Source organism: Pseudomonas sp. NPDC089918 (assembly GCF_050280605.1).
Classification (GTDB): domain Bacteria; phylum Pseudomonadota; class Gammaproteobacteria; order Pseudomonadales; family Pseudomonadaceae; genus Aquipseudomonas.
On the sequence record NZ_JBNNVP010000003.1, the window covers coordinates 55329 to 111761 of the forward strand.

Annotated in this window: 58 protein-coding genes (2 of these 58 running past the window's edge); 43 read left to right on the forward strand and 15 right to left on the reverse strand. The window is 58.2% G+C overall.

Annotated elements, in window-relative coordinates:
* On the reverse strand, positions 1-2730 hold the 5' portion of the coding sequence (locus ACQKPC_RS03025) for a monovalent cation/H+ antiporter subunit A (RefSeq protein WP_427623056.1). The gene continues 201 nt to the left of window position 1, outside the view; 2730 of the gene's 2931 nt are visible here — the first part of the coding sequence; the start codon lies at positions 2728-2730; its stop codon lies off the left edge, out of view.
* Between the two features lie 236 nt (positions 2731-2966).
* The gene (locus ACQKPC_RS03030; RefSeq protein WP_192343198.1) at positions 2967-3974 is read right to left on the reverse strand and encodes a DMT family transporter; all 1008 of its coding nucleotides are present in this window, start codon (positions 3972-3974) and stop codon (positions 2967-2969) included.
* Between the two features lie 15 nt (positions 3975-3989).
* Between ACQKPC_RS03030 and ACQKPC_RS03035 the strand changes: the two genes are divergently transcribed.
* From ACQKPC_RS03035 to ACQKPC_RS03105, 15 genes are all read left to right on the forward strand, one after another.
* On the forward strand, positions 3990-4553 hold the full coding sequence (locus ACQKPC_RS03035) for a helix-turn-helix domain-containing protein (protein ID WP_427623057.1): 564 nt from the start codon (positions 3990-3992) through the stop codon (positions 4551-4553).
* 129 nt (positions 4554-4682) lie between these two features.
* Positions 4683-5027: a hypothetical protein gene (locus ACQKPC_RS03040; protein ID WP_427623058.1), complete on the forward strand. Its 345-nt coding sequence runs from the start codon at positions 4683-4685 to the stop codon at positions 5025-5027.
* Positions 5028-5185: 158 nt separating this feature from the next.
* Entirely contained in the window at positions 5186-6613 is a 1428-nt protein-coding gene (locus ACQKPC_RS03045) for an FAD/NAD(P)-binding protein (RefSeq protein WP_427623059.1), read from the forward strand.
* A 488-nt stretch (positions 6614-7101) separates the two neighbouring features.
* Entirely contained in the window at positions 7102-8811 is a 1710-nt protein-coding gene (locus ACQKPC_RS03050) for a ShlB/FhaC/HecB family hemolysin secretion/activation protein (protein ID WP_427623213.1), read from the forward strand.
* Positions 8812-8841: 30 nt separating this feature from the next.
* A complete protein-coding gene (locus ACQKPC_RS03055; protein ID WP_427623060.1) occupies positions 8842-17736 on the forward strand; it encodes a DUF637 domain-containing protein in 8895 nt (2964 codons plus the stop codon).
* A gap of 15 nt (positions 17737-17751) precedes the next feature.
* Positions 17752-18171 (forward strand): SMI1/KNR4 family protein, encoded by a 420-nt coding sequence (locus ACQKPC_RS03060; protein ID WP_427623061.1) that lies wholly within the window; start codon positions 17752-17754, stop codon positions 18169-18171.
* Between the two features lie 449 nt (positions 18172-18620).
* The gene (locus tag ACQKPC_RS03065; RefSeq protein ID WP_427623062.1) at positions 18621-19685 is read left to right on the forward strand and encodes a hypothetical protein; all 1065 of its coding nucleotides are present in this window, start codon (positions 18621-18623) and stop codon (positions 19683-19685) included.
* Between the two features lie 50 nt (positions 19686-19735).
* A complete protein-coding gene (locus tag ACQKPC_RS03070) occupies positions 19736-19891 on the forward strand; it encodes a hypothetical protein (protein WP_427623063.1) in 156 nt (51 codons plus the stop codon).
* A complete protein-coding gene (locus ACQKPC_RS03075; RefSeq protein ID WP_427623064.1) occupies positions 19888-20133 on the forward strand; it encodes an Imm74 family immunity protein in 246 nt (81 codons plus the stop codon). The genes ACQKPC_RS03070 and ACQKPC_RS03075 overlap by 4 nt, the downstream gene beginning before the upstream one ends.
* A gap of 277 nt (positions 20134-20410) precedes the next feature.
* The gene (locus tag ACQKPC_RS03080) at positions 20411-20872 is read left to right on the forward strand and encodes an SMI1/KNR4 family protein (protein ID WP_427623065.1); all 462 of its coding nucleotides are present in this window, start codon (positions 20411-20413) and stop codon (positions 20870-20872) included.
* Positions 20873-21242: 370 nt separating this feature from the next.
* Positions 21243-21650, forward strand: coding sequence for a hypothetical protein (locus tag ACQKPC_RS03085; RefSeq protein ID WP_427623066.1), 408 nt, complete (start codon positions 21243-21245; stop codon positions 21648-21650).
* A gap of 257 nt (positions 21651-21907) precedes the next feature.
* Complete coding sequence (locus ACQKPC_RS03090; protein WP_427623067.1) at positions 21908-22357, forward strand: SMI1/KNR4 family protein; 450 nt, start codon at positions 21908-21910, stop codon at positions 22355-22357.
* Positions 22358-22458: 101 nt separating this feature from the next.
* Positions 22459-22587, forward strand: a complete 129-nt coding sequence (locus ACQKPC_RS03095) for an HNH endonuclease (protein WP_427623068.1) — start codon at positions 22459-22461, stop codon at positions 22585-22587.
* 2 nt (positions 22588-22589) lie between these two features.
* Positions 22590-22961, forward strand: coding sequence for a hypothetical protein (locus tag ACQKPC_RS03100; RefSeq protein WP_427623069.1), 372 nt, complete (start codon positions 22590-22592; stop codon positions 22959-22961).
* 781 nt (positions 22962-23742) lie between these two features.
* A complete protein-coding gene (locus ACQKPC_RS03105) occupies positions 23743-24102 on the forward strand; it encodes a DUF6124 family protein (protein ID WP_427623070.1) in 360 nt (119 codons plus the stop codon).
* A gap of 272 nt (positions 24103-24374) precedes the next feature.
* Here the strand turns inward: ACQKPC_RS03105 and ppnN are convergent, their stop codons facing one another.
* Positions 24375-25748 carry a nucleotide 5'-monophosphate nucleosidase PpnN gene (ppnN, locus tag ACQKPC_RS03110; protein ID WP_008075186.1) on the reverse strand — a complete coding sequence of 458 codons (1374 nt, stop codon included), beginning with the start codon at positions 25746-25748 and terminating at the stop codon, positions 24375-24377.
* Positions 25749-25976: 228 nt separating this feature from the next.
* Between ppnN and ACQKPC_RS03115 the strand changes: the two genes are divergently transcribed.
* Together ACQKPC_RS03115 and ACQKPC_RS03120 are read left to right on the forward strand one after the other, a co-directional pair.
* Positions 25977-26504, forward strand: a complete 528-nt coding sequence (locus ACQKPC_RS03115; RefSeq protein WP_427623071.1) for a DUF3087 family protein — start codon at positions 25977-25979, stop codon at positions 26502-26504.
* Between the two features lie 150 nt (positions 26505-26654).
* Positions 26655-28232, forward strand: a complete 1578-nt coding sequence (locus ACQKPC_RS03120; protein ID WP_427623072.1) for a sensor domain-containing diguanylate cyclase — start codon at positions 26655-26657, stop codon at positions 28230-28232.
* Positions 28233-28247: 15 nt separating this feature from the next.
* On the opposite strand, the gene ACQKPC_RS03125 is transcribed toward ACQKPC_RS03120, so the two are convergent.
* Both ACQKPC_RS03125 and dapA read right to left on the reverse strand, forming a co-directional pair.
* A complete protein-coding gene (locus ACQKPC_RS03125; protein WP_427623073.1) occupies positions 28248-28634 on the reverse strand; it encodes a DUF2784 domain-containing protein in 387 nt (128 codons plus the stop codon).
* 60 nt (positions 28635-28694) lie between these two features.
* Complete coding sequence (gene dapA, locus ACQKPC_RS03130) at positions 28695-29570, reverse strand: 4-hydroxy-tetrahydrodipicolinate synthase (RefSeq protein ID WP_427623074.1); 876 nt, start codon at positions 29568-29570, stop codon at positions 28695-28697.
* A 393-nt stretch (positions 29571-29963) separates the two neighbouring features.
* On the opposite strand from dapA, the gene ACQKPC_RS03135 reads away from it, so the two are divergent.
* From ACQKPC_RS03135 to ACQKPC_RS03145, 3 genes are read left to right on the forward strand one after another with little or no spacing between them, the layout of a single operon-like run.
* The gene (locus tag ACQKPC_RS03135; protein WP_427623075.1) at positions 29964-30662 is read left to right on the forward strand and encodes an AzlC family ABC transporter permease; all 699 of its coding nucleotides are present in this window, start codon (positions 29964-29966) and stop codon (positions 30660-30662) included.
* Entirely contained in the window at positions 30662-30973 is a 312-nt protein-coding gene (locus ACQKPC_RS03140) for an AzlD domain-containing protein (RefSeq protein WP_427623214.1), read from the forward strand. Before ACQKPC_RS03135 ends, ACQKPC_RS03140 begins: the two co-directional genes overlap by 1 nt.
* Positions 30974-31033: 60 nt before the next feature.
* Positions 31034-31192 (forward strand): hypothetical protein, encoded by a 159-nt coding sequence (locus ACQKPC_RS03145; protein ID WP_007895518.1) that lies wholly within the window; start codon positions 31034-31036, stop codon positions 31190-31192.
* A 184-nt stretch (positions 31193-31376) separates the two neighbouring features.
* Here ACQKPC_RS03145 and ACQKPC_RS03150 read toward each other — a convergent pair whose 3' ends face one another.
* The 3 genes from ACQKPC_RS03150 to ACQKPC_RS03160 all read right to left on the reverse strand — a co-directional run bounded on the left by ACQKPC_RS03150 (position 31377) and on the right by ACQKPC_RS03160 (position 34061).
* The gene (locus ACQKPC_RS03150; RefSeq protein ID WP_427623076.1) at positions 31377-32090 is read right to left on the reverse strand and encodes an ABC transporter ATP-binding protein; all 714 of its coding nucleotides are present in this window, start codon (positions 32088-32090) and stop codon (positions 31377-31379) included.
* Positions 32091-32093: 3 nt separating this feature from the next.
* The gene (locus tag ACQKPC_RS03155; protein WP_427623077.1) at positions 32094-32930 is read right to left on the reverse strand and encodes an ABC transporter permease; all 837 of its coding nucleotides are present in this window, start codon (positions 32928-32930) and stop codon (positions 32094-32096) included.
* 144 nt (positions 32931-33074) lie between these two features.
* Positions 33075-34061: an aliphatic sulfonate ABC transporter substrate-binding protein gene (locus tag ACQKPC_RS03160; protein ID WP_427623078.1), complete on the reverse strand. Its 987-nt coding sequence runs from the start codon at positions 34059-34061 to the stop codon at positions 33075-33077.
* 296 nt (positions 34062-34357) lie between these two features.
* Here ACQKPC_RS03160 and ACQKPC_RS03165 point away from each other — a divergent pair, with 296 nt between their 5' ends.
* The 3 genes from ACQKPC_RS03165 to ACQKPC_RS03175 all read left to right on the forward strand — a co-directional run bounded on the left by ACQKPC_RS03165 (position 34358) and on the right by ACQKPC_RS03175 (position 36760).
* Positions 34358-35305: an ABC transporter substrate-binding protein gene (locus ACQKPC_RS03165; protein ID WP_427623079.1), complete on the forward strand. Its 948-nt coding sequence runs from the start codon at positions 34358-34360 to the stop codon at positions 35303-35305.
* A 169-nt stretch (positions 35306-35474) separates the two neighbouring features.
* Positions 35475-36374: a polysaccharide deacetylase family protein gene (locus tag ACQKPC_RS03170; RefSeq protein ID WP_427623080.1), complete on the forward strand. Its 900-nt coding sequence runs from the start codon at positions 35475-35477 to the stop codon at positions 36372-36374.
* A 134-nt stretch (positions 36375-36508) separates the two neighbouring features.
* Entirely contained in the window at positions 36509-36760 is a 252-nt protein-coding gene (locus ACQKPC_RS03175; protein ID WP_063340259.1) for a DUF1652 domain-containing protein, read from the forward strand.
* A gap of 39 nt (positions 36761-36799) precedes the next feature.
* On the opposite strand, the gene ACQKPC_RS03180 is transcribed toward ACQKPC_RS03175, so the two are convergent.
* Positions 36800-37702: a LysR family transcriptional regulator gene (locus tag ACQKPC_RS03180; protein ID WP_427623081.1), complete on the reverse strand. Its 903-nt coding sequence runs from the start codon at positions 37700-37702 to the stop codon at positions 36800-36802.
* A 145-nt stretch (positions 37703-37847) separates the two neighbouring features.
* On the opposite strand from ACQKPC_RS03180, the gene ACQKPC_RS03185 reads away from it, so the two are divergent.
* From ACQKPC_RS03185 to ACQKPC_RS03220, 8 genes are all read left to right on the forward strand, one after another.
* Positions 37848-39008, forward strand: coding sequence for a muconate cycloisomerase family protein (locus tag ACQKPC_RS03185; RefSeq protein ID WP_427623082.1), 1161 nt, complete (start codon positions 37848-37850; stop codon positions 39006-39008).
* Between the two features lie 10 nt (positions 39009-39018).
* Positions 39019-39309, forward strand: a complete 291-nt coding sequence (catC, locus tag ACQKPC_RS03190) for a muconolactone Delta-isomerase (RefSeq protein WP_007895545.1) — start codon at positions 39019-39021, stop codon at positions 39307-39309.
* A gap of 51 nt (positions 39310-39360) precedes the next feature.
* Positions 39361-40290 carry a catechol 1,2-dioxygenase gene (gene catA, locus ACQKPC_RS03195; protein ID WP_007895548.1) on the forward strand — a complete coding sequence of 310 codons (930 nt, stop codon included), beginning with the start codon at positions 39361-39363 and terminating at the stop codon, positions 40288-40290.
* A gap of 118 nt (positions 40291-40408) precedes the next feature.
* The gene (locus tag ACQKPC_RS03200) at positions 40409-41368 is read left to right on the forward strand and encodes an AraC family transcriptional regulator (RefSeq protein WP_427623083.1); all 960 of its coding nucleotides are present in this window, start codon (positions 40409-40411) and stop codon (positions 41366-41368) included.
* Between the two features lie 251 nt (positions 41369-41619).
* A complete protein-coding gene (benA, locus tag ACQKPC_RS03205; RefSeq protein WP_008072149.1) occupies positions 41620-42984 on the forward strand; it encodes a benzoate 1,2-dioxygenase large subunit in 1365 nt (454 codons plus the stop codon).
* Positions 42981-43469, forward strand: a complete 489-nt coding sequence (benB, locus tag ACQKPC_RS03210; RefSeq protein ID WP_007895555.1) for a benzoate 1,2-dioxygenase small subunit — start codon at positions 42981-42983, stop codon at positions 43467-43469. The genes benA and benB overlap by 4 nt, the downstream gene beginning before the upstream one ends.
* Positions 43470-43479: 10 nt before the next feature.
* Positions 43480-44493 (forward strand): benzoate 1,2-dioxygenase electron transfer component BenC, encoded by a 1014-nt coding sequence (gene benC, locus ACQKPC_RS03215; protein ID WP_427623084.1) that lies wholly within the window; start codon positions 43480-43482, stop codon positions 44491-44493.
* Between the two features lie 205 nt (positions 44494-44698).
* Positions 44699-45472 carry a 1,6-dihydroxycyclohexa-2,4-diene-1-carboxylate dehydrogenase gene (locus tag ACQKPC_RS03220; RefSeq protein WP_427623085.1) on the forward strand — a complete coding sequence of 258 codons (774 nt, stop codon included), beginning with the start codon at positions 44699-44701 and terminating at the stop codon, positions 45470-45472.
* 43 nt (positions 45473-45515) lie between these two features.
* Here ACQKPC_RS03220 and ACQKPC_RS03225 read toward each other — a convergent pair whose 3' ends face one another.
* On the reverse strand, positions 45516-45878 hold the full coding sequence (locus tag ACQKPC_RS03225; protein WP_427623086.1) for an NUDIX hydrolase: 363 nt from the start codon (positions 45876-45878) through the stop codon (positions 45516-45518).
* Between the two features lie 221 nt (positions 45879-46099).
* Here ACQKPC_RS03225 and ACQKPC_RS03230 point away from each other — a divergent pair, with 221 nt between their 5' ends.
* Complete coding sequence (locus ACQKPC_RS03230; RefSeq protein WP_008072154.1) at positions 46100-46303, forward strand: SPOR domain-containing protein; 204 nt, start codon at positions 46100-46102, stop codon at positions 46301-46303.
* Positions 46304-46356: 53 nt separating this feature from the next.
* On the opposite strand, the gene osmE is transcribed toward ACQKPC_RS03230, so the two are convergent.
* Together osmE and ACQKPC_RS03240 are read right to left on the reverse strand one after the other, a co-directional pair.
* Positions 46357-46719, reverse strand: a complete 363-nt coding sequence (gene osmE / locus ACQKPC_RS03235) for an osmotically-inducible lipoprotein OsmE (protein WP_427623087.1) — start codon at positions 46717-46719, stop codon at positions 46357-46359.
* Positions 46720-46730: 11 nt separating this feature from the next.
* Positions 46731-46970: a hypothetical protein gene (locus tag ACQKPC_RS03240; protein WP_007895573.1), complete on the reverse strand. Its 240-nt coding sequence runs from the start codon at positions 46968-46970 to the stop codon at positions 46731-46733.
* 91 nt (positions 46971-47061) lie between these two features.
* Between ACQKPC_RS03240 and ACQKPC_RS03245 the strand changes: the two genes are divergently transcribed.
* The 4 genes from ACQKPC_RS03245 (at position 47062) to ACQKPC_RS03260 (ending at position 49349) form a co-directional block, all read left to right on the forward strand.
* A complete protein-coding gene (locus tag ACQKPC_RS03245) occupies positions 47062-48288 on the forward strand; it encodes an RtcB family protein (RefSeq protein WP_427623088.1) in 1227 nt (408 codons plus the stop codon).
* A 98-nt stretch (positions 48289-48386) separates the two neighbouring features.
* Positions 48387-48623 carry a hypothetical protein gene (locus ACQKPC_RS03250; RefSeq protein ID WP_427623089.1) on the forward strand — a complete coding sequence of 79 codons (237 nt, stop codon included), beginning with the start codon at positions 48387-48389 and terminating at the stop codon, positions 48621-48623.
* A 74-nt stretch (positions 48624-48697) separates the two neighbouring features.
* On the forward strand, positions 48698-49033 hold the full coding sequence (locus ACQKPC_RS03255) for a hypothetical protein (protein WP_008074995.1): 336 nt from the start codon (positions 48698-48700) through the stop codon (positions 49031-49033).
* Between the two features lie 85 nt (positions 49034-49118).
* The gene (locus tag ACQKPC_RS03260; protein ID WP_008074996.1) at positions 49119-49349 is read left to right on the forward strand and encodes a hypothetical protein; all 231 of its coding nucleotides are present in this window, start codon (positions 49119-49121) and stop codon (positions 49347-49349) included.
* A gap of 264 nt (positions 49350-49613) precedes the next feature.
* On the opposite strand, the gene ACQKPC_RS03265 is transcribed toward ACQKPC_RS03260, so the two are convergent.
* Entirely contained in the window at positions 49614-49808 is a 195-nt protein-coding gene (locus ACQKPC_RS03265) for a hypothetical protein (RefSeq protein ID WP_080370446.1), read from the reverse strand.
* Positions 49809-49996: 188 nt separating this feature from the next.
* On the opposite strand from ACQKPC_RS03265, the gene ACQKPC_RS03270 reads away from it, so the two are divergent.
* From ACQKPC_RS03270 to ACQKPC_RS03280, 3 genes are all read left to right on the forward strand, one after another.
* A complete protein-coding gene (locus tag ACQKPC_RS03270) occupies positions 49997-50191 on the forward strand; it encodes a hypothetical protein (RefSeq protein ID WP_007895586.1) in 195 nt (64 codons plus the stop codon).
* Positions 50192-50485: 294 nt separating this feature from the next.
* Complete coding sequence (locus tag ACQKPC_RS03275; protein WP_427623090.1) at positions 50486-50617, forward strand: hypothetical protein; 132 nt, start codon at positions 50486-50488, stop codon at positions 50615-50617.
* Positions 50618-50841: 224 nt separating this feature from the next.
* Positions 50842-51096 carry a hypothetical protein gene (locus tag ACQKPC_RS03280; protein WP_427623091.1) on the forward strand — a complete coding sequence of 85 codons (255 nt, stop codon included), beginning with the start codon at positions 50842-50844 and terminating at the stop codon, positions 51094-51096.
* 195 nt (positions 51097-51291) lie between these two features.
* Here the strand turns inward: ACQKPC_RS03280 and ACQKPC_RS03285 are convergent, their stop codons facing one another.
* Complete coding sequence (locus tag ACQKPC_RS03285) at positions 51292-51708, reverse strand: CBS domain-containing protein (protein ID WP_427623092.1); 417 nt, start codon at positions 51706-51708, stop codon at positions 51292-51294.
* 141 nt (positions 51709-51849) lie between these two features.
* Positions 51850-52527 (reverse strand): SOS response-associated peptidase family protein, encoded by a 678-nt coding sequence (locus tag ACQKPC_RS03290; protein WP_427623093.1) that lies wholly within the window; start codon positions 52525-52527, stop codon positions 51850-51852.
* A 217-nt stretch (positions 52528-52744) separates the two neighbouring features.
* Between ACQKPC_RS03290 and ACQKPC_RS03295 the strand changes: the two genes are divergently transcribed.
* The 4 genes from ACQKPC_RS03295 to nosR form a co-directional block, all read left to right on the forward strand.
* Positions 52745-53188 carry a CopD family copper resistance protein gene (locus tag ACQKPC_RS03295; RefSeq protein WP_427623094.1) on the forward strand — a complete coding sequence of 148 codons (444 nt, stop codon included), beginning with the start codon at positions 52745-52747 and terminating at the stop codon, positions 53186-53188.
* Positions 53189-53305: 117 nt separating this feature from the next.
* Entirely contained in the window at positions 53306-54652 is a 1347-nt protein-coding gene (locus tag ACQKPC_RS03300) for a coproporphyrinogen III oxidase (protein WP_427623095.1), read from the forward strand.
* Positions 54653-54674: 22 nt separating this feature from the next.
* Positions 54675-56063, forward strand: coding sequence for an oxygen-independent coproporphyrinogen III oxidase (gene hemN, locus ACQKPC_RS03305; RefSeq protein WP_427623096.1), 1389 nt, complete (start codon positions 54675-54677; stop codon positions 56061-56063).
* Between the two features lie 109 nt (positions 56064-56172).
* On the forward strand, positions 56173-56433 hold the 5' end (the start) of the coding sequence (gene nosR / locus ACQKPC_RS03310; protein WP_427623097.1) for a transcriptional regulator NosR. Its footprint extends 1920 nt past the window's final position; 261 of the gene's 2181 nt are visible here — the first part of the coding sequence; its start codon is at positions 56173-56175; its stop codon lies off the right edge, out of view.

The window sequence follows — 56433 nt, forward strand, 5'->3', positions numbered from 1 at the left end:
GTGAGTGGTAAGGAATGGATACCCGGCCACCATCGCCCCGAGGCCGGTGACCGTGGCGAACAGCAGCCCGGTGCCCATCCAGCGCAGCGGCCGCAGGCTCATTTGCGCCTCGACCCACTGGGTGCCGGCGACCATGTATTGCAGGATGAACGCCACCGACATCACCAGCCCGGCGACGAAACCGCCACCCGGTTGATTGTGCCCGCGCATGAACAGGTAGACCGACACCACAAACGCAATCGGCAGCAGCAGACGCACCAGCACCGCTGGCACCATCATGAAACCGAGCGCGGTGTCGCTGGCGTGACGCGGGTTGACCAGGTCGGTGACCACGTCGGGCGCCAGCAAGCGCTGTTGGGCCGGCAGCTGCAGGCTTTCTTTCGGCGGGCGGAAGCGTCGCAGCAGGGCGAACACGGCCAGGGCAACGGCCACCAGCACGGTGATTTCGCCGAGGGTGTCGAAGCCACGGAAGTCCACCAGCATCACGTTGACCACGTTGCTGCCGCCGCCTTCAGGCAGGGCGCGACTGAGGTAGAACGAGGAAATGTCGTTGGGCGTCTGGCGGGTCAGCATCGCGTAGGACAGCAACGCCATGCCGCCACCGACCGCGATCGACAGCAGCAAGTCGCGGATACGGCGGATGCGTGCCTTGCGCAGGCTGCTCGGCAACGGCGACACCTCTTCGATCCGTCGCGGCAACCAGCGCAGGCCCAGCAGGATCAGCACTGTGGTCACCACTTCGACCACCAGTTGCGTCAGCGCCAGGTCCGGCGCCGAGAACCAGACGAAGGTCACGCAGGTCATCAGGCCGCAGACGCTGACCATGGTCAGGGCCGCGAGCCGGTGATACTTGGCTTGCCACGCTGCGCCAAGGGCACAGGCAATCGCCAGCAGCCAGAGGATCACGAACACGATCGAGCCCGGAATCTTCGGACGGTCGCCCCAGCTCAGGCTGCTGTGCAGCATCGGGATCAACCCGGCCAGCACCGCGGCGAGCACCACCAGAAACAGTTGGGTCTGCAGGCGCCGGGTGCTGACCCGCCGCTCCAGGCGACGGGCCAGGCGCATCATGATCACCAGGCTGCGCTCGAACAGGCGCTTGCCATTGAAGTGGCTGATCACCGGCGGGTGCGAGAAACGCCCGCGCTTGAGCTGATTGCGCAACAGCAGATAGAGGATGATGCCGCAGGACATGGCGATCAGGCTCATGATCATCGGCGCGTTCCAGCCGTGCCAGATCGCCAGGCTGTACTCAGGCAGCGTACCGCCCACCACCGGCAATGCCGCCGCCGCGAGCAACGGGCCGATCACTTGAGCGGGGAAGATCCCCACCACCAGACAGGTAAACACCAGCAATTCCACCGGCGCGCGCATCCAGCGTGGCGGCTCGTGCGGGGTGTGCGGCAGGTCGGTGGCGGTCGGGCCGAAAAACACATCAACGGTGAAGCGCAGGGAGTAAGCCACGCTGAACGTCCCGGCGATGGTCGCGACGATCGGCAGGGTCATCTCGATCCAGGCCGTCGCGTTGATGAACACGGTTTCGGCGAAGAACATCTCTTTGGACAGGAAACCGTTGAGCAGCGGCACGCCGGCCATGGAGGCACTGGCGACCATGGCCAGGGTGGCGGTGAACGGGATCAGTTTGATCAGGCCGCTGAGTTTGCGAATATCCCGGGTGCCGCTTTCGTGGTCGATGATCCCGGCGGCCATGAACAGCGAGGCCTTGAACGTGGCGTGGTTGAGAATGTGGAACACCGCGGCGACGGCGGCCAGCGGACTGTTCAGCCCCAGCAGCAAAGTGATCAGGCCCAGGTGACTGATGGTCGAGTAGGCCAGCAGGCCCTTGAGGTCGTTCTGGAACATCGCGCAGTAAGCACCGAGCAACAACGTACAAGCGCCAGCCCCGCCGACAATGTAGAACCATTCTTCACTGCCGGACAGCGACGGCCACAGGCGTGCGAGCAGGAAGACCCCGGCCTTGACCATGGTCGCCGAGTGCAGATACGCGGAGACCGGTGTCGGCGCCGCCATGGCGTGGGGCAGCCAGAAGTGGAAGGGGAATTGCGCACTTTTGCTCAAGGCGCCGATCAGGATCAGGGGAAGCAGAATAGGGTAGAGGGCATGTGCGCGAATCAGATCGCCGGCGGCCAGGACCTTGTCCAGGTCATAGCTGCCCACCACATGGCCAAGCAGCATGACCCCCGCCAGCAAACACAAACCACCGGCACCGGTGACCATCAACGCCATATAGGCGCCACGTCGCGCATCGGCGCGATGGTGCCAGTAGCCGATCAACAGGAATGAAAAGAGGCTGGTCAGCTCCCAGAAAAATACGATCTGGATCAGGTTGCCGGAGATCACCAACCCCAGCATGGCGCCCATGAACGCCAGGAAAAACGCGAAGAAACGCGGCACCGGATCGTCCGGCGACATGTAGTAGCGGGCGTATAGCGAAACCAGCGTGCCGATGCCCAGCACCAGCATCGAGAACAGCCAGGCGAAACCATCCATGCGCAGAACGAAGTTCAGGCCCAGGCTGGGCAGCCAGAAGAACTCTTCGCGGATCACGCCGCCATCGGCGATTTGCGGGTACAAGAGCGCGACCTGGACGGTGCCGATCAGGGCAACCAGGCCAGCCAACAGCGATTCGGTATTACGCGCGTTGTGCGGCAGCAAGGCTGCCAGACAACTGCCGATAAAAGGCAGAAGCAGTAGAACTATCAGAGACATAGGCTTCTAATCTGCGGAAGTTTGGGAAGCATCATACGTGCCAGCTCCCCGATCACCAAACGCCAAGCTGTCGCAGAATCCTACAAAGTAAACGGCAAATTCGTGTTTATCATTGTTTCAGATCGCTATCGATCGTTCCCACGCTCCCGCGTGGGAATGCTTCAATGGACGCTCTGCGTCCGCTCTTGGGACGCGGAGCGTCCCGGGCTGCATTCCCACGCAGAGCATGGGAACGATCAGTGCTCGGCTTCGCGATCCAGATCGTCCTCAACCTCAAGAACCACCTTACCCTTGGTCTTCAACTCACTGACAATCACCGCAGCGACAATCAACCCCGCGCCCACCAACGCAATCGCCGGTAACCGCTCCCCGGCGATCCGCCCGACAATCCCGGCCCACACCGGCTCTCCGGCATAAATCAACGTCGCCCGAGTCGGCGAAACACTCTTCTGCGCCCAGTTCATCGCCACCTGAATCGCCGCACTCGCCGCGCCCAGGCCCAATGCGCTGCACAACAGCAACCACGAGAACCCCGGAATCACTTCCTGAGTCGGCACCACCATCAGAAACGCCAGCACCGAAGTCACCGCCAGCTGCACCACCGTCACCCGGCGCACGTCGACCTGACCGGCATAGGTGCTGATCAGAATGATCTCCGCTGCAATCGCCACGGCACTGATCAATGTGGCGATTTCACCGGGGCTGAAATTGAACGAAGCGCCGGACGGCCCCGACAGCAACATCAACCCGGTAAAGGCCAGCATGATCCCGATGCTCGGCATCAACCCCGGACGCCGCCCCAGCACCAGCCATTGCAGCAACGGCACGAACGGCACATACAGCGCGGTAATAAACGCCGACTGACTGCTGGGAATGCTCTGCAAGCCCACGGTCTGCAAGCCATACCCGAGCATGATCGCCACGCCGATAAACGCCCCGGCCTTGAGTTCGAACAGGGTCAGTTCGCGCAGATGACGCCAGGAGAACAGGGCAACGATAATCGCTGCCGCGGCAAAACGCAGGCCTACGAAAAACATCGGCCCGCTGACGGTCATTGCATGCTGCACCAGCAAAAAGGTGCCGCCCCAGACCATAGTGATCAGCACCAACACGCATTCAGCTTTGCTGAACCGTGAGAAACGGGAGGAAGCTGGGGAGGAGTTCACCGACGTCATGGCCTTGCGTGCTACCTGAGGGAGACGCACAATGCGCCGGAAGTTGGGCAGTATACTGCGCAACACCATCAAGTGAGCAATATAGTGCACAAAGATTCCACCCAACGGGCGTCGGTCCTCCAGCACGTCAGCCAAAACGTCCGACGTCTGCGCCACGCCGCCGACATGAGCCAGACTGCCCTGGCCGAAAAATCCGGTGTCAGTCGCCGCATGCTGGTGGCCATCGAGGCCGGCGAGAAGAACGTCAGCCTGACCACCCTCGACCGCGTGGCCGAAGCGCTGGACGTAGCCTTCAGCGATTTGATCCAGGCCCCTGAAGCCCGCGACCCGAGCCGCATCAATGAACTGGCCTGGGCCGGCACGATCCCAGGCAGTAAAGCGGTGTTGCTGGCCAAAGCTACCGCCACTCGTGAAGTGGAACTCTGGGAATGGCGCCTTGAGCCAGGCGAGCATTACCCCTCGGAACCGGATGCCGATGGCTATAGCGAACAGATTTATGTGTTTGAAGGCTGCCTGACCCTGATGCTCGGCAACGAGCCGCAGAAAATCGCGGCGGGTGAGTTCTTTATGTTTGCCAGTAATCAGCCGCATTCCTATCGCAACGAGGGGGACGTGGCGGCGCGCTTTGTGCGTAATGTGGTGATTTGATCGGTGCCGATTTTGTCGCGTAAAACACGTATATACCTGTTGCTTCTCACAGTAGACGATGTGCTTCGGATCCAACAATGATGAGTGCGCCGGCGAATGGCGGCCCACTCCTTAAAATCGGATTCAGACATGTCTATTAATCACAAAAAGCCGTCAGAGCTTTTACCTGCACCCGTACTACCAGTGGCCTACGGCGACAATGTCTTTCTCGAAGATGTCATTGCCGGTGCCCGGGTCGATATTGAATTGAACCGGAACGTCTATCCGGGCACGCAGGTGACCCTTGAATACAAGGTTGGCAACACTTCCAATAGATTAGTGATTCCACTTCAAGAGGGACGAGCATCATTCTTGATTCCTGCTTGCGCATTTATTAACAGTCTGTGGGTGGGGGGAATGCAGCTGCGGTATTGGGTCGACGATCCATTCCATAAAAGCGAAGTGCTCGATTTGGGCGTATCGATGCGTTGTTGAGACAGGCCAGGCTGTTGGCGGGGCAACAGTGGAACATCTTGCATTTTTTAGTTGATGTGTTTTCTTCTACGCTGGGCTGTCCGGCAGCGCCGATGAGTGACTGCATGGGGCGATATGCCCGATGTCTATTCAGGTAAACATTGACCAGTGAGAACGGCATGACTGACACCCCAAGCGGACAGGCGACCAAACCCATCCGCCACGCGGATATCCTGATCATCGGTGGTGGCCTGAGCGGCACGATGCTGGCGGCGCAGTTGTTGCGTTTGCCGGGCAAGCGTCAGGCGTTGGTGATCGAGCCCCGCGCCGAACTCGGTCGGGGCGAGGCCTATAGCGCGGTCGAACTGGGGCATACGCTTAACGGCAACGCGGCGCGCATGAGTGTCGATCCCGACAACGCTGATGATTTGACCCAATGGCTCACCAAACACATCGCGACGGGTGGATGGCCGGAGTCGGATCAGCAACATGTGCCAGTCAGTGAATTGTTCCCGCCGCGTGGGCTGTTTGGGGTCTATGTGCAGCAGCGTCTGGCCGAAGCGCAAGCAGTGGGTAAGCACGACGGTTCGACCGTCGAACATGTGCGTGCCGAAGTGGTGGACCTGCAAACCCGGGACGATTCAGTGCAATTGACCTTGAGTGATGGGCAATGCTTGCAAGGCGCCTATGCGGTACTGGCCACCGGTATGTTCCCCGCCGCACGCACGCCGCAGACCGAATCCAGCGGCCTGAACGCCGCCGCCCTCGACCCGTGGGATGTGGCTTCCATGCGGCAGCTCGATCCACAATCCACGGTGCTGATCATCGGTTCCGGGTTGACCATGGTCGATGCCGTGGTGTCGCTGGAGCAGGCCGGGCATCGCGGGCCGATCGAAGTGTTTTCCCGTCATGGTCTGCTGCCTCACGTCCGTAGGCAGCCGCCGGCCTGGGCGGATTTTTTGGCCGAGGATCACAGCATTCGCACACCGCGTCAGCTGATGCGCGAACTGCGTCGGCATTGCCGCGACGCCATCGCCCAAGGCATCGACTGGCAAGCGCCACTCGACACAGTGCGGGCGCACATCGGGCGGTTGTGGAACCAGGCGACGGACGTGCAACGCCAGCAATTCGTGCGCCATGTGCGGCCGTGGTGGGAGAGCCATCACCATCGCTCTCCGCCGTTGAGTGCCGAGTTGGTGGCGCGGCTGCACGGGGAAGGGCGGTTGCGGATTCATGCTGCATCGTTCAAAGGGTTGGAGCCTTCGTTGAGCGGTGGGGTGAGTATCCGCATCCGTCGCCGTGGCGAGGCCGAAACCTGCGTGGTGCACGGCGCGGCACTGATCAATTCCAGCGGCATCGAATACGACTGGCGGCGGGTGGCGCGGCCATTGCCGCAGCAGCTATTGGCGTGCGGGTTGGTGCGGCCGGGGCCATTGGCGTTGGGCATTGCCGCCGCGGATGACGGCGCGGTATTAAGCGCCGATGGGCAGGTCGCCAACCGTTTGTTCGCCATGGGCCCGCCGCTGCGCGGCATGTGGTGGGAGAGCACGGCAGTGACCGACGTGGCGAGCCAGGCCAAGTCTCTTGCGGCGCGATTGGTGGATTGACCGAAAGTTAGAGGGTGTTTTTTCGGGCCTCATCGCGGGCAAGCCCGCTCCCACATTTGATCTCAGGCGTACACAGATAGTGTGTTCACCGAAGATCCCCTGTGGGAGCGGGCTTGCTCGCGAAGAGGCCAGTACAGTCACTACAACGCTCAGGCCACTAAACAAGCATTGTTTAAACGACACTCTTTTCCACGTCGACCCCGAGGTCGATAACGAAACCCTGCTGGCCGCAACCCAACGGGGGCAAGCCTCTCGCTGCTGTATCGAGCCCGCCGCGTGGTTCAGTTGGTCTGACACATTTGATATTAATTTCCTTGTCGGCTGAATTTTTCAAAATGTGTGGGGTCTGTTTACCGTCCGTGATGGCTGGCGTCATTTAGCCAGTATTTCTGACATCAATTTCAGGGTGACCACGACCCTTCTCCTGCGGGCATCAATGTACGCCCTCAGCACTTATGACATGGAGCGTTATGCTTATCTCCCCACGGATGTGGCCGGTGCTGTGCGCGCTATTGCTTGGCTTGGGTACACAGAGCAGCGCCGATGGTGCCAGCCTGCCAACGCCGGGCGACCAGGACCTGATCCGCGATCGCCAGAACCGCCTGATTGAAGAACAGCAGCGTCGACTGGAAGAACTCAAGGAACTGCCGGGCAAGCCAACATTGCCCGCAACACCGGCCGCCCCGGTGGATACACGTTGCTTTCCTATCAAAGACATCGAACTCAAGGGCGCCGACAGTCTGTCCGCTGCCGACCGCGAGCGCTTGCTCAAGCCTTATATCGGTCAATGCCTGGGCGTCTCGCAACTCAACGAATTGCTCAAGGTCATCACCGACCATTACATCGGCAAGGGCATGATCACCAGCCGCGCCTACTTGCCGCAGCAAGACCTCTCCAGCGGCCACTTAAGTGTGTTTGTAGTCGAGGGCAAACTCGAAGGTTTGAAGGGCGCTGACGACAGCCATATTTCCGATCGGGAACTGTCCATGACCTTCCCCGGTAAAACGGGCGAACTGCTCAATCTTCGTGAAATAGAACAACTGGTAGATCAGTTGAACCGCTTGCCCTCCAACCAGGCGCAAATGGAACTGACCCCCGGCGTTCAGGTCGGCGGCAGTAACGTGCTGGTCAAGAACACCCCGCAAAAGCCTTGGCGTGCCAGCCTGTCGCGTAACAACGACGGTCAGAAAAGCACCGGTGAACAGCAGTGGGGCGCAGGCTTTGAGTGGGACAGCCCGCTGGGGCTGGCCGACCAGTTGATGTTGCGCGGTGGCCATGACGCGTTGAGCGATCACCAGAAAACCTCGAAAAACGCCATGCTCTATTACAACGTGCCTTGGGGTTGGTGGAACTTCAGTTATACCTACAGCCAGAGCGAATACCGCTCCCAGGCCCAAGGCAATGGTTTCAACTTCAGCCAGAGCGGCGACAGCGAGAATCATCAATTTCGCGCCGAGCGCCTCGTCCATCGCGATGCGGTGAGCAAAACCTCGATCAATGCCGGCTTCGCCCATCTGCGCACTAACAACTACATCGAAGATAGCCGCCTGGATAACAGCAGCCAGCGTATTACCGAAGCCCAGTTGGGTATCAACCACGGCCGGCGTATTGGCCAGTCGTTCGTCAACCTGGACCTGGGCATGCAGCAGGGCATCGGCGCGCTGGATGCACAAGGCAACGACCAGCGTCGTGATGATGCCGGCAATCTTACCGCCAACGCTCGCTATCGAAAGTACACCGCCACGGCCAGTTACCTGTTGCCGTTCAACTGGCTGGGCGAGTCCTTCACGTTCAGCAGCCTCGCCACAGGCCAGCGCAGTGAAGATGTGTTGTTCAGCCCGCAACGCATCAGCCTGGGTGGCAGCTCATCGGTGCGTGGCTATAAAGACCAGTTTTTATCCGGGGACAGCGGCGGCTACTGGCGCAACGAGCTGCGCTGGACCCGCCCGGTGACTGTCGATTGGTTGCGCCCGGCACTGAGCGAGTACGGCACCAGTGTCGGCTATGACCAAGGCGTGATCAGCAATGACCGATACAACAGCGAAGTGCATGGCCGAATGTCCAGCAACTCTCTGGAACTCTTCGCCCGTGGCAAGTACCTCGCCACTCGCGTGACGTTCGCACACTCGCTGGAACGCCCCTCCGTGCTCACCGAGCGCGAGGCGCCGATCTACTTCCAGGTCGACCTGTTTCTTTAATTCATTTGTTATCGCGTCGAGATTCTGAATATGGACGTTCACCAGCTTGCCTTTCTGTCCCGCCAGCCTTCGGCTGCCGTGGCCCCTCGCACGCACTTCCTGGGCATGCCCAAACGCTTGCTGGCATTGCTGCTGGCGAACGTCATGTTCTGGCAGCCGATCTGGGCCCAGGCCGAGGGCATCGCCGTCAGTGGCAACACCCAGACCGGCATAGGGCAGGCCGGCAACGGCGTACCGGTGATCAATATTGCCGCGCCCAACGGTGCCGGGCTCTCGCACAACCAGTTCAAGGATTACAACGTCGGTCGCCAGGGCGTGATCCTCAACAACGCGACGAACGCGGTGCAGAACACCCAACTGGGCGGCCACATCCTGGGCAACAGCCAGCTCGGTGGACGGGCAGCCGGCACCATCCTCAACGAAGTCAACGGCGGTAGCCCCAGCCAGCTCAACGGCTACACCGAAGTGGCAGGTCGGTCAGCAAGGGTCATCATTGCCAACCCTTACGGCGTGAGCTGTAACGGTTGCGGCTTCATCAACACGCCGCGCGTGACCCTCAGCACCGGCAAGCCTGTACTCGATGGCAGCGGCAAGCTTGATCACTTCGAGGTTGATGGCGGCAGCATCACCATCGATGGCATGGGGCTTGATGCGGCCAACATTGATCAATTCGACCTGATTACCCGTTCGGCGAAGATCAACGCAGACATCCATGCCCGGCAATTGAATGTCATTACCGGTGCCAACAACGTCAACGCCGACAGCCTGGCCACCACCCCTCGCGCGGCCCGTGATGCCGACAAGCCTCAACTGGCAATCGATGCGGCGGCGCTGGGCGGGATGTATGCCAACACCATCAAACTGGTGGGCACCGAGCAGGGCGTCGGGGTCAAGCTGGCGGGCAACATGGCTGCCAGTGCCGGCGATATTCAAATCGATGCCGGTGGCCATCTGAGCATGGCGCAGACATCGGCCCAAGGTGCCTTGCGGGTCAACGCGCAGAGTGTCGAGATGACCGGCAAGGCTTACGCCGGCAGCGTCGATGTACGTACGCCCGGCGAGCTGGTCAACCGGCAGAGTCTGGCCGCCCGCAACCGCATCGACATCAATGCGGGAAAACTCAGTAACTCCGGCGTGATTGCCGCCGGCATCGAGGCCGATAACAGCCGCAACACCACGGGCGACCTGAGCATCACCAGCCCCTCCGTAACCAACAGCGGCAGTCTTGAAGCCAGTCGCTCGTTGAGCATCCGTGCGAACACAACCCTGACCAATCAAGGCGTGGTTCAGGGCGCGGCGGTCGATCTGACCAGCGCCCGGGTGACCAATCAGGGCGCTGCTGCGCGAATCGTCGGTGACCAGTCGCTGGTGATCAATACACCGGCCATCGTCAACCTGGCAGGGGTGATCCGCTTTGGCGCGGGGCAGGCGGCGTCCTTGCAACTCGACAGCCTGGACAACCGCGAAGGCCTGATCCAGGTGCTGGGCGGCAGCCTGACAATCACCGCCCGCCAGCTGGATAACCGTGGCGGGCAAATCGACGCTGGCGGCCTTATTGTCGATACCACCACGCTTGATAATCGCTCCGGCCTGCTTTCTGCCAGCGCCGGTAATGCGCAGGTGAAGACCCGCGGTAGGTTCGACAACACTTCGGGCACTCTCCAGGCGCAAAACCAGCTTTCAGTCACGGGCCAGGAGGTCATCAACCAGGGCGGCAGGCTGCTGGCGGTCAACGGTGACCTCGATCTGAAAGCCTCGAGCCTCGATAACCAGCGCGGCAGCGTGCTGGGGACCAAGGTCAGCATTCGCGCGCCGGGTGGGCAGGTCGACAACCGCGGCGGGAAAATCGTCGGCGAGCGCGTTGATCTGAACGCCTCGGGGCTCGACAACAGCAACGCGGGGCTGCTGGCGGCAGGCGCCCAGGGCATAAGCCTGATTTTCGATCCGGCGGCCATCAAGGCGCAGTTGCTCAATAACAAAGGGCGCATTCAGAGCGACGGCGGCCTTTTGCTGCAAGGTGGCTGGCTGGACAACAGCGCTGGCACAGTGCTCGGTAAAACCATCCAGGTCGACGCTCAACGCCTGATCAACAACGGCAAGGGCGCACTGGTCAGCAATGGCGGCGATGTTGTCCTGAATGTCAGCAACCTGTTGAGCAACCTGACGGGAGTGATCGATGCCGGTAACAACACGGCCACCGTCACCGGCGCGAGCCTGATCGATAACCAGGGTGGCACGATTCGCGGCCAGCAACTGGGCCTTCAGGCGGCCACTTTGCTCAACGGTCAGAAGGGGCAACTGGTCGCAGGGTCCGGTGGGTTGACCTACAGCGGGAACCGACTAGACAACAGCGGCGGCGTTATTCTCGCCGACGGTGGGCTTGCCAGCCTGAAGCTCGGCAAGGGCAGCATCGGCAACCTTGGCGGCACGATCCAGGGCGACACCGTCGAGGTGACCGCCGGCAGTCTCGATAACAGCAGCGATGGCACCAAGGCCGGCATGATCGCCAGCTTGGCGGGTGAACTGAAGCTGACCGTCGATTCACTGACCAGCCGCGCCGGCAAACTCTTCGCCAAGACCGCGCTGGTGTTCAAAGGCTCCACGCTGGACAACAGCGGTGGACAGCTCAGTGGCAACACCGTTGACCTGACGGCCGACCAACTGACCAACCAAGGCGGCCTGATCGAATCCAACACCTGGCTTGTACTCCAGGGCGGCACGCTGGACAACAGCGCTTCCGGGCGGATCCGTGCGCTGGGCAACAACGTCAATACTCTTCACGTCTCGACAGACGACATCAGCACGCTCGATTTCAGCGACACCGTCAATAACCACAACGGCACCATCGAGGTCGGTAACTCGTCGTTCAGTTTCAAATCCAGCACGCTGGATAACCGTACCGGGACCCTCGAACACGCCAACACCGGGTTATTTACCTTGCACCTCGATCGCCTGACCGGTGCCGGTGGTGATATCACCGGCCTGGGCAGCGGCGACTGGAACTTTGGCGCGGTGGATGGGCTGGGGCGTGCACAGCTCAACGAGGCCCTGACTTACACCAGCGACTCGCTGACGCTTCAGTCCGGCGATCGCCTGGCCAGCAGCAGCGCTCTGGTGCTCAACCTTGGCAGCCTGAGCAACGGTGGCGAGCTGCTCAGCGATGGCGATCTCACGCTGAACCTTACGGGCGATCTGTTCAACAGCGGTCGGTTATCCGCGCAAAAAATGCTGGCTATCACCGCCCATGACGTGCGCCAGAACGGCGGACGCATGGGGGCCGGCACCGACACACGCCTCAACCTGAGCGGTACGCTGGATAACCTCGGCTACCTGACTGCCCGCCAGAACCTGCGCATCGACGCGGCGCAAATCGACAACCGCGGCACACTGGGTGCCCAAGGCAAAGTCAACCTCACCGCCACCGGTGGCATCACCAACGGCGCCGATACATTGCTGTTCAGCGGCGGCGACATGACCTTGCGCGCCAGTAGCCTGCTCAACTGGTATGGCGACCTCTACAGCGCCGGCAATCTTAGCTTCGCCGGCATCGACGGCGCCGCCGCGCAAAGCTTCAGAAACCTCTCCGGGACCGTCGAAAGCCAAGGCAACATCAGCCTTCACGCCGTCTCGCTGGAAAACGCCAAGGCCGAATTCGAGCTGGAACAACAACGGGTGAGCGGCACCTTGAAGTGGGCGTGCAGCCAACACTGTGGCGGACATGACTCCTTCAAACGCGGCTGGATCACCATTGGCCAAACGTTCATCGAGCGCGCCATCAAAGACTCTGCTTCGGCGCGCCTGGTTGCAGGCAAAGACCTCAACATCCAGGCCTCAAGCGTGCAGAACCGCTACAGCCTGCTGGCCGCCAACAACAACCTGACCATCATTGCCGATGACCTGCTCAACCAGGGCGCGTCCACTCGCACCGGGCAGAACACCATCGTGATCCGTACACCGAGGCGCATTTCCACCGGTTATTGGGATCAGATGGAGTACGTCGACGTCCCGGCCTTCAACGCGGCCGTTGCCGCCGGGAACTACGACGACGCCCGCTTCGAACTGCTGAAATCGCGTTCCAGCGACAGCCGCTTCCAGGAGCGCAGCAATGTCACCGTCTGGACCGACAACCCTGAACCGACCTACGCCGCGACCATTCAGGCCGGCGCCACCGTCAACCTCAACGTCACGCGTACCGTGCAAAACGGCACGCTGCACCAGAACACGCTCGAACAACTGACCGGTACGCTGGGCGACGACCAGACCGGCGTCGGGGTAGGTGAGGTCAATATCAACCTCACCCCGCAGGCGACCGGTGCCGCCGCCGTGACGCCTGCCGCTGTGCAACCCATCGAGCGTATCGCGGCGGATGGCAGCGTACAGACCGTCTTCAAACCGGTGGATTACAGCGGGTTACCTTTCACCTCTGTGGACCCGACGGCCGGGCCGAATTTTCAAACGCCCAAGGGCGATTACGGGTTGTTCATCAAGAACCCCGACCCGACAAGCCGCTACCTGATCGAGACCAACCCGAACCTCACGAACCTGTCGCAGTTCTTTGGTTCGGACTACCTGCTCAAACTGTTGAACGTCAACGCCGACAGCACTTGGCGTCGACTCGGCGATGGCCTCTACGAGCAGCGCCTGATTCGCGATGCGGTGCTGGCGAAAACCGGCCAGCGTTTTCTCGCCGGCGGTTTGACCAGCGATTACGACCAATACCGCTACCTGATGGATAACGCCCTCGCCAGCAAAGACGCACTGCGCCTGAGCCTTGGCGTCACGTTGACGGGCGAGCAGGTCAGCGCGCTGACCCATGACATTGTCTGGATGGAAAACCGCATCGTCGACGGGCAAAAAGTCCTCGTGCCGGTGCTGTACCTGGCCCAGGCGGATAACCGCAACGTACGCGGCAGCAGCCTGATCCAGGGCCGGGACTTGAACCTGTTCACCGGCGGCGATCTGGTCAACGTCGGCACGCTGCGCGCCAGCAACAACCTCAACGTCCAAAGCGCCGGCAGCGTCTACCAGGGCGGGCTGGTCGAGGCCGGCAACGACCTGCAAATACTGGCGCAAGACAGCATTCGCAACGCCATGGCCGGCGAGATTCGCGCCAGCCAGGTCAGCCTTGTCGCCCTCAAGGGCGACATCATCAACGACCGCACCGCGATTCAGGTTCGTGACGGCGCCGGCATGCGCACCCTGACCGATGCGGGCAGCAGCATCAGCGCCCGGGAAAACCTGGCCGTTGCGGCCGGCCGCGACCTGACCAACCACGGCGCCTTGAGCAGTGGCGGCAACGCGACCCTGACGGCAGGCCAGGACATCAACCTGGCGGCCAAAACCGATACCAGCGAGAAACACGAATTCAGCGACGGCGGCCACAAGTCGAGCATCACCACTGACGTGAAGAACCTCGCCGCGACCGTTACTGTCGGCGGCAACCTGACCGTGGACGCGGGCCGCGACGTCAATGTCATTGCCAGCCAGGTCAAGGCCGGGAACAACCTGACCGTCAAGGCCGGCCAGGACTTCAACGTGACCTCTGCCGACGACATCCACAACGTCGCCAGCAAAACCAAGGACGGCAAAAAACGCATCACCGAAGAAAACGACCGCACCACCCAGGCCGCCAGCGTCCTGAGCGCGGGCAACAACTTCAACGCCCAGGCCGCCCGCGACATCAACCTCATCGCCAGCAAGATCAGCGCCGGCAATGAAGCGTATCTGTACAGCGGCAACAAGCTGAGCCTGCTGGCCGCGCAGAACAGTATGCATACGCTGTATGACATGAAGGAGAAGGGTAATTGGGGCGCCAAGAAGGCCCAGCGCGATGAAGTCACTCAGATCACCCACGTCGGTACCGAGATCAACACCGGCGGCCGCCTCACCCTCGCCAGTGCCGGCGATCAGCGCTACCAGGTCGCCAAGCTCAACAGTGGCAAAGACCTGATTCTTGAAAGTGGCGGTGCAATCGCCTTTGAGGGGGTCAAGGACTACCACGACGAAAGCCACACCAAGAGCAAGAGCGACCTGGCCTGGACCAGCTCCAAGGGCAAGGGCAATACCGATGAAACGTTGCGTCAGAGCACGCTGATTGCCCAAGGCTCGTTGGCCATTCGGGCTGTCGATGGGCTGAAAATCGACATCAAACAGATCAATCAAAACACCGTCAGCCAGACCATCGATGCGATGGTCAAGGCCGACCCGCAACTGGCCTGGGTCAAGGAAGCGGAAAAACGCGGGGATGTGGACTGGCGCCAAGTGAAGGAGGTGCATGACTCCTTCAAGTACAGCCACTCCAGCCTGGGCCAGGGCGCGATGCTGGCGATCATCATCATCGTGACGATCCTCACCGCAGGTGCGGCCAGTGGTCTGGCTGGCGCGGCGGCCGGGGCTCAGGCCGGCACCGCCTCCGCCATGGCGGCGGCGACGACTGCCGAGGCAGTGGCCGCCGGGGCGACCTATGTCGGGGCTGGTTGGGGCAACGTCATGGCCACGGCGGCGATGACGTCCATGGCCAGCACGGGTGCCGTTAGCGTCATCAACAACAAGGGTAATCTGGGCGCGGCTGTTAAAGACACTTTCAGCAGCGACAGCCTGAAAAACGCCGCCATTTCCGGGATGGTCGCCGGGTTTACCACCGGCGTGATCGACCCGAAATTGGGCGGGACAACCAAGCCTTACAACGGCATCACCAAGGGTTTTGACTTATCTACTCTTGAGGGCATAGGTGGTTTCGCCGTGCATGCCGGCGCACAAGGCGTTACCTCGGGCGTGGTCAAAACCGCAGTCAACGGCGGCAGCCTGGGCGACAACCTGGTCGATGAACTCGTGGCCCAGGCCGGGACCGTTGCCGCGGCTGTGGGGTTCAGCCAGGTCGGCAGCTTCGCTCAGAAAGAGTACCTCAAGGCAGCGGCCGATAAAGACTCGGTCGGTATGGCGCTGTGGGCCGAGGGTGGCGCCGGACGAACCGCGCTGCACGCCATGATGGGCGGCGCGATGTCCTCGGCCACCGGCGGCGACTTCGCGACCGGTGCGGTGGCCGCCGGTGCCAGCCAGGCCATGGCTGGCGCCTTGAATGATGTCTTCAAAACGCAGCCGGAATATCGCGAGGCCGCCGCACAAATCGTCGGCCTGACCGCCGCCGGTCTTGCTGGTAAAGACGTTGAGAAAGCGGCCTGGGTTTCGCTGATGGCCGATCAGTACAACCGCCAACTTCATCCAGACGAAATTCCGCTTCTGAAGAAACAGGCGGACAGTCTGGCGAAGGAAGCCAAACTCAGCCCTGAAGAAGCTGAAAGTCGCTTGGCCAAAGCGCTGGTTTATTACACCGACAAAGACTGGAACGGTGTGCTGAGTGGCCAAGGTGCGGCGCCCGATGCCCTGACGGTCAAACACTTGGGCATCGCGCTTTCACCGCTGGGCGCCACGTACGCACCCGCAGCAGCGACGGATATTCCGGCAATCGGTCCTGCGAAAACCTACACCCCCACCGAAACCGCCGCGTTAATCGCCAACTACAGCAGCACCCATGCGGCGCAGTACGCGGACAACTCAATCAATGCCATCAACCTGCAAGGGCTATACACAGGCGATCTCAGTTATGAATACGCCAATTACTACCGTAAGAACTTGGCGGGCGGCCCGGGCCTGACGGATTGGGGAACGGTAACCGGCAGCACCCAAGGTGCGGGGAAGGCATTGTCGGAGGCAGCGGGTTCGGCGTGGGCCTTGCTGAGCAATCCGGCGCAAGGCAGCGAACAAATCGCCAATGGCCTGGTAGGGCTGACCAAGCACCCGGTCGACTCGTTGATGAGCAGCGTCGAGGCGAGCCAAACCAAAGCGGCATTGGCAACCCTGTACGACATGCAAGGTAACACCACCGCCAGCGCCGCGATCCGTGCGCAAAGCGATGTTGAATTTGCGTTGAACTTCCTTCCGGTAAACCGGGCCAAGACGTTGGCGGAGCTTGGAGCAGCAGGCAAACAGGCAAACGGGCTGTCCATTACTCGTGCTCTGGCAGAAAACAAAGGACCTTGCTGCTTCGCCGCAGGAACAAAAGTCTCTACACCGCAAGGCGATCGCACGATTGAATCGCTCAAGGTCGGCGATGTGGTCTGGAGCAAACCCGAGAAGGGCGGCAAGCCGTTCGCCGCTACCATCCTGGCGACACATCAGCGTTCGGACCAGCCGATCTATCGCCTAAAGCTCAAAAACGTTCGTGGCGACGGCAAAGCCGAAGGCGAAACCCTGATGGTCACGCCAAGCCACCCCTTCTATGTCCCGGCCAAGCGCGACTTCATTCCAGTCATCAACCTGAAACCTGGCGACCTGCTGCAATCACTGGCTGATGGCGACACCGAAAACACCTCGTCCGAAGTCGAGTCGCTTGAGCTGTACCTGCCCGACGGTAAAACCTACAACCTGACGGTCGATGTGGGGCATACGTTTTACGTTGGAAATCTCAAGACCTGGGTACACAATACGGGGCCTTGTGATCTGCCTGCTGATTATTTTGCAGGTGGTGTAAAAGGGACAACTGGACTAGACAAGCACGCAGATACTTTCTTCGGGCAGCAACGAACGTACTGGTCACAAGAACCAGTGCAGTTTAACGGGAACAAGGTATATCAAAGGAATGACCTCATAGACGCCAGCAGGGTTGACGCAAGTACCGGCCTTACTAATAAACAGTTGATGGAAAATGGCTTGGCGCCGTATGGTACTGACGGGAAGAAGGTAAATCTTCACCACATGCTTCAGACGCAGGATGGTCCAATTGCTGAGGTCACCCAGAGTTTTCACCAGAAGAACAGCGGTGTGATTCATATCAACTCTGGTAGCGAAATTCCGTCTGGGATCAACCGGGCGCAATTTGAAAAATGGAAGAAAAATTATTGGAAGTCCAGATCTTTGGACTTCTGACTGGGAGGTGTTGCGATGATTGTTGATATTCACTCAGCTATTGCCGAGCTTAAAAGCGTCAGGATGAGTTTGCCTGTGCGGCAGGAGCTGCCAGACGAAAGTCTCCTAAATTCCTATGAAAGAGAGCTAGGGGTGACCATTTCTGATGAGTATAGAGTTTTTCTTAAGGAGGCCAGTGATAGTGTTTTTAATGGGAAAGATGCACTAAGAGTTACTTCTGCACAAAGTCATCCTAGAGAGCTTTTACATGCCGCAAGAGAGGCTTGGAGCGCCGGAGTCCCTAAAACATGGCTTCCATTTTGTGAGGATAATGGAAACTACTACTGTATATCGGACGAAGGAGATATCAGGTTTTGGGCGCACGATGGTACCTCATCAGAAAGTTGGCCAACTCTAGGTGCTTGGATTAAGGCTGTCTGGATTGATGAACAGTGAAAGGATAGATACTTACAGGTAGAGCTAGCAGGCTTTCCGGAGAGGTACGTTAAATGAGCAGCGCCATTCGAAAGAGGAATAGGGGGCAGACCACGATTTTTGATGAGTTAGAAAAAACCGTCTGTCCCTACTGCTACTGCTATTTCCCGCCTATCCGATGGTTCTGCCGTTTTTTTCTGGGCTCTTCGCGAGCAAGCCCATCCACCACAAAACCCAAAGTCAGACCAATAAACAGGCGATGTTTAATCGACATCTCCAGATACTCACGGAAAAGGGGACGGACTTATTTGTTTGCTTCGGGCGTAGTGGTCAGAAAATAAATCTGTCCCCTTTGTTCACTGAAGAAACAGGCCGACAGTCTGGCGAAGGAAGCCGGACTCAGCCCTGCAGAAGCGGAAAGACGCCTGGCCAAAGCGCTGGTTTATTACACCGACAAAGACTGGAACGGTGTGCTGAGCGGCCAAGGTGCTGCGCCCGATGCCATGACGGTCAAACACTTGGGCATCGCGCTTTCACCGCTGGGTGCCACGTACGCACCCGCAGCAGCGACGGATATTCCGGCAATCGGTCCCGCGAAAACCTACACCCCCACCGAAACCGCCGCGTTAATTGCCAACTACAGCAGCACCCATGCGACGCAGTACGCGGACAAATCCATCAACGTCGTCAACCTGCAGGGCTTCTACGCGGGCGATCTCAGTGGTGAATACGCCAACTTCTACCGCAAGAACCTGGCGGTCAGCCCGGGCCTGACAGATTGGGGCACGGTAACCGGCAGCACCCAAGGTGCGGGGAAGGCATTGTCGGAGGCAGCGGGTTCGGCGTGGGCCTTGCTGAGCAATCCGGCGCAAGGCAGCGAACAAATCGCCAATGGCCTGGTAGGGCTGACCAAGCACCCGGTCGACTCGTTGATGAGTAGCGTCGAGGCGAGCCAAACCAAAGCGGCATTGGCAACCCTGTACGACATGCAAGGTAACACCACCGCCAGCGCCGCGATCCGTGCGCAAAGCGACGTTGAATTTGCGTTGAACTTCCTTCCGGTGAACCGGGTTAAGACGCTGGCGAAGTTGGGGGCGGGTAGTACGGTCATTAAAGCCGCTGACAACGTTGTACTTCCAGCGGGGTATCGTGAGGGTAGCTCAGCAGGAGCGGCGTTTAACGAGACGGGTGCATTGCCGGATGGCTATCGTCGGGTCGTTAATACCAGGACCGGTAATACTGAAGTCGTCGGCTCTGATGGCATCTTTTATTACGAAACCGCCGAGGGTGGACTGAGGCCAAAGGCTGGGGGTAATCTGGCGGAGTTGGTGGCGGCTGAGGCGAAGATTGCGGGTGCAAAAGGCGTATCGACTAATCCAAATGAGGCGTTTTTCTGGTCTGGTCGAACTGATGGGGTTGGTGGTGCAGATATAGCCCAGCAGATTGCTACGCAACAAGGAGGAACAACCCTTGAAGCATTGATGGCCGTGGTATACAAATGCCAGCATGGGACGCTACAAATCCAGTCGTTGTGAAGGCATGGCAAGACATCTCTGCTCAGTATGCAAATGGAGTTTCTGGGACCGTGCGTGCAGTAATCGGACAGAGTTTACGTCCCGGAAACGTGTGGGAAACAGCAGAGTTGCCTGCGTTGATGAAAAATCCTAACGTAGATAAAATTATTACTATCGATCCTGTAACAATGGGCGAGAAAGTTATTTATGTGAGGGGTGAGCAGTGATTCTTGAAGTCTCTCGAGGTCATATCAAAGTAAAAATTGGAGATAGAACGGCGACCGCTCAAGGCGAGATGTTCTTTCCTGGTAACGATAAAATGGGCTTTGTGGTGTATAGAAACTCCATGAGGTTTTGGGACGTGCCTAACCAACATCAGATTATGACTTCCGAGGATATCGATACGGTTATCTCTGATATTCAGGCCGATTTTTTCAGGGGAGGGCATACCTTAGAGATTGAGAATTAAAAAGGTGCAAAAGATGGAGGTGCGAGTGGGCTCAGTGGTGGTAAACCATCTGTGGTGGATGATCCATATAGCCCGAGCGCTGTTACTGAGCGTTCTAAAGTAAGGGGAATAGGGAAGGGAAAGGGGACGGGAAAGGGGACGGATTTATTTGTTTGCTTCGGGCGTAGTGGTCAGAAAATAAATCTGTCCCCTTTGTTTCTTGTATTGATAGGGCAGCTTTTGATAAGTGGAAGGTGCAGTACTGGCAGCGACGATCTGCAGATTTTAGGAGTTGGGAATGAGCCAAATTACGGCGCATCAAATTGAGGATTTAGTATCACTGCATCCTGATATCGTGTGCTTTGGTAGTGAGGTCGATCACGTGGGTGACGACTGGATTAAGAAGGCGGAGCAGAGGCTAGGGCTAGAACTGCCAGGGTCGTACAAGTGGTTTTTAAAGACGTATGCGGGTGGGGAAATTGGTACTGAAGAAATTTACAGTATCTATGGCGTGGACTTTGAGAGTGTCAATGGGGGAGATATTGTCTATCAACATATTGTGGGCACAAAAAATAATCTGGTAGATGAAAAAAAGCTTGTGATTAGCGGAACTGACATGGGGGAAGTCTTTTTCTTTGACTATTCAAGGTTTAAAGATGGTGAGTGCCCCGTGAGTCTTCGGCTTCCATCTGGCGAGAATGTTAATTACGCTTCAGATTTTTATGAATTTTTATATAAACGAATTTCTGCTCATATTTGATAGATATCCTCATCCTACACCGGCCCCGTGCCGGTGTTGTGTTATCTACTTACTGCAAAACAGCCCTTCCTTCACTGCTCGCTTTAGTCGTGGCCTGAGCGATATCTGTGCAACGAATTTTTGTTGGCTCTTAGGTAGCCGGTCAATGGCTTCCAATTGCTGCTGCCATTTCGGAGCGAGTCCACGCTTACGCACGGTGAGGAAAAGGGGGCGGATTTATTTGTTTGCTTCGGGCGTAGCGTTCAGAAAATAAATCTGTCTCCTTTTTTTAGCATTCAGAGTTGGCGAGTTTCTATTCAAAAGTATTTACCGAGGCAGGCGTCGAAAACTTTAAGTTTTTAATCACTCCGGCGACTAAGTGAGGCGTGTAATGAGTAGTGATCGGGAAGTGTTGGAACAAATTCTTGGCGGAACAATTGAGCAGCGTGGGCAACGTGCGCTGCCAGGCTTAAGACCTGTTGAGGGGGTGGAGTTTGTTTACTACGAAGACGATGGGAAGAGTAAAGCCAAGAAACAATTTAACGCCATCTTGGATTCTGCAGGTTCAATAAGGGCAACTAGCGGTGGCGTTGTGTCCGACAGTTGCAAAATTTATATGCCGGATGGCCATCTATTTCATGTGTTGTCTTACCATGGAGATATAGAAGGTTGGCGGGAGGCAGTTGAGTCAGGAGCAAAGGCTCGTGGCCTGCTTCTTGCCCGAATTGAAGGTGATCAATTTGCCATCTCCGATGGCCGCTCGATCCCTCTGTCAGAGTGCAAAATAGAGTTCTCTTGAACCCTGGCAACCTTCAACACCGGCCTCGTGCCGGTGTTGTTTTATCTGCCGAACTGTTGATTCTTTTCTGCTATTCGGCAGCTACCGAACTGCTACTTATCCGCTCTCAACTGGTATCAGGAAAAGGGGATGGATTTATTTTTTTTGCTTCGGGCGCATGGTCAGAAAATAAATCCCCTTATGTCACGAGGTGTAGAACATCAGGGAGGCATTAATAGAGCGCAAGGTTCAGCAGAAAAATTATTTGGTAGATAACTATGAAAAATGCAGTAGAAATGCGAAAGCTTATAGGCGCAATAACATCCGCTGAGCTTTATGAAGGGGGTTATGGTGACTGTATATCTAATGTTGATGCCATACTGAACGGCGTTGACGATTCGGACCGAAGAGGTGTGCCTACTGATTATCTGGAATTTCTTGCGGACTTTGGATTCGGTGAGCTAGACGCTGCGTTTTATGTAAATGATGGTCCAGTAAAGTATTCTTCTATGTCTGGTAGAGAAGTAGATGGGTATGAGGGTGTGTATGTATTTGCTGGTAACTCAAGTGATGTGCTATATGCTTTTGATTCCAGGGATAATTGGTCGGTAGTGGAGATTAGCTCTGAAGCTGATGGGTTTAAAGTGTTGTCGGTGGATTTTTCTAGTTTTATGTTGGATAAGCTTAAGTATGTTAAGGGGCTAGTCGATTGGCGTGCAGAAAACTGAGCGTCGAAAAATTTTAAGAATGGCGGATAAGGGGACGGATTTATTTGTTTGCTTCGGGCGTAGTGGTCAGAAAATAAATCTGTCCCCTTATTTTGATTGAAATGGGCGCTAGGAAAATTGATGGTTACACATGGCATCACCATCAGGATAACGGCCGAATGCAATTGATTCCTGAGATGGTACATAAAAAGACGGGGCATATCGGTGGCGAAGCTATAGGAGGAATGTAATTATGTTGAATTTCGAGCGCTATAACGACGAGTTGATGGGGTTCGTACTTGTCTGTCTATTTTGTGAGGCTATCAGTAAAACTGAGTTCCAAATCTGGTGCGCTCAGAGTGCCACCTTAGAAAACGCGCCATATTTTCTGTATGACCTAATGGAGTTTGATGATGAAATTTTTAAAATCTATCAGATCATCGGTAGGGTACCTTATTGGGAACATAGTGATGATGAAGAGTATGCGCTGTATGGCATAGCTGTTCGTCGCGGGATGAAGCCTTACGATATGCCTTTGTCTCTAGAGGAGGCTTTGAAAAAATTAGAGGCAGCCCCCACGACAGAGCAAGCGTTTCGTCAGGCGTTTAGTTTTATTGAACTGTAGTTTTGGGGGAGTAGGGAATAAAGGAAAAGGGGGGCGGATTTGGGGCGGATTTATTTGTTTTCTTCGGGCGTAGTGGTCAGAAAATAAATCTGTCCCTGAGGGATCCCCACAAATCTACCCCAGCACCTGTGCCTGTTGATGTACCTCGTCTCGCAATGTGCGATCAAGTCTCTCCAAGGTTTCCCGAGAGTTTGAGCCGCGTCCGCAACGCCAGTATTCCAAGCCCAGTCGCCACAAGACGGCACTGGAAGGGAAAGGGGACGAATTTACTTATCCGGTGGTTTGACCGAAAGTTGGAGGGTGTTTTTTTCGGGTCTCTTCGCGAGCAAGCCCGCTCCCACATTGGATTTCGGGCGTACACAAATAATGTGTTCACCGAAAATCCCCTGTGGGAGCGGGCTTGTTCGCGAAGGGGCCGGCCCATCCAACACAAAACCCACAGTCAGACCAATAAACAGGCGATGTTTAATCGACATCTCCAGACACTCACTCCGACTACACAGCCTTGCGCCGTTGCCTACGACTACGCCAGAATCCGCCGGCTTGTGCGCCTTGAGGCCGGGCTCTATCGTTTCCGGGTCGCTGACGAATCAGCGATCGGGTTTAGCAGCCCGGGTCATCTCTAGACGTACAACGTTAACCGTTCATGTTATGGCGGCTTTGCGTGGGGCACTTCGGTGCGCCGGGTTCTAGAGTCCTGGTCTGCTAACCCGCGTACAGCCGCCACCTCTTTTTCGTTTAGCAGCGATTTGTAGCGGCTCCATAACTCTAGGAGCGTCATATGTTCAAACCAACACCAAATCCACCGGAAACCGATCCAACCTCCCCGTACGAATCCCTCGATTCCAAAAAACTCCACGAAGCCGCCGACCGCGCCCTCGACCACTACCTCAAACCACCCATCCCCAAAGCCATCCAGCGCAAACCCAGCACCATTTACCATGTGGGTGCGAAGGTCGATAACGAAACCCTGCTGGTCAACGCCTGCGAATCCCTGGCGTCAGCGAGCATGATGCTCAGTGAGTTCGCCGGATTGATGGATATGCCACATCGCAATGTGATGTTGGGGATTCAATCGGTGGTCATGCTCGGAGAGCTGGCGGTGAACCGGGTGCTGGATAACCTCGATCCACGAGGTTAGCGAGGATGATCGTTCCCATGCTCTGCGTGGGAATGCAGCCCGGGACGCTCCGCGTCCCTTCCAGAGCCGAACGCAGAGCGTCCGTTGAGGCATTCCCACGCAGAGCGTGGGAACGATCAAAACCCCGCAGCACGCGGGGTTTCTTGTCAAAGTGTGGGAGCGGGCTTGCTCGCGAAAGCTGCTTAACATTCAACAGAGATGTCGACTGTTACGCCGCCTTCGCGAGCAAGCCCGTTCCCACAGGGGTGATGTCAAAGCTCACATCAATATTGCTACGCCACCACCTGATAACACGGCACATATTCCGCGCCGCCCGGCAGTTTCATCCGGTGCTGGGCGACGAAGGCTTTGAGCAGTTTGTCCAGCGGCTGCATCACCGCCGCATCGCCACGAATCTGGTACGGCCCGTGTTCTTCGATCAGGCGAATGCCCTTGTCCTTGACGTTGCCGGCGACGATGCCGGAGAACGCGCGGCGCAGGTTGGCGGCCAGTTCGTGGGAGGGCAGGTTGCGGCTCAGTTGCAGGTTGGCCATGTTGGCGTGGGTCGGGTCGAAGGGGCGCTGGAAGCCTTCGTCGATCTTCAGCAGCCAGTTGAAATGGAACGCGTCATTGCGCTCGCGGCGGAACTGTTTGACCTCTTTGAGGCCTTGAGTCATTTGCCGCGCCACTTCAGCCGGGTCGTCGATGATGATCTCGTAGTGCTGCTGCGCGGCTTCACCGAGGGTGGCACCGACGAAGGCGTGCAACTGCTCCAGATACGGCGCGGCGCTTTTCGGCCCGGTGAGGACCACGGGGAAGGGCAGGCTTTCATTGTCCGGGTGCATCAGGATGCCGAGCAGGTACAGGAACTCTTCGGCCGTGCCTGCACCGCCCGGGAAAATGATGATGCCGTGGCCGACACGGACGAACGCTTCCAGACGTTTTTCGATGTCCGGCAGGATCACCAGTTCGTTGACGATCGGGTTCGGCGCTTCGGCGGCGATGATCCCGGGTTCGGTCAAGCCGAGGTAGCGGCCACCGTGGATGCGCTGTTTGGCGTGGGCGATGGTCGCGCCTTTCATCGGGCCTTTCATCACGCCCGGGCCGCAACCGGTGCAGATGTCCAGGCTGCGCAGGCCGAGCTCGTGGCCGACTTTCTTGGTGTATTTGTATTCTTCGGTGTTGATCGAGTGGCCGCCCCAGCACACCACGATTTTCGGTTCGACGCCGGGGCGCAGGGTGCGGGCGTTGCGCAGCAGGTGGAAGACGTAGTCGCTGATGCCCTGGGAGGTGCTCAGGTCGATGCTCAAGGCGTCGAGTTCGTTTTCGGTGTAGACGATGTCGCGCAGGGCGCTGAAGAGCATTTCACGGGTGCTGGCGATCATTTCGCCATCGACGAAAGCGTCGGCCGGGGCGTTCAGCAGTTCCAGGCGTACGCCACGGTCTTGCTGGTGAATGCGGATTTCGAAGTCTTTGTAGGCTTCCAGAATGGTCTTGGCGTTATCGACGTGAGCGCCGGTATTGAGGATGGCCAGGGCGCACTGGCGGAAAAGGGTGTAGGTGAGGCCGGTTCCGGCTTCGCTCAGTTGCTGTACTTCACGTTGGGACAGTGTTTCCAGGCTGCCTTTAGGGCTGACCGAGGCGTTGATTACATGTCGTTGGGTCATTCAATGATCCTTAAAACGATGTCACTCGCCGGCAGGCGCATGGCATCCGAATAGTGTGTATCCATGGAGAAGATGGCACGAACTGCGCTGTATCGCCATGTTCCCCCGTTTGACGATGAAAAGATGAAAAGGAGCCCCAGCATAGCTAAATCCTTCGGGGAGGCGATAATGCCCCGCAGTCTTTTTGCTACAGAGCCTTCTACCATTGATGCAAGGAACCCCGTCGCGATGTTCGAAATCCAGCCAATGAATGCCGAAACCTATCGACGCCAGACGCGGCGCAGCACGGTGATCATCGCCCTGATGTTCCTGGCGCTGGCGATGGTGCTGTCCACGGCGGCGGTGGCGCTGTTCGGTGAGCCCGGCGGCGACAATCTGCGTTTCAACGTGGGCGGCGTGTTTGCCGCATTATTGCTGATGGCGGCGCTGATGCGCGGCAAGTTCTGGACCCAGGAATGGATGGCGCCAGCGGTTTACGGTTGGCAGCTCAAGCGCAGCCTGATGAGCATCACCAACGTCATGCACCAGGTCACGGTGGCAGTGGAGAAGGGCGATCCGAGCGCCATGAAGCTGCTGCGTTTTTATCATCTGGGACTGAGCCAGATGCACCAGTTGGACGGCAACTCCAGCGACCATAGCCAGCTGACCCGTGAAATGGACCAGCACAAGGCGCGGATGGAAGCGCTGGGCATTGAGACCGAACAGACGCAATTGAATCCGGCCTGGCTTGAGGCGGTGAAACAGACGCAGATGTAGCCTTGCGATTGTTGGCGATGAGCATTTTCGCGCAAATCACCTATCGTATTCGTTGATGAGTCATAGTGGTCTGAGCGCCAGCCACGGCTGACTGGCGCTAAAAGGGCGAACGGGAAAATTCGCCATGTCATAAGGGATTAAGGGAGCGTCATGGGGCATCCGTCCGTCAAAGATCGTATCGAAAGCACCCGACTCGCCACGCCTTGGTTACCCGGGCAGGTTGAGTCGAAACTCAAGGTTCGATACGCAGTCTTCCTGCTCGTTGCGGTGTGCCTGTCCATGACGGCCATCGTGATCGGTGAAGGCTGGAATGCGCGCCAGTACCATTTGCGCGGCAGCGAAGTGGAGATGTCCAACCTGGCGCAAATCCTTGCCTCGCAGGCGCAGGCATCGATCAAGCAGGCCGACACGCTGCTGTTTGCCTTGGTGGATCGCCTCGAAATCGACGGCATGGAACCGGCGAAAATGCCCAGACTGCAACGCTTGCTCCACGCCCAGCGCAGTGAGCTGGCGCAGATCCATGGGTTATTCGTATTTGACGAAGAAGGACGCTGGCTCGCCAACGCCATTAACGTCATACCGCCCAATGCCAATAATTCCGACCGTGAATATTTCATCTACCACCGTGATCATCCCGACCGCGGTCCTCATATCGGTCCGGCGATAAAAAGCCGCTCGACCGGTGAGTGGATCATGACCGTGTCACGCCGGATCAATCACGCCGATGGCCGGTTTGCCGGCGTGGTGGTGGCCTCGATCTATCTCAACCATTTCCTGGACCTGTACAACAGCATCGACATGGGCAGTAACGGGGTGGTCAATTTGATCGCCGACGACGCCACCATCGTCGTTCGCCGACCGTTCAAGGAAACCGATATCGGCACCAGCGTCGCCAAGGGGCCGCTGTTTACCCAACTGTTGCCCAAGGGCGATTCCGGTACGGCAATCGTCAGATCCTACGTGGACGGGGTGGAGCGGGTGGTGGGGTTTCGGCGGGTGGAGGGTTATCCGCTTATCGTTTTTGCCGCGCTCGACAAAAAAGAAGTCCTGGCCAGCTGGGTGCAGGAGTCAATGCTCAGTGCGGGGATCGTCTCATTGCTGCTGGGGTTTCTGGGCGTTCTCGGCTATCGCCTGATCCGTGTCATGAAGCAGCAGAATAATATTCAGAACGAATTGCTGGAGGCTCAGGAAAAACTCATTGAGGTCAACCATAGCCTCAAGTTGCTGGCTCTGGAGGATGCACTGACCGGCCTTTCCAACCGGCGTCAATTCGACCTGTTCATCCTGGCGGAAATGGGCCGTGCCAGACGTACCCACACCAGCCTTGCGTTGCTGATGATCGATGTCGATCATTTCAAGAGTTTCAATGATCATTACGGTCATTTGGCGGGCGATGAGTGTTTGCGCAAGATCAGCACCGTCATCACCGACAACATCCAGCGCCCCGGCGATCTTGCTGCCCGCTTCGGTGGTGAGGAGTTTACGGTGGTGCTGCCCGGCACCGATTATGTGGGGGCGTTTCTGGTGGCGGAAAAGATCCGTCGCGCGGTTCAGCAAATCGACATCAAGCATAGCGGCAGCCCCGAAGGCCTCGTCACGGTCAGCCTGGGGGTCTGTGCCTACAACCAGACGGCGCAGAGCCAGCCCGAAGATTTGATCGGCGCCGCAGACAAGGCGCTGTATGTGGCCAAGGCCAGTGGCCGGAACATGAGCGTCATTGCCAACTGAACTCAACCAGAGCGGTTATTGCCCTGAATGAGTCGGATGTCGCCGCTTCCATAAGCGCATCAGCCGCAGGTAGATCAGCACGTTGATCGCCAGCACCACGCTGCCCAACCCTAGCTGAATCGTGGGGGTCAGCCCGGCCGGATAAATAATCGGCCACACGTAATGTTCAATAAAACCGCCGCCATAACCGGTTTGCCCGGCCGCGTGGCGCATGAGGTTTTCCCATTCGGTCAGTGGGCACGTCAGGTGGAAAACTTCCACGGTCACGCCCCACGCGGCGGCGGGCAGGTGCCACCAGGCCAAGTGGTGCCATTTGAGCACCAGCAACCCGCCGAACAGCACGAACAGAATGAACAGCAAGTGAGACAGCACCAGCCCGTCGGCGGCGATTCGGTAAAGCATGTCGATTCCCTGACGCGTTATGTGAATCGCTCCATGGTACTCGGGCTGGGCGCGTGTGCTCTATCGATTGCTGTTTTCCAGCACTGCCAATACTTCCTTCAAACGCACCGCCGTGGCTTCACTGCTGCGTTGCATCGGCGATCGCAGCTCGTCGCGGATCAACCCTTCAAGGGCCAGGGCGGTTTTCACCGGGGCCGGATTGGGCTCGATGAACAGGCTGTGAATCAGTGGCAGCAACTGGAAGAAGGTTGCTCGACCGACCGCTAACTGGTTGTCGCGGATCTGTTGATACAGCGTCACGAACAACTCGGGATGAACATGGGCCGAGGCGGCAATCGCGCCTGTGGCACCCAGGCATAACGCGCCGAAGATCTGGTGGTCTTCGCCGCACAGCACATCGACTTTGCCGCTGGAGAGCAGCGCAAGAGTGGTGGCTGGATTGCCGCCGCAGTCCTTGATTGCGACGATCCGCTCGTGGGCGACGATCCGGAGCAGGGTCGCCTGTTCGAAGGCGATGCCGGTGCGATAGGGGATGTCGTAGAGAATCACCGGGACGCTGGACGCATTGGCGACGGTCTTGAAAAAAGCTTCGAGGCCGGCCTGGGAAGGGCGGATGTAGTACGGCGGTGGAACCAGTAAACCCGCCAAGGGACGTTTGAGGATTTCGCTTTGAAATTGCAGCAACTCGGCAAGGTTGTTGCCGGCCAGGCCCATCACCACACGTTCTGGCGGAACCTGTTCCAGCACCGCATCGAGCACCGCCAGTTGCTCATGTTTGCCCAGCGCCGCGGCTTCCCCGGTGGTGCCGCAGACCACAATGCCATCGACGCCTTTTTCCAGCAGATGACTGACCAGCCGCCGCAACCCGGCGAAGTCAATCGCGCCATCGTGAAACGGTGTAACGATGGGAACCCAGATACCTTGAAACGATGACATGCACTTTCTCCTGAAGGTTGACCGATTTCGTCACCGTCAGAAGCGTAGAAGGAAGTCAGCAAGAAGGAGGGAGTATCCGCCGCGCTCAATGTCCTGTCAGCTCATCTGACGGGACAGCGCGCCCCGGTCACATGAGCGACTGTTTCTTCGATTTAAGGGCGTGCGCAACGCAACCTTGCGCCTTGGCATTCAAGCCAATGACGACAGTGTTGAGGTTGAAGGTTGCGGACATGGTTGCTTACACCCTGAATGAGGTGCTCAGTTTTAAAAGTCGGCGCGATGTTTGTCAATCTCGAAAATCAGCACCGGTCGCTTGCAAGTGCGCAAGATTGTTCAAGCCATCCACCGCGACTGCTGGCACAGTCTGGGGTCTTTCCCTGGTTGTAGAGCGATATGTCCAATTCACTCATGCCGCGCAGTGCATTCCTTCGCGGTGCCGCGGCCATCATGCCGTTGTCCCTGGCGACCGCGCCTTGGGGGTTGCTGGCCGGTTCCATGGCCATCGAGGCCAACCTCACACCGCTGCAAGGCCAGGGGCTGTCGAGCATCGTGTTTGCCGGCGCGGCTCAATTGGTTGCCATCGGCATGCTCAAGGGTGGTGCCGGGGTCTTTTCGATCCTGTTGACCACGTTGTTGCTGACCTCCCAGCATTTGCTTTACGGGATGAGCATGCGCTCAGTGATTTCCCCGTTGCCGGGCCGCTGGCGTGTGGGGCTGGGCTTTTTGCTCACCGACGAGTTGTTCGCCCTGACCAGTCAGCATGACAAACAGCAGTTCAATCGTTGGTATGCCCTGGGCGTGGGCCTGACGTTCTACATCGCGTGGAACCTCTTCACCCTGGCGGGCATTGTGCTGGGCAGCAGCATTCCGGGCCTTGAACACCTGGGGCTGGACTTTTCCATCGCGGCGACCTTTATCGCCTTGATCACGCCAGTGGTGCGCAATGTTCCGACGGTGGTCTGCGTGGCGGTTTCACTGTTCTGTTCGGTGCTGTTCAGCTATTGGCAATGGGGCTCGGCCCTGGTGTTGTCGGGGTTGGCGGGCATGACCGGAGGCTTTATCTGCAACAAACTCTATGTGGGGCGCACATGATGATCTGGGCTGTGATTATCGGGATGGGCCTGCTGGTGTTCCTGAACCGCTACGTATTTCTCGAGCCTAGGCTGCCGGTGCGCTTGAGCAGCAATGCCCGGCAGTTCCTCGGTTTTGCGGTGCCGGGCATGCTCACGGCGATCTGCGGGCCGATCGTGTTCATGCCCGACAAACAGTTGAACCTGCAGTGGGACAACCCGTACCTGATCAGTTCGCTGGTGGCCGTGGGCCTGGTGCTTTACACCCGCAACACCTTGCTCAGCATGTTGTTGAGCATGGGGTTCTTCTTTTTGCTGCGGTGGTGGCTCTGAGTCGTCCCCGGAGAAACTGTTCTACGCTTAAAGGAGATCCCTTCAGGAAGAGAGGTGAGCATGGCCACTGAACCAAAGCGTCCGGACCCGGATGAGGACATCGATGAACCGACGGAGGAAGAGCTCGAGCAGCAGAGGCGTTCGACGCCGGACTGGAAGCATCCCGATGACGGTAAAGAACTGTCGGACCGCGACCAGGAGCGCCCGCTGAAGCCCTGACAGATCTGCACATGCCAAAAGCCCCGCCATAGATAGCGGGGCTTTTTAATTTTCGATGCCTGAAATGCAATCACCTGTGGGAGCGGGCTTGCTCGCGAATGCGGTGTGTCAGTCAATATCAATGCTGAATGGCACACCGCATTCGCGAGCAAGCCCGCTCCCACGGGTCAAGAGTGGGGCATTTTCAGATGACATGCGCCCGCTGCAACTCGGTCAATGACAACGCCTTCAGACGCGCCAGCAATGGATCGCGCCGGTCCCGCGGATGCGCCAGTTCCACCGCCAGTTCCTGACGAATGCTGCTGGGGCGGTTGTCCATCACCAGCACGCGATCGCTGAGGTACAGCGCTTCATCGACATCATGGGTCACCAGCAGCAGGGCGATGGCGTGGCGCCCGGCCAGTTGCAGCAACAGATCCTGGAGTTTCATCCGGGTGAAAGCGTCCACCGCGCTGAAGGGTTCGTCCAGCAGCAAAACCTGCGGCCGCGAGTAGAGGCCGCGGGCAATCGCGACCCGTTGCGCCATGCCGCCGGAGAGGGCTTTGGGCAGGGCCTGGGCGAAACCGTCGAGACCGACTTCTTCGATCAGTTGGGCGACCCAGGCCTTGTCGTAATTGCTGTCGGCGCTGAAACCGATGTTTTGCTCGACCGTCAGCCACGGCATCAGTCGCGGTTCCTGAAACACGAAGGCGACTTCGCCAGCGTTGTTGCGCAGTTCACCCTGAAAGTCTTTTTCCAGGCCGGCGACAATCCGCAGCAAGGTGCTTTTGCCGCAGCCGCTGGGGCCTAGCAGGCTGACGGTTTCCCGGGGCTGCAATTGCAGGTGGATGTTTTTCAGGACTGTGGTGGCGGCGAAGGTTTTGCGCTCGACGCGAATGTCCAGCAGGTGTTCGGTCATGGCTCAATCCCCTGTGCTTTGGCCGTTGAAGGTGTCGCGCCAGGCCAGGAAGCGTTTCTCACAGCCTGCGAGGATGCCGTCACTGAGTTTGCCCAGCAGTGCCAAGACGATGATCGCGGCGAGCACGATGTCCGGGCGTGAGGTTTCGCGCCCGTCACTGAGTAAATACCCCAGGCCTTTGGTCGCGGCGATCAGCTCGGCGGCCACCAGAAACATCCAGGCCAGGCTCATGCCGCTACGCAGGCCGGTGAACAGGCCGGGCAGGGCGGCGGGCAACAGAATCCTCCGCACCAATCGACGCCGGCTGAAGCCATACATCTGCCCGACTTCGACCAGTTTGCGATCGATGTTGCGAATCGCCGCGACGCCGTTGAGGTACACCGGAAAGAAAGCGCCAATGGCGATCAGGACGATTTTCGAGGTCTCGTCGATGCCCAGCCACAGCAGCAACAGCGGCACCCAGGCCAGGCTCGGGATTGAGCGCAGGCCGGCAAAGGTCGGCTCCAGCCAGGCTTCGGCTTCGCGGCTCAAACCGACCCACGCAGCGAACAGCAGCGCCAGACCGGCGCCAATGGCGAATCCGAGCAGCACCCGCAGCAGGCTAGCGCTGATGTGTTTCCACAGCGCGCCTTCGGCCAGGTCCCTCAAGGTCAGCGCGATTTCGCTCGGCGCGGGCATTTGGTAGGACGGCAGCCATCCAATGCGCACGACGAATTCCAGCACGAGGACGATCAGTATTGGCAGGGCCAGGCCCTTGAGGCGCAATTGCCAAGCGTTGCTGAAACGGCGCGGCGCGGGCAACGTCAGGCTGGCGGGCAGGTCTTTGCTGTTGCTGGTCATGGGGGCTCTCCAGTGACGGCTGATTTGAAGCAAGATCAAAAGATCGCAGCCTGCGGCAGCTCCTACATTGATCGGGCACAACCATGAATCCACGGTGTACGCCTCTCCCTGTAGGAGCTGCCGCAGGCTGCGATTTTTTGATCTTTATTGACGGGCCACGGTTTGTTTGAAGCCGGTATCGATCAGCTGATCGATCACTTGATCGACATTCACCCCACGGCGAACCAGTTCTTCGGAGACCAGAATCGGTGCGGCAGCCTTTGAGGCGATCACATCCCTGGCGCTCAGTTGCGGGCTGCTCAGGTCGGTGCGCGACAGTTGCAGTCGGGCCACTTCCAGCGGCAGACCGGACTCGGTGGCAAGCAACTTCGCCAGCTCGTCAGGGTTTTTCACCGCCCAGTCGCGAGCTTTTTCGTAAGCGCTCAGCACCGTTTCGATGGTTTTCGGATGCTCTTTGGCGTAGGTCTCGGTGACGCTGACCACGCCGTAACTGTTGAAGTGGGTGTTGCGGTACAGCAAGCGCGAACCGGCCTGGACTTCGCTCGCGGCCATGTGCGGATCCAGGCCGGCCCAAGCGTCGACGTCACCTTTCTCCAATGCGGTGCGACCGTCCGGGTGTTGCAAGTGCACCAGCTCCACATCGTCCTTGGTCAGGCCGGCCTGTTGCAGGCTGCGCAGGGTGAACAGGTACGGGTCGGTGCCTTTGGTCGCGGCGATTTTCTTGCCTTTGAGGTCGGCCACGGTTTTGTACGGTGAATCCTTGCGCACCACCAACGCCGTCCATTCGGCGCGGCTGTATACGTAAACCGATTTGATCGGACTGCCGTTGGCCCGGCTGAGCACGGCGGCGAGGCTGGCGGACGAGGCGAAGTCGACACCGCCGCTGTTGAGGTATTCCAGCGAGCGGTTGCTGCCCTGGCTCAGCACCCAGCTGACTTTGGTCTGTGGCAGGGCCTTTTCCAGAAAACCGAAGTGTTTGAGCACCAGGCTGACCGGCGAATAGTAGGCATAGTCCAGATGCACTTCGGCCGGTGGCGTTTCAGCCGCTTGGACGAAGGTCGGCAGGCATAGGGCCAGTGCGCAGGCGCTGAGCAGGTGCCTGACGTTGGGAAAACGGAAGATCGGTTTCATGGGACAGCTCCTGGCAAGGCGGCGAGATTCTTATTTCCGAAAAATCATTTTTCTTGAGTGCGTCCTGCGTTAAAGGAATATTGCAGGCTCTGTGCCATGTCCTGGAATTGCCGGTTTATCAGGGGTTGGAGGCGGATGATGGGGTATCAGGGTGCACCGGGGAAAACAGTCTGTTGAGTCACTGTTGCTGGGTAAACACCGACTGTTCCCGGTCATGAGCTTATGCATAAATAGAATTTAATCAGGCTTTTACAAGAGCGTTATGGTCTATAAAAATAGCCCTCCAGGAGCCCCTGATGAACCTGTCCCGATACTTGCGCGGTCTGTTGGCCTGCGCTTTGTTTGCCGCGCCTTTGAGCTACGGTGCCGAGCCCGTGGTGTTGCACGTCGGCGATCAGAACTACTACAACATTCGCGCCTCGGTGGAGGCTTCAGGTGTGCTGCAAGGAGCGCCCTATACTGTTGACTGGAAGCACTTCCAGGCCGCTGCGCCGCTGGCCGAAGCGCTGAATACCGGCGCGTTGGACCTGGGTTTTCTCGGTGATTCGGGGTTTCTGTTTCTGGCCGCCAAACAGGCACCAGTCAAGCTGATCGGCGTGTCGCGGCAGAACCCGGACACCATCGCCTTGTTGGTGCCCAAGGACTCGCCGGTGAAAACCATCGCCGACCTCAAGGGCAAGAAAGTCGCTTACTGGCCCGGCGCCTGGAGCCAGCAGCTGACCCTGCGCGCCCTGGAACAAGCCGATTTGCCGGATAACTACGTCGACTTCATCAAACTGATGCCAATCGACGCCGCTGCCGCGTTACCCCAAGGCAGCATCGACGCGTTTCCGGTCTGGGAACCCTACATTTCCCAGCAGATTCTGTTCTCCGGCGCCCGGCCGATTCTTACCGCCAAAAACCTGATGCCCGGCCTGAGCGCCATCGCCGCTTCGACGCCTTCGATCGACAGCAAACGTGAAGCCATTGCCGACTTCCTGGTGCGCCTTAAAAAGGCCCGGGCCTGGGTCGACACTCACACTGACGAGTACGCCGATCTCTGGGCGAAAAAGGCCAACCTTGATCAGAACGTATCGCGCCATTGGCTGCGCCAGGCGCACATGACTGTCGGCCCGGTGGATCAGCAGGCCGCGGCGGATCTGCAAAGCACCGCGGACTTCCTATTCAAGGTCAAGGCATTGCCGGCGGCCTTGGCGACGGCACCGATCATCGACAGCTCGTTCCAGCAGGCGCTGGCGCAATAACCGAAAATCGCAGGCATAACGCGAGTCCGGGAGCGGGCGCCGGAACCAAACACTGTGTACCCTTATCCAACCTCGGCTTGCAGCGATTTGCGGGCCGGTCGAGGGATGAATGGGCGAGGGGTTTTTGCCATTAAACGTGATGACTGCAAGGTCTGGTCCAAGGCAAAACATGAAGCAGCTGGTCAAGGTTCTCTCCGCGTTCTCCATCGCAGTCGGCTTGCTGGGCTGCATTGCTGCGCCCATTGAAATGACGCCGCAGACGCAACAGGGTCTGCGCGCACAAGCGCCGATCCGCTTTCTGCTGACCTTCGACGACGGGCCCAGCGCGTCGGGTTTTTACAACCCGACCGTCACCGTGCTCGACAGCCTCGCGCGCAATCCGCTGCAACCCGACATTAAAGCGGTGTTCTTCGTGCAGACCCGTGACTCACGCGCCGGCGGCAGTGAAGCGGGTCGACAGATCATGCGTCGCGAACACGCCGAAGGTCACCTGTTGGGCTTCCACACGGCCACGCGCCGGCACACCAACCATCGTTCTCTGGACCCGGAAGAACTGGAACAGTCACTCACTGATGGCAGCGCAGACATCGCCGCGATCAGCAAAACCACGCCGACCTTGGTGCGTCCGCCATTCTGGAACTATGACAAACGTACCTTTGCGGCCTATCAACAACATGGCATGCACGTATTGCTGACCGACCTGAGCGCCAATGACGGCAAGATCTGGGGCTTCAACGCCAGCCCCCGTCGGCGGGCCAATATGCTGCGGCAACTGTCCGAAGTCCGCGAGCGCATTGCCCTCGGCGAGTTGCCGACGGTGGACGGAGTGATTCCGGTGGTAGTGACCTTTCACGACCTGAATCGCTACACCGCCCGGCATACCCGGGAATACCTGCAAATCCTCCTCGACAGTGCCAGTGCCACCGGTCTGGTCACGGCGCAGAAAGCGTTTTACGACGACACGGCAGCGCTGCAGCGGGCGGCCATGGCGCGTACTGTCCGTGACAGTTCAGAAGCGGTTGAGTTGCCAGGCATCTGGAACTGGTTATGGGGCGCAGATACCCACTGATCGATGTCGGGCGATTAACTGTTCAAAGTGAGAAGTAGCTAACACTAATTGTTAGCGTTCGCTGGCGCGGGTTTATTGAAGTTGATCTACGCTGAGTGGATCCAATCGGAATACCGTCCCCGAGGGCGCTCGCCATGGTTCCAGTTACCCAGCTTTGCAGCATTGTGGAGTCCGGTTTCAAACCGCTGTCCTGCGAGTGCACCGTGAATCGCGATGAGACATTGCGGATCAAGGTCTTCGATCGCACTACCGGGCGGATTGAACTGTTGATCACCGGTGTATCGCCCGACGAATTGACCAGTGTCCGCGATATTTCCAATCTGATCGGCGAACTTCGCACAGAAATGCGCGCCGGGCGCCGAGCCTTCGCTGGTGTAATGGCCTAACGCACTCCTTGTAGGAGCTGCTACAGATTGCATTACGGCTCAGGCCTGTTTTTCAGGTCTGTCGCGCGGTAGCAGTTCATTGATCATCTGCAAACAATGATTCAACCCCGGCGATACATCGCCCACGCGCCTGCTGAGGATGATCGGCGAGGTCGCGTTGTCTTCCAGCACCGGGGTGAAGCCAATGTCGTCGCGGTGCAGCAACTGCACTGAGGCCGGCACCAACGTCACCCCGATTCCCGCACCCACCAGACCGATCGCTGTTTGCAGTTCATTGGTCCATTGCGCCACGTTGATATGCACGCCATAGGATTCGAATAACGCGATCACGTGGTCGGCGTAGCTGGGCCGCGGGTTGCCGGGGTAGAGCACGAAGGGTTCTTTTGCCAGGTCACGAAGGCTGATCGGTCCGGCCAGTAATGGATGGCCGGCAGGCAGGGCGGCGACCAGCCGGTCTTCAGTCAAAACAGTCTGGATGATCGCCGGGTCGTCGATGCGGATGCGCCCGAAGCCGATATCAATGCGCCCGGCCTTGAGCGCCTGCACCTGTTGCAACGTGGTCATTTCCGAGAGCCCCAACTCAAGCGCCAGCGGCTCACCGCTGCGCAATCGGCGAATCAGTTCCGGCAGCACGCCATAGAGTGTCGATGGTGCAAAGCCGATGCCCAGCCAGGTCTTTTCGCCCAAACCGATCCGCCGTGTGTTGTCGCACACCTTGGCCAACTGTTCGAGCAGGGCGGTGGAATGTTCATGGAAAAACCGCCCGGCGTCGGTCAGCTTCAGCGGTCGGCCGCGCTCCAGCAGCAGCACCCCGAGTTCGTCTTCCAGCTGCTGGATCTGCCGGCTCAGCGGCGGTTGGGCGATGTGCAGCAACTCGGCCGCGCGGGTGAAGTTGAGGGTTTGAGCCAACACCTGAAAATACCGCAGGTGACGCAGTTCCATGAGGCCTCCGGACGTCGGTCTGTTGAATACCTTTAAGCTGTTAAATACCTTTAAGGTATCGAGTCAGACCAATTCTATATTGGCCGCCCGGAAAAAGCCGTACCAGAATCCGTTCCAGAACTTTAAGAACCTGACGGGTATCGACATGCATGCAACTGCCATTGAATCGATCGAGACGATCATCGTCGATCTGCCGACCATCCGCCCGCACAAGCTGGCGATGCACACGATGCAAAACCAGACCTTGGTGATCATCCGCGTGCGCTGTGCCGACGGTATTGAAGGGATTGGTGAATCGACCACCATTGGCGGTCTGGCCTATGGCAACGAAAGCCCGGACAGCATCAAGACCAACATCGACAAACACTTCGCGCCATTGCTGATCGGCCAGGACAGCGGCAATGTGAATGCCGCAATGTTGCGCCTGGAGCGCAGCATTCGTGGCAACACCTTCGCCAAGTCAGGTATCGAAAGCGCCTTGCTCGACGCCCAAGGCAAGCGCCTGGGTCTGCCGGTCAGCGAGCTGCTGGGCGGTCGCGTTCGTGATGCGCTGCCGGTGGCGTGGACCCTGGCCAGCGGCGACACCGCCAAGGACATTGCCGAAGCGGAACAAATGCTCGACTTGCGCCGCCATCGGATCTTCAAGCTGAAAATCGGCGCAGGCGAGGTCAACCGCGACCTGGCCCACGTCATTGCGATCAAAAAGGCGCTGGGCGATCGCGCCAGCGTGCGGGTTGATGTCAATCAGGCCTGGGACGAAGCGATTGCCCTGCGGGCCTGCCGGATCCTCGGAACCAACGGCATCGACCTGATCGAACAACCGATCTCGCGCAATAACCGCGCCGGCATGGTGCGCCTGAATACCGTGAGCCCGGCGCCGATCATGGCCGATGAATCCATCGAATGCGTGGAAGATGCTTTCAACCTGGCGCGTGAGGGCGCGGCTTCGGTATTCGCCCTGAAAATCGCCAAGAACGGCGGCCCACGCGCCGTGCTGCGAACCGCCGCGATTGCCGAGGCGGCCGGTATTGGCCTGTACGGCGGCACCATGCTCGAAGGCGGTATCGGCACGCTGGCCTCGGCCCATGCCTTCGTCACGCTGAACACACTAGGCTGGGACACCGAGCTGTTCGGCCCGCTGCTGCTCACCGAAGACATTCTCAGCGAGCCATTGGTCTACCGCGATTTCCAACTGCACGTCCCGCAAACACCGGGGCTGGGCCTGAGCCTGGATGAAGAGCGCCTGGCGTTTTTCCGTCGGGACAAAGTATCCAGGACCATATCCACTGCCGTTCATCAAGCCTGAGGAGGGCATCATGCTGTTTCACGTAAAAATGACGGTGAATTTACCGGTCGACATGAACCCGGAACGCGCTGCTCAGCTCAAGGCCGACGAAAAAGCCCTGGCCCAGCGCCTGCAAGAGCAAGGCAAGTGGCGTCATCTATGGCGCATCGCCGGGCTTTATGCCAATTACAGCGTGTTCGATGTCGACAGCGTTCAGGAACTGCATGACCTGCTGATGCAATTGCCGCTGTACCCGTACATGGCGATCGAAGTCACCGCGATGTGCCGGCATCCTTCTTCCATTCGCGAGGATGACCGCTGAACCCAGCCTGTTCAGTTCGCTACGCTAATAATTACAAGATGAGGAACCACCATGAACGTCAAGATTTCCCACACTGCCAGTGCCCAGAAGTTTCTCGAAGACGCCAGCGGTCTGCATAACGAAGCCGGCGATCCGCGGGTCAAGGCGCTGATTTACCGGATCCTGCGCGATTCGGTGAACATCATCGAAGACCTGGCCGTGACCCCGGAAGAGTTCTGGAAAGCCGTCAACTACCTCAACGTGCTGGGTGCGCGTCAAGAGGCCGGGTTGGTGGTGGCCGGGCTCGGTCTGGAGCATTATCTCGACCTGCTGATGGACGCCGAAGACGAGCAGGCCGGCAAGGCCGGCGGCACACCGCGGACCATCGAAGGGCCGCTGTATGTGGCGGGTGCGCCACTGTCGGAAGGTGAAGCGCGGCTGGACGATGGCGTCGATCCGGGTGTGGTGCTGTTCATGCAGGGCCAGGTGCGCAACACCGCCGGCGAACCGTTGGCTGGCGCGGTGGTGGATGTCTGGCACGCCAACACCGGCGGCACTTATTCGTACTTCGATACCACTCAATCGGAATTCAACCTGCGTCGTCGTATCGTCACCGATGCCGAGGGCCGGTACCGTTTTCGCAGCATCGTGCCGTCGGGCTATGGCTGCCCGCCGGACGGTCCGACCCAGCAATTGCTCGATCAACTGGGCCGTCATGGTCAGCGGCCGGCGCACATCCACTTCTTCATCTCCGCGCCGGATCATCGTCACCTGACCACCCAGATCAACCTCGACGGCGATCAATACCTGCATGACGATTTCGCCTATGCCACCCGTGATGAGTTGATTGCCAAGATCACCTTTAGCGACGATCCGCAGCGAGCGGCGGCTCATGGCGTGAGCGGGCGTTTTGCCGAAATCGATTTTGACTTCACGCTGCAGTCGTCTGCCCAGCCTGAGGAGCAGCAACGCCACGAACGGGTTCGCGCGCTCGAGGACTGACGCCACTGCGAGCTGATCCGGGCCACGAGATAACCGACCGTTTATCTCGTGGCCTTCTGCATCACAGCCAGTACCCTAGAATGTCGGCGCCACCGATAACAACAATGAGAGTGAACCGATGATGCAAGCGCAATTGTTGAGTCATCGCAGCAGAGTCTTCGACCATGCCGACCCCTACGCGGTGTCGGGCTACGTCAATCAGCATGTCGGTAACCATTGCCTCCGGATGCCCAGGGCCGGCCGGCCGCTGGCCAGCCTCGATCATCGCAAATTCGCCAGCCTCGACCTGTGCCGCATCAGTTACGGCGCCAGCGTGCGGGTTATGTCCCATGCGCTGGACAGCATCTATCACTTGCAAGTGTTGCTGCGGGGTAACTGCCTGTGGCGTGGCCATGGTCAGGAACATTACTTCGCTCCCGGCGAGTTGCTGCTGATCAACCCTGACGATCCAGTGGATCTGACCTATTCCAGTGATTGCGAAAAATTCATCCTGAAAGTCCCCTCGCGGCTGCTGGAGTCGGTGTGCGAAGAGCAGCGCTGGCGGTATCCGGGGCAGGGCGTGCGGTTCCTGGAGAACCGTTATCAGCTCAATGAGCTGGAAGGTTTCGTCGGTCTGCTGGCGATGATTTGCCAGGAGGCGGAAGCCACCGAACAGATTCCCAGGGTGCAGGAGCACTATGCGCAAATCGTGGTCAGCAAAATGCTTGGCTTGATGAAGACCAACGTCATGCGCACCGATCCCGGCTCACCCTCCGCCACGTTCGAGGCGCTGGTCGATTACATCGCGTGCAACCTCAAGCAAGACATCGACAGCGAAGAACTGGCGCGCCAGGCGCGAATGAGCCTGCGTTCGCTGTATGGGTTGTTCGAACGCAACGCGGGGGACACGCCGAAAAACTACATCCGGCAGAAAAAGCTCGAACGTATTCACGCCAACCTGAGCGACCCGACCTGCAACGTGCGCAACGTCACGGAAGTGGCCATGGATTACGGCTTTCTGCACCTGGGCCGGTTCTCCGACAGCTACCGCAAACAGTTCGGCGAATTGCCTTCCGACACCCTAAAGCGCCGCCATTGACCTCGTAAACGCCACCCCCACCGCTGTTTGATCGTTCCCACGCTCCCGCGTGGGAATGCCTCAACGGACGCTCCGCGTCCGCTTTTGGGACGCAGAGCGTCCCGCGCTGCATTCCCACGCAGAGCGTGGGAACGATCGGGCAAAAATCACTCTGCACAAAACGGATACAGGTCTGCACCCGGCGGATAGTCCGCCCCATCCCCTCGTCCTAGCATGGCCCTGCCTGAATAAAAACAATGGAGGCGGCGGCCATGTCCCTGCGACCCGAATACCTTCACTCCCTGCTTGAAGAAGACCCTGAGCAGGGCATCTATCGCTGCAAGCGCGAGATGTTCACCGATCCGCGGCTGTTCGACCTCGAGATGGAACACATCTTTGAAGGCAACTGGCTGTACCTCGCACATGAAAGCCAGATCCCCAACAACAACGATTTCTACACCACCACCATGGGGCGTCAGTCGATCTTCATCGCGCGCAACAAGGACGGTGAGTTGAATGCCTTTATCAATGCGTGCAGCCACCGTGGAGCGATGCTCTGCCGGCACAAGACCGGCAACAAGAGTTCGTACACCTGCCCATTCCACGGCTGGACCTTCAACAACTCCGGCAAGCTGCTCAAGGTCAAGGACCCGGCGGCGGCCGGCTACCCGGCGAGCTTCAATTGCGAAGGCTCCCACGACCTGACCAAAGTTGCGCGTTTCGAATCCTATCGCGGCTTCCTGTTCGGCAGCCTCAAGGCCGATGTCGTGCCGTTGGTCGAGCACTTGGGCGAGTCGGCGAAGATCATCGACATGATCGTCGATCAGTCCGCCGATGGCCTGGAAGTGCTGCGCGGTTCCTCCAGCTACATCTACGAAGGCAACTGGAAACTCACCGCCGAAAACGGTGCCGACGGCTATCACGTAAGCTCGGTGCACTGGAACTACGCCGCGACCCAGAACCAACGCAAACAGCGCGAGGCCGGTGATTGCAACCCGACCATGAGCGCCGGCACCTGGGCCAAGCAGGGCGGCGGTTTCTATTCCTTTGACAAGGGCCACATGCTGCTCTGGACCCGTTGGTCCAACCCCGAGGACCGTCCGTTGTACGAGCGTCGCGACGAGTTGGCCCGGGATTTCGGCAAGGCTCGCGCCGACTGGATGATCGAGAACTCGCGCAACCTGTGCCTGTACCCGAACGTGTACCTGATGGACCAGTTCAGCTCGCAGATCCGCATCGCCCGGCCGATCTCGGTCAACCGCACCGAAATCACCATTTACTGCATCGCCCCCAAAGGCGAAAGCGACCACGCCCGTTCGAGCCGGATTCGTCAGTACGAGGATTTCTTCAACGTCAGCGGCATGGCGACCCCGGACGATCTGGAAGAGTTTCGCTCCTGTCAGACGGGTTACCAGGGCAGCGTCACCACGTGGAACGACATGTCCCGTGGCGCCGAACATTGGGTCGAAGGCGCTGATGACGCGGCCAAGGAAATCGACCTGCATCCGCTGCTCAGCGGCGTGCGTACCGAAGACGAAGGCCTGTTCGTGTTGCAACACAAGTATTGGCAGCAAACGATGCTCAAGGCGTTGGCCGCGGAGCAGTCCGAACTGATTGCAGTGGAGGCCGTGCAATGACCATTACCTATGACGCTGTGCGCGATTTTCTCTACCGCGAAGCACGCTACCTCGACGACAAACAATGGGACGACTGGCTGGAGTTGTACGCGCCGGACGCGACATTCTGGATGCCGTCCTGGGACGACAACGACGAGCTGACTGAAGACCCGCAGCGGGAAATCTCGCTGATCTGGTACGGCAACCGCACCGGCCTGGAAGACCGCATCTTCCGCATCAAGACCGAGCGTTCCAGCGCCAGCGTGCCGGACACCCGCACCTCGCACAACCTCAGCAATATCGAGCTGCTCGAACAGGCCGACGGGCTATGCAAGGTGCGCTTCAACTGGCACACCCTGAGCTTTCGCTACAAGACCGTCGACAGCTATTTCGGCAGCAGCTTCTACACCCTGGATGTGCGCGGTGAGAACCCGTTGATCAAGGCCAAGAAAGTGATCCTGAAGAACGACTACGTTCGCCAGGTCATCGATGTCTACCACCTCTGAGGCGGCCGTCATGACTCATTCCATTGCATTCAATTTCGAAGATGGCGTCACCCGGTTCATCGACGCCAACGCCGGCGAAACCGTGGCCGATGCCGCGTATCGCCAAGGCATCAATATTCCACTGGACTGCCGCGACGGCGCCTGCGGAACCTGCAAGTGCTTCGCCGAGGCCGGCCGCTACGAATTGGGCGAGGACTACATCGAAGACGCCCTCAGCGCCGACGAAGCGCAACAGGGTTTTGTCCTGACCTGCCAAATGCGGGCGCAGAGCGATTGCGTGGTGCGGGTGCCGGTTTCATCGGATGTCTGCCGTACCCGTCAGGCCAGTTATGACGCGACCATCAGCGCCGTGCGGCAGTTGTCCGACAGCACCATCGCGCTGTCGATCAAGGGCGAAGCCCTGAGCAAACTGGCGTTTCTGCCGGGGCAGTATGTGAACCTCGGGGTGCCCGGCAGTGAGCAGACCCGCGCTTACTCGTTCAGCTCGTTGCAGCGCGACGGCGAAGTCAGTTTTCTGATTCGCAACGTGCCCGGTGGCTTGATGAGCAGTTTCCTCACCGGCATGGCCAAGGCCGGCGACAGCATGAGCCTGGCCGGACCGTTGGGCAGCTTCTATTTGCGCGACATCCGCCGTCCATTGTTGCTGCTGGCGGGTGGCACCGGTCTGGCGCCGTTTACCGCGATGCTGGAAAAAATCGCCGAACAGGGCAGCGAGCATCCACTGCATTTGATCTACGGCGTGACCAACGATTTCGACCTGGTGGAACTCGATCGACTCGAAACCTTCGCCGCACGAATTGCGAACTTCAGCTTCAGTGCCTGCGTGGCCAATCCCGACAGCCGGCACCCGCTCAAGGGTTACGTGACCCAACACATCGAGCCACGGCATTTGAACGATGGCGACGTCGACGTCTACCTGTGCGGCCCGCCGCCGATGGTCGAAGCGGTCAGCCAGTTCATCCGCGAGCAAGGCATTGCGCCTGCGAACTTTTACTACGAGAAATTTGCCGCCAGCGCGGCTTGATTCGTGCAGTTACGCGAGTGCGGCCCTACACCGATACCGTCCTCGGCAACGATTCAATGTGGGAGCGGGCTTGCTCGCGAAGAGGGCGGAAAATCCAACAGAGATCTCGACTGTGAGACCGCTTTCGCGAGCAAGCCCGCTCCCACAGGTCAGTGTTTTATCTGGTATGCCCTAACTGAACGGCATCCTTCGTCACGAGGTACACATGAACAGATTCCACGAAAAAGTCGCGCTGATTACCGGTGCCGCCCAAGGCATCGGCCGGCGTGTGGCTGAACGCATGGCTGCCGAAGGTGCGCGACTGATCTTGGTCGACCGCTCCGATCTGGTGTTCGAACTCCAGAAGGAATTGGGGCAGAGCAGCCAGGTACTAGCCCTGACCGCCGACCTTGAGCAGTACAGCGAATGCAGTCGCGTTATGCGCACCGCTGTCGAACGCTTTGATCGCCTCGATGTGCTGGTCAATAACGTCGGCGGCACAATCTGGGCCAAGCCTTTCGAGCACTATGAAGAGCAGCAGATCGAAGCCGAAGTCCGCCGTTCGTTGTTCCCGACGCTGTGGTGTTGCCATGCCGCACTGCCGTTCATGCTCGAACAAGGCAGCGGCGCCATCGTCAACGTTTCGTCCATTGCGACCCGTAGCGTCAATCGCGTGCCATACGGTGCGGCGAAGGGCGGGGTCAATGCGCTGACCGCATGCCTGGCCTTCGAAACGGCCGGTCGTGGCGTGCGGGTCAACGCGACCGCCCCCGGTGGCACCGAGGCGCCACCGCGACTGATCCCACGCAACACCGCGCAACAGAGCGCTCAGGAAAAGCTCTGGTATCAGCAGATTGTCGACCAGACCCTCGACAGCAGTTTGATGAAGCGCTACGGCACGCTGGATGAGCAGGCGAGCGCTATCCTGTTTCTGGCCAGCGACGAAGCCTCCTACATCACCGGCATGGTCATGCCGGTCGGTGGCGGCGATCTGGGCTGAAAAGCTTTCAGATGGCTTCGGCTAAAGCCTGAATACCTGCGACCTACAAGCGACGCTGAAACGCTTTGACGATTCTGAGCGCGGCGTCGCTTATTTTCAGATTGTGGACGGCCTCCAGCGGATACCAGATGCAGTCGAAGATTTCATTCTGTGGCCGAGCCTCTGCCAGGTTTACGACCGACGCCTCATATACATGGTGCCGGGTGCTGGTCGTTTCCCATTCCATCAAGTACAGCATGTCATCGACCTCAAGCCCTGTTTCCTCGTAGAGCTCTCGCATGGCCGCGCCCGCAGCGGTTTCGCCAGGCTCGACTTTTCCGCCTGGCAAGGTCCAGCGACACTTGGGTTTGCGCACCAGGAGAATGTGCCGATCCTGCTCGCAAATGACGGTTGCACGTACTTTCATGGGTTACCCGACTGCTGCCTGTCACAAAACAGTCATAAAAATGCAATATTCAGACCGACATCCGCAGAAGTGCCTGCTTCAAGGGTTGGAGTCGACAGGGCGGCTGAAAGTGCAATGAAATGCCGGAATCCTGACGCGACGTCTGGCTGGCACTTCAGTGAAGGTCGGGTGTAAGGTAATTGAGTCGATCCAGGACTATCACTGCCGAAATGGAGGTGACTATGAGCGTTCCGATGCTGACCAAAATGCACATGAACGGCTACGACGTACTCAGCGTGAACAACGGCCCCTGGCGGGTGTGCACCAAAGGTGACCGGTTGGGAGCCTTTGGCAGCAGAGAGGAGGCGCTGGCTTATGCAGCTTCGCTTCCCGCCTACAGAGCCCGGTCGAGTAAAGCGTCGCGTAGCCACAAATCAGACAAATAGTGCGCTATAGCAGCTGCCGAGCCTGCCTGCGAGGCAGCTGCTACACGGTGGAATCAGTAGCCGCCGCCACCCATCCCGCCTGTGGAAGGGGAATATTCTCTGGCTTTTTGTTGGGCACGACTCCATTGCGCACAGGTCATGAAACTTTTGTGGTCGACCTTGCCCGTGCCATCGAAGCTGACATTGTACGGTTGCTGATGGCCGGCCTGGATCAGCTTGTAGTCAAAGCAGGTACCAGGTTCCACCGTGCGCTTCGTTATCGATAAAGGCTGGCCGCCAATCTGCTGGACTTGTTCCTTGCTCATGCCAGTCTCGACCTTGGCGACCAGCGGTTGGTCTCGATAAACGTGTGATTCCGTGTTGCAGCCACCTGACGCCGCCAGCACGGCGATCAGCGCGCATAGAGGCTTGTTCATGGCAGCGCTCTCTAGTGAACTTTCGTTCGAGTGATGGATTTTGCTTTCACTTCTTCAGCATAGCCCGCCAGTCGCTCTTCATCGCCCTGGAACAACGCGCACAACCTTAGTGTTGCCTCTGCGTCCACATCATTGCCGGCCTGGCGCAACTGCTCTGCGATGCGCAAAAGCTCTACCGCCGACCACCTCAGGTCCGAGGCTACACCTTGCAGGTCGCGCCGAAGTTGCTGTTCATATTCGTTAAGCCACATGATGACCTCCTGCAATTCCCCGCTACGAAATAGTAGTCCTATTTACCTGTCTGGAGCGTTATGTTCGTCTGATCGCAAGAGAGTCGAAATCATGCAAAAACCTGTCTACCAATTGCTGGAAGTCGCCAACGGCAAGCCGATCAAACTCTGGGCCGAGGGAGTGCCGGTTGAAAGCGAAGCCCGGCAGCAATTGATCAATATCGCGAAGATGCCGTTCATCTTCAAGCATCTGGCAGTGATGCCGGATGTGCATCTGGGCAAAGGGTCCACCATCGGCAGCGTGATCCCCACCGTGGGTGCGATCATTCCGGCAGCCGTGGGGGTGGATATCGGCTGCGGCATGATTGCCGCGCGCACTTCACTGACCGCCGACGACTTGCCAGACAACCTGCATGGCCTGCGTAGTGCCATCGAAAAAGCCGTGCCACATGGCCGCACGTTGAGCCGTGGTCGCCGCGATGAAGGCGCCTGGAACCACGTTCCACACCAGGCCGATCAAGCCTGGGCGGCGCTTAGCTCACGGTTCAAGGCGATCACCGACAAATACCCGAAACTCGCCAGCACCAACAACCGTCAGCACCTGGGCACTCTCGGTACCGGTAATCACTTCATCGAGGTCTGCCTGGATGAGGCCAACCGCGTCTGGTTCATGTTGCACAGCGGTTCTCGCGGCGTTGGCAATGCTATCGGGACTCTGTTCATTCAATTGGCTCAAGCGGACATGCGCCAGCACATCGCCAATCTGCCGGACCGCGATCTGGCCTATTTCAAGGAAGGCAGCCGGCATTTCGATGACTACGTCGAAGCGGTGGGCTGGGCTCAGGACTTCGCTCGGCAGAACCGCGCGTTGATGATGCAGGCGGTGATTCAGGCAGCGCGGCAAGTGATCCGCAAACCCTTCGAGGTCGCGCTGGAGGCTGTGAACTGTCATCACAATTACGTGCAGAAAGAGCGGCACTTCGGCGAAAACGTCCTGGTCACCCGCAAGGGCGCGGTGTCGGCGAAGAAGGGCGAACTGGGGATCATTCCCGGCTCCATGGGCGCCAAAAGCTTCATCGTTCGGGGTCTGGGCAACGAGCAATCGTTCTGTTCCTGCAGCCACGGTGCCGGTCGGACCATGAGCCGCACCAAAGCCAAAAACACCTTCACTGTCGCAGACCAGATCCGCGCGACCGCTCATGTGGAGTGCCGCAAGGATGCGGCGGTCATCGATGAAATTCCGATGGCTTACAAGGACATCGATAAAGTCATGTACGCCCAGCGTGATCTGGTGGAAGTGTTGCACACCTTGCGACAGGTGGTCTGCGTGAAGGGGTAGAGAGGGAACGGCTTCCATTGGTCGGGAACATTAACGCGAATGAACAGCTCTGCTGTCGTATTGAGGTAATGATTTATTCGCTAGGGAGGCCATCTCAAATGACGATTACCGATGATTTCAGACTCCATGCGCATGAACTGATCGTTGACCTGGATACGGCAACCACGGAAATGATGAAACTGATCTCGGCCCATCAGTTGAGCGGCCCGGAATGGGAGCGGGTCACGAAATGGCAGCATGAAGCGTACGAGCGATGGATGACGTACCTGAATGCGAGGTCGTATCCCGATTCCGGCTCGGGGGCCGAGCCGGGGCAGGGCGAAGCCCCTGTATAGAGAGCGTCGGGTGTCGGCTGGATGTCTGCGTAATTGCAGGCTACATTTCCCGTTTTTCAGGATAAGGAAGCGTTATGCGCATGTTGATAGCGGGAATAGCGGTGGCTGTGTTGGCGGGCTGTTCATTACCCGCATCCGTGGTGCCCGGCGAGCCCAATATCAGCAAATACAGCGATAAGGCGCCCAAGGAATATGCCGCGTGTGTATTACCGTTATGGCGTCAGGACATTCCGGGATCGACGCAATCGCCGATTTCCAATGGCTACCGGATCACCGCACCCAGCGTCATTACAGCTGACGAAATTCTGGTTATCGTGAAATCGAAGGATGGCAGCCGGGTATCGCTTTACCAGGGGCCACCATGGGCCAAGTCAGGGGCGCTGCGCCAGGCTGTACGGGATTGTTTGTAACGCCCGCAGCTGCCGTATGTCGGAACTGAGGAACGGTCATTCCTGAATCAACTTCCAAGAGCTGACAGCCCCAGGGAGTTTGGCTATGAATGATGATCGAAAAAAGGCAGCCCTCGATGCCTGGTACCGGCTCTTGAGAGAACCGGAGGCCGGGATGGATTGTGAAGAACACTACGACAAACTGCTGAAGGCGGCGGATGAAATGGAAGGGGCCGGGCTCATAAACAACGCCGAATGGCGTGAGCTGGTGCGCGATGCACGGGGAGCTTTTTCCGCTACAAGCGATGGTGTCGGGAGCGGAACAGTCAGCAGATGACTTGAAAATAGTGTGGATATTTAATGGGTTAGGAGGTTTAGTAACTGGATAGTGACTCAGAATATCTTGTTACAAGTCCCGCGATTGGGTAATATTGCCCCGCGTTCACCACCACGGTTTATGCATTTTTAAAGCCCAGGCGTCCATCAGCTGCCTGGGCTTTTTTTTTGTCTGGAATTTGGAATGGCTTATGAGCGCGCTGCCGGCAGAGAGCCAGCAGCGTCGATGATGAGCATGATGGACAAACGTTATTGATGCCTGTCGTTACCCGGCTGGATCAGCCTTGCGCCGATCGCTGCCGGATGGGTTGCCAGTGTCAAGAAGCCTTCTTTCCACCAGGACATTTTGCAGAGCCTGGCGTGCCGAAGGGCTTAGCTGATGTTCTCTCTCCTTGAGTTCGAGCAAGATGGGGTTGGACCATCCACGATAGGTTTGCTCGGAAGTTCGAGTAGATGTCATCTATCTCTCCTTTGATGAATCGCCCGACAACACAGTGGGCGAAGTCCTGTGCGCTAAAAATCCTAGTTGAGGAAACGACTTGTCGCCAGTAAGTGGATGGCAATGAGGTGCCGGTCATCCTTCGCGACGCGGGTAGTCCACGATTCGGGAGTAAACTTAAAAGGCTACCTCACCAAAAGGAGCCGCATATGATCGCCGACCAAATGAATAGACAGGAGTCGGAGCAAGGCGCTGTTTGGGATCAATACTTCTGTGCCGCGTTGATTGCCGAAAGCAATCTGACGGCACCGGTGGTAGGAGAAGCCACCCACGAAGACAGGCAGAATCTGTTAATCCAAAGGGCCAAAGCACTCGCCGATAAGATGCTGGAAAACAGAAGATAACTTGAGCCCAGCCATTGCGCTGGGCTCTTCGTTTTTTGATGCTTTTATCTTTCTGCGAAGTGAACGCTCCTTGGTCGCGGATCGTCTACAGTTGGTAGTTCATGGATACGGAGATCGAACATGAAGTGCCTAATCTGTCAGGCTGCCTCTAATGCTGTTCACGCGGCTGGAGACTGGTCAGAAGTCAAATGCTCGGCCGGATGTGGACGCTACAAGGTCTCTGCGAACCTTGTGGCGAAAATGAAATTAAAGAACGAGTTCTTTGACATCGAACGCACAAGACGATGGCTTGAGATGTCTCGAATTGATGAGCCGGTGCCGTTGATATCCACCTATGACTACCACGTTGCCTTATTGCATCGCGACACCGAGGAGAGGTCGGTCATCGCGCCGATTCGCTCCAAGGAGCCGCTGACTTCGGATTAGAATCCGTCCCCCGATGCTGACGCAAACTCTGTAGGAGCAGCCTTCGGCAGCTCCTACAGGGGCTCACGCAGGTATTGCTCGATCTATCGACAAAAAAACAAGCAACCTCCATGGATAGCCCCTGTCGATATCAACATGTCCCCGCTATTCGTAATCACACCTACCCAGGTTGTCAGCATTTATGGCGGGCTGAAAGCGGCTAACTGAATGATCAGGAGGTGGCTATGAGCTGTCCGCTTTGTGGAAACACTAATGCGCTGGAAGATCTTTCGTACGGGGGTGGCTTGCGCATTTATTGTGAGCCGTGCGGTGGTTTCTATCGGATTTCAACAACCCTGAACGCCTTGGCCGACGGAAAAACCTATGACACCGAGCGCACTCGAGCCCGACTGAAAAAAAAGCGTGAAACCGACAAATTGGAAGACCAGGAGCCGGCGCTAGGCGCGGAGGACAAGGACCTGCTCGTCGAGCCAAACTGATGTGTCGTGCAATAAACATGCGACCCAGCGAACGACGCACTGGGTGTGGGAAGGTTATCTCGGCGAGACGGTTGCGGTGGATGTGTGCACAAGGACTCGCCTGACCCTGAAGCCGGGTTTCGACCGGGATTCCAGGCCAGGCGAGCGTGCCAGACCCATGCGAGCTTTGATCCTGATGAACGCTTAGCGGCCCGGTTAATGATGAGCCTGTGCCACTCCGCGCAAAACAGTAGCAGCGGCGGATTGAGATCGAGTGCTGGCAATGTTTCCCAGCGACACGACGCCCACCAGACGCTTGTCTCGGCTGAGCACGGGCAGGCGGCGCAGTTGCACGTCCGCCATGTTCTTTGCCACATGCTCTATGTCTTCATCCTCAAAGCAATAGCGAATGCCGCCAGTCATTACTTTACTGATAGGGGTTTTGCCGGGGAGTCCTTCGGCTACGGCCCGAATGGCTATATCCCGGTCCGTGATCATGCCAATCAGACGCTCTTGCTCCTCAACCATAATGGCGCCGCTATCGATCCTGGCCATCATGTTCGCGGCCTCCTGGATCGTCTGGCTCGGTTTGGCTGTTAAAACATCTTTCGTCATAACTTCCGAAATCTTCATGAAAAGACTCCTTTAAAGTGATGCTTCAGTGATTAAGGGCTGCCATTTTTTTCGACTTGGAGGGGACGTGCGGGTTCAGATTGTTTTATCTCCGCTCGTCATGGTGGCGGATTGATTGGGGCGGGTCATGGTGCTCAGGCCCTAGATAGGCTCTATCAGTTCTGAGCCCTGGTTCTTCACATTGCCCACGGCCATGTCCACTTTGAACCATTCGAAGACGTCGCAAGGTTCGCTTTGCTGCAGGAGTATCTGTTCGGCGCGCTCCTTGGGCGTGTATGGATCAATCCATTCCCGGGCCAGTTCGGGACTGAGCGTCACAGGCCGACGGTCGTGAATATCCACCATGCCGCCTTCACTGTCCGCGGTGATGATCACGAAGCCGTCATGCTCGTCCGGCTCCTTTTCGTACCTTGGATACTGACCAATGGCGGCGCACAGGATCGGCGCACGATCCTTGCGACGGATCAGGTAAGGCTGTTTCTTCGGACCGCCCTCGTAAACCCATTCAAACCAGTTATCGATGGCAATGATTGCCCGGTGCGGCCATATCTCCTTGAAGAACGGGTCATGGGCAACTTTCTCAACCCTGGCGTTGATCGGTGTCGCGTGATCCCTGGCCCAATGCGGTCGCCAGCCCCAACGAACCCTGTCGGCGTGCAGCATGCCGCTTTCCTCGTGGAACAGGGCGAGCTGAGTCGACGGCGCGGCGTTGTAGAGCTCGAGCGGCTGATCGCCAGCATTATTGACCAGGGCGTTGGGCATGCTTAGCGCCGCCACGAACTCGTGGATACCTCGATACTGCGAAAGTCGTCCGCACATGGCTGAGCCCTCATGCTGAAGCTTAAGCTTAGACAATAGTTTCAAGGTGAGCTTTGAGGCTGCCTAACCAGTAACGCCTTCAAAAAACAGGGTCATTTGCGACACGCGGCCAGGCCGCATCCGGGATTTGCGGGTTTCTTGATTGATGTCAATCGCCTGATCGGACCTGCTCTGTATTCTGCGGAGAAACCGACAGCTGAATCGAGGGCGAAAAATCATGCTCTATCCGCTGTTTCTGACCTTTCATCTGTTTGCCGCCCTGATCTTTATCGGCACGGTGTTCTTCGAAGTCCTTTTTCTGGAAAGCATCCGCAAACAGTTGCCCGCCAAAGTGATGCTGCTGGTCGAGGAGGGTATTGGCCGCCGAGCCCGCACCCTGATGCCGTGGGTGCTACTGGTATTGTTCGGTGCGGGGCTGGGCATGGTCTGGTTGCGCTACTTGCCCGCCCTTGCAACACCAATGGCCTCATCGTTCAGTACCTTGTTGATGTTGAAAATCGTGGTCGCCGTGAGCGTGCTGCTGCATTTCCTGGGCGCCATGTTTTTGTTCAAAAGCGGCCGAATGAACGCTCGATACCTGCATTTCATCCATGGCAGTGTGTTCTGCCATATGGTCGTTATTGTGCTGCTGGCCAAGGGGATGTTTTACCTGACGTGGTGAGCGGCCTTGCCCCAAGGTCTGCCCTGCAAGCACTTGGCTTGCGCTTGATACAAGTCAAGGAGTATTGATCGCCAATCCCGGACACTGTTGATCCGCAGCCAGTCTCGGAGACCTGTCATGCTCGATTTTTCTCACGCCCCCGGCGAGCTGATCGCTCGGTGCGATCAGGGCGTACTCGACCCCAACTGCCATGCCGACACGCAAAAGTTTCATGACGGCATAGGCTCCCTGGATTTGCTCCGTGCCCTGCGCGTCAGCCGCCAGAAACGACGCCCGATCGCCCTGAACGTGCAGCTGCCTTCCCGGCTCAAGCCATCCTTTTGTTCCCCGCGCGATGCCTCCTGCGAGCATGGCGACATCGAACAGTACCTCCAGCGCCTGCAGCACGAGATCGACCTCGTCGGTTGCCACCTGAGTTCGGAGCAGCGGGTCGAACAATTTCATCTGGGCGGCGGAACACCCACCAGCGCTCATCTCGAGCGGCTGATGAGTCATCTGCGTGGCCGGTTCAACTTTCTCGAACATGAGTGCGGCGACTACAGCGTTGACGTCGACCTTCACCATACCGATTGGACGACCATGGGCGCGCTGCGCAACCAGGGATTCAATCATGTCAGCATTGGCGTTCCGGATATCGACACCGACTGTGACATGTCGGTGGCCTGCTATCAGAATCCGGCCCCCATTCATTCACTGATCGATGCCGCCCGCACCTTTGGTTATCGATCGATCAATGTCGATCTGGGTTTTGGCCATGCCTGGCAAACGCCAGAAAGCTTCGCGCTGAAGCTGGCGGCGATCATTGAGCTGGAGCCGGACAGGTTGATGGTGTTCGACTATGCCCGACCACCACGCCGCTATCGGCCAAGGCTCGGCGACAAGGTCAGGGAACTGTGCAGCCAGGACGATAAAGGCGCGATGCGCCAGATCGCCTTCGAACAGTTGATCGCCGTGGGCTATCACTACATCGGTATGGGGCAGTTTGTGCGGCCCGACGATGATCTGGCGATCGCTCAGGAGCGCGGCCGGTTACGTCGCACGTGTGACGGTTTTACCCGTCACGGCTATTGCGACCATATCGGCTTCGGTTTGGGGGCTATCAGTCAGATCGACGATTTGTACACGCAAAACACCGACGCAATCGAGCGCTATCAGCAGCAACTGGACCGGGGCCAATTGCCGACGTCTCGTGGCTGGCGTTTCGAGGCGGGGGATCAGATACGGCACATGGTCATGGAGCGTCTGGCGTGTGATCAAGAGCTGGATATCCGCGCCATCGAGCGACGCTATGGGCTGATTTTCCATCAGTATTTTTCATCTGTCTGGCCATTGCTGGAGCAATTGAGTCGTGAGGGGTTGATCGAATTGTCGGACCGTTTCATCAGCATTCTTCCCGCCGGCCGGCCGGAAGTGGATGCCATCTGCAACCTGTTTGAAAAGGATTCGGGCAGTGCAAGGCATTAACCCACCTGCGAGTTGATTGATCATGAAACCTGCATTCGATTTCGATCGAGCCTTGGTCGAAAAGTATGACCGCCCCGGGCCGCGCTATACCTCTTACCCTACGGCGCCACAGTTTCATCAGGCGTTTGCTGTCGACGACTATCAGCGTGCCGCCTCCGACAGCAACCTGGCGGCGGTGCCCAAGCCGTTGTCGGTGTATATCCATATTCCGTTCTGCAAGAGCCTTTGCTACTACTGCGCCTGCAACAAAATCATTACCCGGAAAACCCATCGGGCCGTCGAATACCTGACGTACCTCAAACGTGAAATCGTGATGCAGGCGGCCTTGTTCGACAGCACGCGCAAACTCACGCAACTGCACCTGGGCGGTGGCACGCCGACGTATTTGACCAGTGAACAGCTGGCGGATCTGATGGACTGCTTGCACCAGGCGTTCGACATGGACGACAGCGATGACCATGAGTTTTCCATCGAGGTCGATCCGCGCACCATCAACACCGAGCAGATCCAGTCGCTGCGCAAATTGGGGTTCAATCGTCTGAGCTTCGGCGTGCAGGACTTCGATCCCGACGTGCAGGCGGCGGTCAATCGCCAGCAAAGTGAAGAACAGATTTACGCGCTGGTCGCGGCGGCGCGTGAGGCGCAATTCAAGTCGATCAGCGTCGATCTGATTTACGGCCTGCCACTGCAAACCGTGAACAGTTTCGACATCACCCTCAGCAAGATCATCGCTTTGCGCCCGGACCGGATTGCCGCTTACAGCTACGCGCATTTGCCGGAGCTGGTGCGCGCGCAACGGTTGATTCGTCCGGCGGACATGCCGCCACCGGAGCGCAAGCTGGAGTTGCTGGAGTTGACCATCCGCCGCCTGACCGAGGCCGGTTATGTCTATATCGGCATGGACCATTTCGCCTTGCCGGACGATGAACTGGCGCTGGCCCGCACCCATGGCACTCTGCAACGCAATTTTCAGGGCTACTCGACCCATGCCGATTGCGACTTGATCGGCCTGGGAGTGTCTTCGATCGGCAAGGTCGGCGACAGCTACAGCCAGAGCGTCAAGGAGCTTTCGCAGTACTACGCCCGCATCGATCAAGGCTTGTTGCCGGTGCATCGAGGTTACCGCTTGAGCGCCGATGACTTGCTGCGCCGCGAAGTGATCAGCGACCTGATGTGCCACGGCAGGATCGATTTCGCCAAGTTCGAAGCGGGTCATGGTATTTGCTTCACCGAGTATTTTGCCGATGCGCTGGCGCAACTGGACGAGCAGGTGCGTGACGGACTATTGCAGATTCACAGCGACCAATTGGTGCTGTTGCCGCAAGGGCATTTGATGATGCGCAGTGCCGCGATGGCATTTGACGCCTATCTGGGAGGGGAGCAAAAAGGCCGGTTTTCCCGCACCGTTTGAGGCGTCGGGACGCTTGGCTCGAGGAATTTTATCGAGTTGATTTCAATCAAGGGCGAGGCACCCAACGCTCCCTAACATGGCCGCAAGCCCCTTTGAAATCAGCGTGCTCATGACAAGCCATCAGCCTTCGACACCTGGCAATCCGCGCATCTGGAGCGTCGGGCTGGCGGTGATGGTCTTGCTGATGATCGCCGCGTTCGCGACGGTGCAGGCCAAGTCATACGGCGACATCGAGCAGCAGCGCATCGAGAAGGTTTTCCCGCAAACCGATTCTGTGTCCGCAGCCGAAGGCACGTTCAAGGTGCGCACGCTGTCCGCGGCCGGCAAGGTCATCGGGTACGTGTTCCAGAGCCTGGATGTGGTGGACATT

Coding starts and splice junctions, on each gene's coding strand:
- ACQKPC_RS03030 (WP_192343198.1), bottom strand. CDS start 3,974: ATGGTGTTGCGCAGTATACTGCCCAACTTCCGGCGCATTGTGCGTCTC.
- ACQKPC_RS03040 (WP_427623058.1), top strand. CDS start 4,683: ATGTCTATTAATCACAAAAAGCCGTCAGAGCTTTTACCTGCACCCGTA.
- ACQKPC_RS03045 (WP_427623059.1), top strand. CDS start 5,186: ATGACTGACACCCCAAGCGGACAGGCGACCAAACCCATCCGCCACGCG.
- ACQKPC_RS03050 (WP_427623213.1), top strand. CDS start 7,102: ATGTGGCCGGTGCTGTGCGCGCTATTGCTTGGCTTGGGTACACAGAGC.
- ACQKPC_RS03055 (WP_427623060.1), top strand. CDS start 8,842: ATGGACGTTCACCAGCTTGCCTTTCTGTCCCGCCAGCCTTCGGCTGCC.
- ACQKPC_RS03060 (WP_427623061.1), top strand. CDS start 17,752: ATGATTGTTGATATTCACTCAGCTATTGCCGAGCTTAAAAGCGTCAGG.
- ACQKPC_RS03080 (WP_427623065.1), top strand. CDS start 20,411: ATGAGCCAAATTACGGCGCATCAAATTGAGGATTTAGTATCACTGCAT.
- ACQKPC_RS03085 (WP_427623066.1), top strand. CDS start 21,243: ATGAGTAGTGATCGGGAAGTGTTGGAACAAATTCTTGGCGGAACAATT.
- ACQKPC_RS03090 (WP_427623067.1), top strand. CDS start 21,908: ATGAAAAATGCAGTAGAAATGCGAAAGCTTATAGGCGCAATAACATCC.
- ACQKPC_RS03095 (WP_427623068.1), top strand. CDS start 22,459: ATGGGCGCTAGGAAAATTGATGGTTACACATGGCATCACCATCAGGAT.
- ACQKPC_RS03100 (WP_427623069.1), top strand. CDS start 22,590: ATGTTGAATTTCGAGCGCTATAACGACGAGTTGATGGGGTTCGTACTT.
- ACQKPC_RS03105 (WP_427623070.1), top strand. CDS start 23,743: ATGTTCAAACCAACACCAAATCCACCGGAAACCGATCCAACCTCCCCG.
- ppnN (WP_008075186.1), bottom strand. CDS start 25,748: ATGACCCAACGACATGTAATCAACGCCTCGGTCAGCCCTAAAGGCAGC.
- ACQKPC_RS03115 (WP_427623071.1), top strand. CDS start 25,977: ATGTTCGAAATCCAGCCAATGAATGCCGAAACCTATCGACGCCAGACG.
- ACQKPC_RS03120 (WP_427623072.1), top strand. CDS start 26,655: ATGGGGCATCCGTCCGTCAAAGATCGTATCGAAAGCACCCGACTCGCC.
- ACQKPC_RS03125 (WP_427623073.1), bottom strand. CDS start 28,634: ATGCTTTACCGAATCGCCGCCGACGGGCTGGTGCTGTCTCACTTGCTG.
- dapA (WP_427623074.1), bottom strand. CDS start 29,570: ATGTCATCGTTTCAAGGTATCTGGGTTCCCATCGTTACACCGTTTCAC.
- ACQKPC_RS03135 (WP_427623075.1), top strand. CDS start 29,964: ATGTCCAATTCACTCATGCCGCGCAGTGCATTCCTTCGCGGTGCCGCG.
- ACQKPC_RS03140 (WP_427623214.1), top strand. CDS start 30,662: ATGATCTGGGCTGTGATTATCGGGATGGGCCTGCTGGTGTTCCTGAAC.
- ACQKPC_RS03145 (WP_007895518.1), top strand. CDS start 31,034: ATGGCCACTGAACCAAAGCGTCCGGACCCGGATGAGGACATCGATGAA.
- ACQKPC_RS03150 (WP_427623076.1), bottom strand. CDS start 32,090: ATGACCGAACACCTGCTGGACATTCGCGTCGAGCGCAAAACCTTCGCC.
- ACQKPC_RS03155 (WP_427623077.1), bottom strand. CDS start 32,930: ATGACCAGCAACAGCAAAGACCTGCCCGCCAGCCTGACGTTGCCCGCG.
- ACQKPC_RS03160 (WP_427623078.1), bottom strand. CDS start 34,061: ATGAAACCGATCTTCCGTTTTCCCAACGTCAGGCACCTGCTCAGCGCC.
- ACQKPC_RS03165 (WP_427623079.1), top strand. CDS start 34,358: ATGAACCTGTCCCGATACTTGCGCGGTCTGTTGGCCTGCGCTTTGTTT.
- ACQKPC_RS03170 (WP_427623080.1), top strand. CDS start 35,475: ATGAAGCAGCTGGTCAAGGTTCTCTCCGCGTTCTCCATCGCAGTCGGC.
- ACQKPC_RS03175 (WP_063340259.1), top strand. CDS start 36,509: ATGGTTCCAGTTACCCAGCTTTGCAGCATTGTGGAGTCCGGTTTCAAA.
- ACQKPC_RS03180 (WP_427623081.1), bottom strand. CDS start 37,702: ATGGAACTGCGTCACCTGCGGTATTTTCAGGTGTTGGCTCAAACCCTC.
- ACQKPC_RS03185 (WP_427623082.1), top strand. CDS start 37,848: ATGCATGCAACTGCCATTGAATCGATCGAGACGATCATCGTCGATCTG.
- catC (WP_007895545.1), top strand. CDS start 39,019: ATGCTGTTTCACGTAAAAATGACGGTGAATTTACCGGTCGACATGAAC.
- catA (WP_007895548.1), top strand. CDS start 39,361: ATGAACGTCAAGATTTCCCACACTGCCAGTGCCCAGAAGTTTCTCGAA.
- ACQKPC_RS03200 (WP_427623083.1), top strand. CDS start 40,409: ATGATGCAAGCGCAATTGTTGAGTCATCGCAGCAGAGTCTTCGACCAT.
- benA (WP_008072149.1), top strand. CDS start 41,620: ATGTCCCTGCGACCCGAATACCTTCACTCCCTGCTTGAAGAAGACCCT.
- benB (WP_007895555.1), top strand. CDS start 42,981: ATGACCATTACCTATGACGCTGTGCGCGATTTTCTCTACCGCGAAGCA.
- benC (WP_427623084.1), top strand. CDS start 43,480: ATGACTCATTCCATTGCATTCAATTTCGAAGATGGCGTCACCCGGTTC.
- ACQKPC_RS03220 (WP_427623085.1), top strand. CDS start 44,699: ATGAACAGATTCCACGAAAAAGTCGCGCTGATTACCGGTGCCGCCCAA.
- ACQKPC_RS03225 (WP_427623086.1), bottom strand. CDS start 45,878: ATGAAAGTACGTGCAACCGTCATTTGCGAGCAGGATCGGCACATTCTC.
- ACQKPC_RS03230 (WP_008072154.1), top strand. CDS start 46,100: ATGAGCGTTCCGATGCTGACCAAAATGCACATGAACGGCTACGACGTA.
- osmE (WP_427623087.1), bottom strand. CDS start 46,719: ATGAACAAGCCTCTATGCGCGCTGATCGCCGTGCTGGCGGCGTCAGGT.
- ACQKPC_RS03240 (WP_007895573.1), bottom strand. CDS start 46,970: ATGTGGCTTAACGAATATGAACAGCAACTTCGGCGCGACCTGCAAGGT.
- ACQKPC_RS03245 (WP_427623088.1), top strand. CDS start 47,062: ATGCAAAAACCTGTCTACCAATTGCTGGAAGTCGCCAACGGCAAGCCG.
- ACQKPC_RS03250 (WP_427623089.1), top strand. CDS start 48,387: ATGACGATTACCGATGATTTCAGACTCCATGCGCATGAACTGATCGTT.
- ACQKPC_RS03255 (WP_008074995.1), top strand. CDS start 48,698: ATGCGCATGTTGATAGCGGGAATAGCGGTGGCTGTGTTGGCGGGCTGT.
- ACQKPC_RS03260 (WP_008074996.1), top strand. CDS start 49,119: ATGAATGATGATCGAAAAAAGGCAGCCCTCGATGCCTGGTACCGGCTC.
- ACQKPC_RS03265 (WP_080370446.1), bottom strand. CDS start 49,808: ATGACATCTACTCGAACTTCCGAGCAAACCTATCGTGGATGGTCCAAC.
- ACQKPC_RS03270 (WP_007895586.1), top strand. CDS start 49,997: ATGATCGCCGACCAAATGAATAGACAGGAGTCGGAGCAAGGCGCTGTT.
- ACQKPC_RS03275 (WP_427623090.1), top strand. CDS start 50,486: ATGTCTCGAATTGATGAGCCGGTGCCGTTGATATCCACCTATGACTAC.
- ACQKPC_RS03280 (WP_427623091.1), top strand. CDS start 50,842: ATGAGCTGTCCGCTTTGTGGAAACACTAATGCGCTGGAAGATCTTTCG.
- ACQKPC_RS03285 (WP_427623092.1), bottom strand. CDS start 51,708: ATGAAGATTTCGGAAGTTATGACGAAAGATGTTTTAACAGCCAAACCG.
- ACQKPC_RS03290 (WP_427623093.1), bottom strand. CDS start 52,527: ATGTGCGGACGACTTTCGCAGTATCGAGGTATCCACGAGTTCGTGGCG.
- ACQKPC_RS03295 (WP_427623094.1), top strand. CDS start 52,745: ATGCTCTATCCGCTGTTTCTGACCTTTCATCTGTTTGCCGCCCTGATC.
- ACQKPC_RS03300 (WP_427623095.1), top strand. CDS start 53,306: ATGCTCGATTTTTCTCACGCCCCCGGCGAGCTGATCGCTCGGTGCGAT.
- hemN (WP_427623096.1), top strand. CDS start 54,675: ATGAAACCTGCATTCGATTTCGATCGAGCCTTGGTCGAAAAGTATGAC.